Below are 45,936 nucleotides of genomic sequence, written 5' to 3' on the forward strand. Positions count from 1 at the left end.
GCTGCCGCCCGGGGGATATCAAAGTCACGGCTTTCTTTAATTGGCTTTCCTACATCAACTGTTTCGATCAAGGCCAGCTCATCAACACGTTCCATAACCAGATCTGACATTCTGCAAAGAATCTTTGATCTCTCTTCAACAGGCATTTTGCTCCAAATGCCACTTTCAAATGTACCTTGTGCTACCTGGACAGCCATTTCGACGTCCTGCTCATTTGCGCTTGCTACCGTAGCTAGCCTTTGGTTGGTTGAAGGATTAAAAGTGTCAAACGTCTCACCGGAAATCGCGTTTACATATTCACCGTTAATAAAGAGCTTCGCATCTTTTATGGCTATTTGTTTCTCAAGAGCCTGGCTCATATGGTCCCTCCAAATCCTCAATCTCTAAAATCATCTCTACTTCGACAGCATTATTGTTTGGTAGCTGGGCCATACCTACCGCAGATCTCCCATGCTTCCCTCTTTCCCCAAATACTTGAACAAGCAAGTCAGAGGATCCATTCATCACTTTAGGCTGGTCTGTAAATTCTGGTGTAGAGTTAACAAAACCAAGGATCTTAACAATCCGTTTCACTTTGCTGAGCTCGCCAATCTCATTTTTTACTACGGCTAAGAGGTTGAGCATGCATTGCCTTGCCGCGTCATACCCTACTTCTACTGATATGTCATCTCCAAGCTTACCACGGTATTCATCTGTACCCTGGCCTGAAGTAAAGATCAAATTTCCTGTGCGCACACAGCTTATATAATTTCCAGCTGCCGGGCGAAGTGCCGGAAGCTTTAATCCAAGGTCCTCTAATCTCTTCTCAGGTTTAATCTCATAGTCCACCATGTGACACTCTCCTTTATTATTTGATTAATAGATTTACTGGAATATTTAAGAATCGAAGAGCGTTTTCCCCCAGCATAGCCCGTTTCTGTCCTTCTGTTAAAGTGAGTGTATCGTCTATGATTTTACCGGGCGGGGTTTCCCTAAGCAGGAATGGATAATCCGATCCCATGATAACCTGCTCATGACCAAATTTTTCAACCAAGAATTTAACGTTCACTGGATCATTTACAATAGAATCATAGTAAAAGCTTTTCGCATAATGACTAGGCGGGTTTTCAATTTGTCTTAAGTGAGGCCATACCTTCCATCCATGGTCGAGTCGGGGTAGGATATATGGCAATGATCCTCCGCCATGGGAAAAGCAAATTTTCAGCTTGGGAAATTTCGCCATTACCCCTCCAAGAATGAGGCTTGCAGCAGCTAAAGCCGTCTCACTTGGCATACCAACCGTATACATTAAATTATGAGCGGGCATCCTCTCCCTGCCTAACGTCTCCCATGGATGGACGAATATTGGGACATCCCATTTCTCACACATCTCAAAAAATTCAACAAGTGATTCATCGTCTAAATTTTTACTATTAACGTTTGTACCAATCTCAATCCCTTTTAGGCCAAGCTCATGAACGCAGCGGTCCATTTCTCGGATAGCAGCTTCTACATTTTGAAGTGGAACTGTGCCTATTCCAACAAATTTAGTTGGATACTTTGCAACAGTCTCAGCGATATAGTCATTTTGGAGTCTAGCCATTGCTTCGGCAGCCTCAGAAGGCGCCCAGTATGAAAAGGTAACAGGAATTGGAGACAATACCTGGATATCTACATTTTCTAATTCCATGTCATGGATACGCTTTTCAGGACTCCAAACTTGATCAGTCACTTCACGGAAAACCTTCCCGCCGACCATAATATTTGCTCCACAAGAGCAAGTTGGCTGCAGCACCGGCCATCTATCATTTTGATACTTGCTTGCGAAGTCTGGGAAGTTTGCAGGGATAATATGTGTATGGAAATCTACTCGCATTGCCATTCACTCGCTTCAGGAGGCATGATGTGCCCGCAGTTCTTACATGAACGAAGCTCTAAATTGCTATTAAATCCGTTTATAGCCTCTTTCACCTGTACCTCAATATTCGTTAATTGAACTGTTACACGGTGCATTTCTTTATCACAGCTATCGCAGAACCATACAAAGTCCTCTAGCTCACCTTCAGCACGATCACGTTCAATTACGATACCAATCGTATCAGTAACCCTGTGTGGTGAATGAGGCACGTTTGCTGGAAGTAGGAACACTTCTCCTTCTTTAACAGTGATAACTTCCCGCTTTCCCTCTGCATTAATAATTTCTACGTAGCAATCCCCTTTTAATTGGTAAAAAATCTCTTCAGATGGATCAACGTGAAAATCACGGCGTTTGTTTGGACCTCCGAGAACCATAAACATGAGCTCTGAATCCTTCCAAACTACTTTATTATTTACTGGCGGCTTAAGCAGAGCTTTATTTTCCTCTATAAATCCCCATAGGTTTAATGGTTTAAGCGAGTTTGTCATTTTCATCTTCTCCTCTCAGATTTGGGTACCTTCTACAGAAGGAATTATTGGGTTTCCCCCAACATTCCAATTTTCAGCAGATATTTCATATAACAGGATGCGAATTTTTTCAATAGGGACGTCAAGGTTTTGAGCAACGGCCCCTGTGACATCCTTCACTAGCTTCCTTTTTATTTCTGAGCTTCTGCCTTCTAGTATTTTGATTTCAACAATGGGCATGGTTCCGCTCCCTTTAAACGATAAATGTATGATTGACACCCCGTCTTTACCAGCAGGCGTTCAAATAACTAAAGTGCTTCTGGAACCTTGCCTTCATATTTTTTAAAAGCCTTTTGCATAAAGGTAACTTCCTTTGCCAAAGAAGTAATTCTATTTAACACTTCCGAATCGACAATTTCATTTTCTTTGCTGAAATGGTCGTTATGGGCATACACATAACCTGGCGCAACAAAAGCACGGAAGTAACCAGCAATCGGCTTCAGCTGATTTTCTATAACAAGATAGTGCTGATAAGTCCCACCTGTAGCTACAAATCCCATTACTTTATTGCGGAAATCCTGTGGATTGATTAAATCAAACAAATTTTTCAGCGGCCCTGTGATTGATCCCTGGAAAATCGGGGTGCCGATCACATAAAAATCAGCGGAAGCTACCTTCTCTATCACTTTCCTTGTGTCGTCATTGTAGTTTGCAGGATTCCTGCCATCACAGAACTGTATGTCGTAATCCCTTAAATCCAGCAATTCGACTTCATGGTCCTGATTGGATGCCTTCACTTCGTCGAGAACCTTTTGGACCACAATACTTGTTTTTGCTCCGATAATCGTGCCCGATATACCTAATAGTTTCATATAAAAACCTCCCCTAATAGCTTGTTGCCTCTTACTTAAATACCAGCGGTCCAACCCAAAAGAGAGCAGGATTCCTTATAATCACCATCTGAAATGAGCTTGCGTATCCTCGTTGATGAAATCAGCTTTCCGCTATTACAATAAACTGGAGATGTAACATTGACTGGAAAATGATTTTCTAATAGGGTTACATCGCCTTCTCTATTTTTCCCAAACCTAAAATTTGAACCAACGTAGATCTCCATCGGTTTAAGTTTATTTAATTCATAAATAAATTCGAGAGGAAGCCGAGTAGAATACCATTCATCAAAGCTTGCAACAACGGCGTAGTTTATGCCCAGTTTTTCAATTCTCTTCAGTTTCTCTTCTATTGGCGTTAAAACCACGGCTCCTTGAAAAAAATGGCGAGGAGGGGGATCAAATGTATAAACAACGCTTGGAATCCTTAGGGCTTCTCCCTTTTCAACAGCTTCCCTAATTACAGATTGATGACCTTTATGAACTCCGTCAAAAGCGCCGATGGCGATAACAGATCCTCGTAGTTCAAGAGCACCTTCTCTTATTGTTTGCATTTTCAACACCTCCTTTAGGATGAGCAAAATCAAATTGCTTCCACATTTTTATCAAGAAAGTCGTCTTATTTGTTAGCTACCTCTTCCTTTACATCAAATACTTTTAAGGCTTCATCTACCATATCGAACGAACTCTGCCTCTTGCAGCTGTTGTAAAAAATAGCCCGTTTGCGAATTGGATCGCCTGTATAATAGCGTTCGTATTGAAGAAGCCTTTGTCCAAATGCCTCTCCGCATAGATCCCAGGCTAATTTAAATAAATGGACTCGGTCTTCTGCTGAAACACCTTCACGCCCTACATAGAATCGGTCTAAATCGCCTTTTAATTCCGGATTTTTAAAGTCTGCATCCGTTGGGGACATTAACAGTCCTCCAGCTCCTATAATCTGCATGACCTCAATTGCACGAGGATACATTTTTGGAAGTAAGCCCCGGATTGTTTCTAGCGCTTTCCATTCTGGCATTACTTCGCCTGTTGCTGTGACTTCATGCTCATACTCTGAAACCTTCAATAATGCCCTGATGGATTCAACAGATTGGATCAATTCACCCAAGTCATTTTGAACGTTTAGGAATACGTCAACTCCGATGGAATCAGCCAATTTACATGCCACTTCAGTAGCAAATTGCAGCTTCACAAGCCCTCTCACACCAGATTGATGCGCCGGTTGCTGTGCGATACCTGTCTTTGGATAAAGCAAATTAGCAGCTTCTACATTGTTATAAAGGAATACGCGGTCCCATGGTACTAACACGTCATTAAACACCAGCACAGCATCCATCTCTTCGAATCTTGAAGCTAGTGGATGATCATACACTGAACGTTTGCCATCTTGCATAGGCTCGCGGCATAAAATTCTCAATCCTGGAGTATCAAGCGGAAGTGCAAATGCAAGTGCATAACGCTCATCACCAGGCTTAAAACCTGGGTATGAATAGACAATGACTTCATCGGTGATTGGCGCAAGCGTTGCAAGCATTTTTGCCCCTCTTACAACTAATCCATCTGGGCTTTCTTTGACTGTTCCTAAATGGGTAAACATATCTTGTTGTTCGTGGGAAGCCTTGCTTCGGTCATTCTGTGGATTGATAATGGCATGCGTTAAGAAAATGTCATTATCTCGTATGTATTTATAGTACTCTCTAATATTATTGCCCCATTCCAGATTGTATTTATCTAGGAATTCGGAGTTTGAGGCCATTGATGTCACAACGACATTTAGGAAGTCTGGAGTCCTTCCCATTAATCCAAAAGTAGATCTTGCAAACTCTTCAAAAACTCTCCTGCGTGCAGCTAAATCCTCATATTTTTTTGGAACTAAGAAAGCATTGGACACTCTTTCTCCTGTTTCTTCACAAATATGAGTGATTTTTTCTTGATACTCAGGGTCATGCTGCATATCATATAGTTTTGCAATTTGGAGAATAGGCTGTTGAAAAACGGCTTCTTCAAAAACATTCTCGACTCTTCTTCCAGATAGCCAAACCTCTGGCTTTCGAGATTTTAATCCATCAATATATTGCGCACCTGTACGTGTACCCATAATACGCCTCCTTTTATATTCATAATCGTATTATAGAACTGAATTTTCAGAATAATTGTAATCTGATTAACATTTCTTCAAAGAAATTAAAGTTTCAAAAAAATGATTTTTGTGCTTAGTATTTTAAATCAGCTTAAAAATAAAAGTGCCTCATCTAATTTGATATAAATCCAATTTAGAGAGACACGCCTCTTTTGTTGATGGTTTCATTTAAAGCATATTAAATTTTCACATCGCCTTTCTTAGGGATAAACAGGACAGTTATGGATGCAATGATTCCTGCAACGGCAAATAGAAAGAAGTTAAGCGTGAAATCAAGCTTTGCACTCATGAAGATTCCGATTAAGATTGGCCCGGAAATAGCTCCTATTCTTCCAAATCCAAGTGCCCATCCCAATGCAGTAGCACGATTGCCGGCATCAAAATATTTAGAAATGTAAGCGTTCAGAATGAGCGTTGTTCCAATTGTTCCAAAGCCCGCCACTCCGACTAAGACATAAACAAACACCATGGAAGATTTAAAGCTTAATAGTGCAATGGAAATACCCGCAAGGAAATACGAAGCGCTGATAATTTTCTTTGATCCATAGCGATCTGCTGCCATTCCGGCTAAAAGGGCCCCTACAGCAGCTGAAAAGTTAAGCATTAACAGAAATCCAAGACTTGGGCCAAGTGGATATCCAGCCTCTCTCATCATTTTCGGGAGCCAAGTGCTTAAGCCATAAATCATCAACAATCCCATAAAGAAAGTGATCCAGAAAAATACAGTTGCACGAATATTTTTCTTTGAAAATAAGCTTGCAATTGCCGCTAATTTACTGCCAGAATCCTTATTAGGAGCATTTGATTGAGCCAGTGTGAATTCGGCAGGAAGATTAAATTCCTTTGCAATTCGATCTGCCTTGGCGAATTCTTTTTTGACCAAAAGAAAACTAATAGATTCAGGTAAAAATTTAATGATAAAAGGAATAATAAGGACAGGAATTACACCTATCCAAAACATTGTTCTCCACCCATGCTCCTGCAGGAAAAACATAGAAAATAAGGCTCCAAGAACCCCGCCAATCGGATATCCCGTGTACATGATGGCGTAAAGCTTTGATCTGTGTTTAATGGGCGAATATTCAATCGTTAAGGCAGAAGCAGTCGGAATGACACCACCTAAACCAAGTCCACCAATAAAACGAAAAAATCCAAACATTTCTAAAGAAGTTGATAAAGCTACCAGTGCCATTGAGACGGAAAATAAAGTGATACAAATGACAAGTGTCATTTTACGGCCTATTAGATCCGTTAGAGTACCAACACATATTGCACCTATAAGCATACCCATTAGTGCATAGCTGCCTATTGCACCTGCTTGTGCAGGGGTCATGTTCCATTCCTTATATTCCATTAAAGCTGGCAGCACAGCCCCATAAATGCCCAGGTCATAACCATCAGCAAGCATAGCGAACCAGCACAAGATAAGAACAAGCTTCGTCGCTTTAGGCATAATCTTTATTGATTCGCCTTTCGTATCAAATTGGCTATTATTTTGTACGGCAGTTTGTAAGTTTTGGCTCATGCTTACATCCCCTTTTCGGTATTTGTCCAATGCATTAGTCGCTTTCGCATTTTCTGGATGCATTACCCTCCCCACGAAACTCGCTTTCTAGCTCCCCTTTATTAAATCGCCAGTTTTACCCCCTAACTCTCCTTACCAACATATGCTTACTTTATTATGCAGAGGAAATGTTTTGAATATTCGTATTTGCAAGAATACTCATATTGATTTTACAGAGTAATTCGTTTAGACTTTTGTAAAGTGGTTAACATAAATTTATTTTTTCTAAAATTTCTAACTATTTTATTTAATAATGCAGAGTTTGCTTATATCAGATTCTTGCCGTTCATTTATGTAAGCGCTACCAAGTTAGTCCTTTTTATTAGGAGGTTGTTATATGACTATCTTTTTTGACAGTGATTTTAAGTGGGACAGGTATTTGCAGATGGGATCCAGGCAATTTTTTAAGGAGAAAGCGGTTATTTATACTCAGGGAACAACAGGGGAAGGATTTTATTATATTCACAAAGGGATAGTTAAAGTTACAACCACTACTACTGCCGGAAATGATCGGCTGTTAAACATCGCGGTTCCCGGTCAATTATTAGGAATACAGGCAATGGACCGGCAGCCCCATTTTACGACAGCAACTGTAGTAAATGACACCATTCTTTACTATTTTTCTTGCGACCAATTTGAAAAGCTTATCAATTTACAGCCGTCTCTATTAAACTTATTTATCAAAACGGTCATCCAGAAAATGCACATTCTTGCAGATAAAATATATTTGTATACATTAACTCCAGAACAACAGCTCTCCTCTATCCTACTAAATATATGTTATGAATTTAAGAATTACGAAGTTCATATCACCCAACAAGACCTTACAAAATGTACAGGATTATCAAGAATCACAGTCTATAAAATTTTAAAACAATGGAAAGAGGAACAAATAATTGAGATAAAAGAGCGGAAGTTTTTCATCAAAAAACCTGAATTATTAAAAAGGCTTATTAACCAGAATACCATTGCCAAAAGTGTATAAAGCAACAAATTTTGTGTTTTTTCGATTAGGTCAGAATTCAAAATTAATAGTTCAGTAAAAATGCTTATTTTTATAAGAAGGAGATCTTATGAAAAATATCCGTAATGCGTGGAGTCCATTTTTAAAATACGGTTATAAATATGAGGTAGAGGAGAACACAGTCGTTTACCACCAGGAAAGCGAAGGGAAAGGATTTTATTACTTGCATATGGGCGGTGTGAAAATAACTCTCCTCACTCATGAAGGCGTGGAACGTACTATCAACTTTGTACCGGAAGGAATGCTATTTGGGGAGCACGGTGTAAATAAGGAATGTTACTTAACATCAGCCATCACGACGACACCTTCTGTTATTTATTATTTTTCTGATGAAGTCTTATCTAGAATCAGCAAGGAACATCCAGAAACAGCCATCCTATTTACAAATTCCTTAATCTATAAATTTAGGATACTAGCCGAAGTCATTTCTTTTCTTAATTCACCAGTTGAACAGCAAATGGCACATTATTTGTTGAAACTTGTAAATGAAAATGGCACTTTTTTGATGGATCAAACGTCATTTGCACGGTACATAGGTACCTCTAGAATAACGGTTAATAAAATATTAAATAAGTGGAAAACTCAACATATTATTGCATTTTCTAATCGAACCATTCAAATTTTGGATTTCGAAGGACTAAAGACGATCCGTGGATCAGGAGCAAATCCGCTCTCAAATTTGGATGTATTAATATTATCGATGTAGATAGACAAGAAGGTATCTTTGTTATCATGAAAAAGATGTGCAAACCATGCAGTGTAAGCGCATCTTTTTTTGCTTTATTTCTATAAGAAATAAAGTCGATTGTCCTGCAGAGTCCATCTGGATTTGATTTAACAAATACTCCTCATGGTAAACTTGAATATTTTTCTTCAATTTTTATACTACCAAGCGTAAAGTAGTTGAACATTCTTCTTTTTAATCAGTTGGTGGTTCTTCAAGCTCTCCTATTAAAGATCTGTTTGCCCCTTTGTTCTTTTTTCAGAGTTAACCTTTTAATTTAAGCTAGTATGGTTTCCTGTAGATAATTACAATGTTATATTTAAATATAACATTGTTGATAACATATATATTAACATATTCAATAATATATATTAATCGGTTTTATTCATTGATTTCTTAATAAATGTACTCACTTTAAATAGACATATTTTCATTGAAGGAGTTTGATTATGAAACGACTAAAACCCTTAAATGATATTCTTTTCAAGAAGCTGTTTGGAGAGAATTAAGATAAAGATTTATTAATAGGATTCTTAAATGCAGTCTTAGAAAATGATGTTGAAGATTTGTACATTGTAGAAGAAAAGCTAAATAAAGAAAAAATTGATGATAAGCAAGGAATCCTTGATATAAAGGCCATTTGTTATACTGGAGAAAAAATTAATATAGAGGTCCAACTAGCAAATGAATACTACATGAAAGAGAGAACACTCTTTTATTGGTCAAAGCTGTTTACTGAAAATTTTAAAGCAGCTCAAAAATATTCAGATTTAAATAAAACCATTACCATCAATATCCTTGGATTTAATTACCTGACGGACATTGAATCTTATCACTCGCGCTATAAGATTTACGAGGATCATTCCAAACAGCTTCTAACTGATTTGCTTGAAATTCATTTTATTGAAATGCCAAAATTCAATGAAACGGATGTTGACCCTTGCATAGATGGTCATTATTTCTAAGAGGGGATTCGGTTAAGCCGCCTAATTTAGAGGAGGTGTTTATCTTGGATCAGTTAGTAGCAAAAGCAGAAGATAAACTACGCCGTTTAAGTGCTGACGAGGAAACTATCCGCATGTATCTGCTCCGAGAAAAATTTATTGCGGATCAAAAGACACAAATTGAAGGTGCCAGGAATGATGGTATGAATGAAAAAGCCATTGAAATTGCTAAAAGCTTACTCAAAATACCAAGTATGTCCGTTCAAGATGTTGCAAACCATACAGGGGTGCCTCTGCAAAAGATCAGGGAAATTGAAAGTGAAGTCCGATAATATATTGATGAGCGCCTATAATGGCGCTCATTTTTTGTTTTTACATTAATGACTGTCTTATTCAAAAGAAATGATGAAAAGATTCTAAAAATCTTCAAAATGTGCAAGTGCACCCTTGGACTACCTTAAGGATCCTGATGTTGCCGAAGGTGAACGCTCTTCAATCTTTTTTAATAATTTGTAAAAATTATCGAAATATACAACAACAATTGTATACATTATCAAATTTAACATTAACAACAAAGTTAATATATATATCGACATATATATTAAAATACAGTGATTAATTAACATCAACAACAAAGTTAATATATGTATCTATATATATATTGAAATACAGTGATTAATTAACATCAACAACAAAGTTAATATATGTATCGACATATATATACTAAAATACAGTGATTAATTAATATTATATCCTTAGAGTATTATTAATAGGATTCTTAAATGCAGTCTTAGAAAATGATGTTGAAGATTTGTACATTGTAGAAGAAAAGCTAAATAAAGAAAAAATTGATGATAAGCAAGGAATCCTTGATATAAAGGCCATTTGTTATACTGGAGAAAAAATTAATATAGAGGTCCAACTAGCAAATGAATACAACATGAAAGAGAGAACACTCTTTTATTGGTCAAAGCTGTTTACTGAAAATTTTAAAGCAGCTCAAAAATATTCAGATTTAAATAAAACCATTACCATCAATATCCTTGGGTTTAATTATCTGACGGACATTGAATCTTATCACTCGAGCTATAAGATTTACGAGGATCATTCCAAACAGCTTCTAACGGATTTGCTTGAAATTCATTTTATTGAAATGCCAAAATTCAATGAAACGGATGTTAATTTACATAATCCTTTGCATAGATGGTTATTATTTCTAAAAGGGGATTCGGTTAAACAGCCTAATTTAAAGGAGGTGTTTATCTTGGGTCAGTTAGTAGCAAAAGCAGAAGATAAACTACGCCGTTTAAGTGCTGACGAGGAAACTATCCGTATGTATCAGCTCCGAGAAAAATTTATTGCGGATCAAAAGACACAAATTGAAGGTACCAGGAATGATGGTATGAATGAAAAAGCCATTGAAATTGCTAAAAGCTTATTCAAAATACCAAGTATGTCTGTTCAAGATGTTGTAAACCATACAGGGTTGCCTCTGCAAAAGGTCAGGGAAATTGAAAGAGAAGTCCGATAATAAATTGATTGAGCGACTATAATGGCGCTCATTTTTTGTTTTTACTTTAATGACTGTGTGAATGGATTTTCTAGAGTAATTATTTTTATTCAAAAGAAATGATGAAAAGATTCTAAAAATCTTCAAAATGTGCAAGTGCACTCTTTGACTACCTTAAGGTCCTAATGTTGCTGAAGGTGAACGCTCTTCCATCTTTTTTAATAATTTAATTATTGAAAAATTTAACAAAAATTGTATACATTATTAAAATCAAAATTAACAACAAAGTTAATATATATATCGACATATATATTAAAATATAAAATACAGTGACTAATTGAAAAGTAATTATTGAATCTTTTGGCCAACAGCAAATAAAGCTTTTAACTACCTATTCAAACATTTTAAGTGAATATTTCTAAATTGAAGGTTCCCCTCTCTTACTAATACTTATTCAAAAGATATTAACCTGCATGTATATAAAATTATTAAAATGGGTATACTGCTAATACCCCCTTGATTTAAATAAATGATTTGCAAGTCCAAGTCCTTCTTAAGAAGGATTTTTTTATGTTCACAAATTCTTTCAATGAAAATTAGAACCTTCAAGGCACTTAAAAACATTTTCTATGTATAAACCAATCTCATTTGGTCAATAGTGATAGCAACACACATTGAATCAAGGAGATTGATATATATGGAATGCAGAAAATGTGAGAAGCACATCCGAGTCAGAGATAAAGGGTTACACAAAAAACGCAACGGCCTATGCAAGAGCTGCCATGAAAGCGAAATGAAATGGATCCAGCAAGGATTGAAGTTTGCCATGCCTCCAAAAAGAAAAGCAAAATAAAAAAGCCACCTGGGTTGATGGCTCAGTAAACGACTTGCTGTTTTCCCCCTACATTTATGATCGTAGGATAGACCTTGTATTTTTCATTCACGTTGTGTTTTTCCTGCAGGGCATAAACAAAGTCAGGTGAGTTGACACATGCCTGCAGAAGGTAATCTGCGAGCTCTGAGCGCGAAAAACCTGTACTGACTGCAAGAGCGTCTAATTTCTTTTCCGTATCATTGCTGACGGATATCGAGAACCTGCAGCATCGTTTTCCGCCTAATCCTTTTGTTTTCGCACTTTTCGATTTGTTGGGAACTTTAACTTTCGCCATTGTTTATCAACCTCCAAAAGTGAATGAGTGGTGCAGTGATGTTATAAGATATGTAGGACTCTCCTGGAAAAGAACAGTTCTGTATCATTTAACAAGGGTCTCTTTCCTAAAAGCTGAATGCTTTTATATGATGCACAGGCATCTCCTTATTACAAGAAGGAAATGAGGTACCAGAGGAATGTTTAGATAATGAAGGCTTAAAAACCAGTCTGTATGTCGAATATATGAAGGTGGTTTAACGGAAAAATAGAATCATTTTAGATCGCAAATATACAGAGGATCCGTACCACGAACATGGTGATTGTTCGTGTTTTTGGCATGTCTGGTTTATGATAAATGGAGCAAAGACAAGCTTTTTAAATCTTTTTTTCTATAAATCAATGAATCTTACAATCATAAAAATGCTTTAAGATGCCCCCCCTCCCCCTCTTCTCCATACCCGTAATGTTAGATTTTTCTTAGATTTTTAGAAACGGTAAAGTGGTTCAGTGCATCAATACAGCTGCTGCATCACGAAAGGGAGGAAGGAGATTATTTTCATTGTTCGTTTCATATGATAGTGAGGAGCTAGCAAATACACTATCTTACAAGCTAGCTCCTTGTAAAAAAGATTCCTAGAAAAAAACGAACATTCTCGACATTCTATAAAAGTGAGCATGGATTTTTTTCAGTCATATCCTTATATGGTTTTGAATATCCTATAAAAATACGTCCGAAATGAGGGATCCTATGAGAGTGATTGCTAAGGTGCCAAATGATTTTGTTATTACTTTTGATGAAGAGGAATTTGTGGGGCTATCTGAAAGAGAAAAAGATCAGATTATCCATGCTGCGGTTAAAGAGATCGTATCTGAGCAAATCAGCTGGATTGAAGTACACGAAAAAATGGCTATCTAGATAAGAGACCCCAGAGATCATATTCTCTGGGGTCTCTTATTGAATTTTTCTTTTTATATATGAATGCGATTGGTGTTACTGAAAACGAAATTTATGGATTTCTCGATCCTAACCTATGTTTAGAGTGATTTCATCATTAACAATGACAATATTGTTATCAAAAACATATTTTTATTATCATAATTACTAATATATATCTGCATTATATTCATCATTAACAATGACAATACTGTTATCATAAACATATGTTTTATTATCATAATTATAAGTACATATCTACATTATATTCATCATTAACAATGACAATATTGTTATCATAAACATATATTTTATAATTATGATTACTGTATATATCTACATTATATTCATCATTAACAATGACAATATTGTTATCATAAACATATATTTTATAATTATGATTACTGTATATATCTACATTATATTCATCATTAATAATGATAATATTGTTATCATGAACATATGTTTTATTATCATCATTACTAGTATATATCTACATTATATTCATCATTAATAATGACATTATTGTTATCATGAACATATGTCTTATTATCATCATTACTAGTATATATCTACATCATATTCATTATTAACAATGACATTATTGCTATTATTAACATATGTTTTATTATCATCATTACTGATGTATATATCTACATTATATTCATCATTAACAATGACAATATTGTTATCATAAACATATGTTTTATTATCATAATTACTGATGTATATATCTATAGTGCTCTTTATTTCGTTAATATTATTCTTGCATTATCAAAGTAGCTTTTATCCGTGTTTGGAGCACTATTTCGATGCAATAAGAACATCTATTGTGAATTAAGGTAACTAAGGTATTTCAAATAAATACAATAGAGAGGAAGCGTAATATTCATGATAATTTAGGGAGAAATCAAATTCGATAATGGTATTAAAAATGAATTTCAACAGTAAAGCTTTTAAAGATACTCTAGCTTTTAGGTTCTGTTAAAACGCTTAATGCTGATTTTTTTAACACAAAGACTTAAATGAGATTATTCAAGCTCTTCTTGAGAGGGAGGCTCAAATAGCAGCATGTACTCTTTAAGGTTAGTCTCAGATAAGTGAAACGTACCTTGAGGAAGTTGAGCATTTCTTGCTGCAAGACGCTCTAAAAGCATCTCTTCAGTTGCATCTAAAAAATGTATCTTAAAGTCAGCTCCTAATTCTGCTGCTCGTGAGCGAAATTCATCTCGCTCGCTACGTCCCCAAAATCCAAAGTCTAAAATAACATCTACACCAAGAATTAAAACTCTATCAGCAACATCCCAAAGTAAACTTTCAACTAAGTCGTGTCTAGCATTATGATCCTTGTCATCCGTATCATGTCCAAACAAACGAATATGCCATATGTCAGGAGTTAGACGAAGTGCAGAATATTTCTTTTCGAGTTTCTGCGCAAGGGTAGTTTTACCACTGCACGGCAGCCCAACCATTAAATGAAGTGTCGCGATAGTCCTCACCTCCAACAAGTAACGTACACAATGTCTAAACGATATATTTAGTTTAGCGTATTGTAACAAATTGATAATTACAAGATCATTTAAGTAAATTGTTTTTTTAACGAATGTTTTATAGTAGTTAAGCCACCTGTACTGTTCGTTTAAGAAAGAATAATAGATCAATATTATTCTTTAACACAGTGTTATATTAAAAAAAATCAATCAGGATAAACCTGATTGATCTTTTATCTGATAAAAAGTAAAATTCACTTTAGTTTGAATGGGGTTTTGAGAAACTAATTCATTCGTTCTATCTTGAAGATTTTCCTTCGATAACCCCGTATTCTTCCAATAACTTTCTAATGGCCGCATTGATGAGCTTGGATTTGTCTCCTTTTTCCCCTCTTGCTGCGATTTTGTCTACTTCTGCAGCTAAGTCCGGATCCATATAAAAAGAGGTGAATACCTTCTTCACTTTTTTCTTTGATGGTTTTTTCCCAGCGACTAAATCACGAAGATAATCATCATCGTTGTTATCGTCAATGTCAATAATATCAGTAACGTTATTATTAACAACATCAATGTTGTCTTTTTTAACATATGTGTTGTTGTTAACTTTATCAGTAACATTATTATTATTATTTTCTTTATTTTTGTCATTATTATTAATTATATTTTCATGATTGAGATTGTCATTAACATTGTTGTCTGATTTCTCATCTGTTTTTTCTGTATCATATGAGTTAAAAAAAGCTTGTGTAGCATTTGGTTTTTTAATTTTATCTTTGAGGCTGTTTTTGGTTGACACGGTCTTTCAGCTCCTTCACAAATGGTATGTAGTATTCTAATGCATTTTTTAATTCGGAATTTCCATCAAAACCTGAAATGGCTAATCGTCTAGTAGATGCTTTTCTTCTTATAATTGAATTAAACATTAATCCAGGATAATCTTCTTGAATGGCTTCTTCCATTACTTCATTTTCTTTAGCTCTAGCATCAATTAAAGAAAATAAGACCCCGGCAGTTTTTAATGCTGGATTATATCGCTCTTTTGCACCTTCAATAATCTCTAAGAATTTAGGAATGGCATAATATGCAAACATCGATCCATCAAACATGACTACAGCATAACTTCCAGCTTCTGAATATGTACTTAATGGCATGACTGTCTGCTCAGATAACGCTGGAGGTGTATCGATAATTATCCAATCATAATCCTCCATGACAGGCTGAAGAGCTTTTTGTAGGGCATCTAATTTTAACCCTTTTTCAAACATTCTTCGTGGTAATGTTGCCAAGAAATCATTTGATGGTATTAAATCTAAATTCTCTTGGATCTTAATGATATAAGAACGTGCATCTTCTTCTAAGATGGCCTCAAGAATGGTTTTCTCCTCGAAGACATTGCATATATCATATTCGCCAGTTAAAAAGCTGGTTAAGTTTCCTTGCCCGTCCATATCAATGGCTAAAACTTTATCTTCCTTACTTAATAGATAGGAAGTAATTCCACTGCTGGTAGACTTTGAACAGCCACCCTTACTTATACCGAATGTTACTATTTTTGCTGCCAACATTAACACCTCTTTTTCTTATTCTAATAATACATCTGAAATTGTTGTTTCTAAATATATAATTATATTAAAACATATGTTGTTGTATATGTCATTTTATATATTAGCACATATAAATATATTGAATTTAAGGCTTCCTTTACTAATCTTATTAACTGAAGTTTTTTTACATAATAATGCAATTTTTTTATTACACTAAATATATGTTAATATATATGTTAATACATAATATGCATATATTGTTAAGTTATTATTAGAAACAAAATGTATCAATAAATTGTTGATAGATATATAGTCAATAACATTTTATAAATTAATTACAGTAGCAACATATATGTTGTTGTATATGATAAAAACGTTAATATTTATGAAAATGTTATATAACATAAATTTGTTTTTGGTATCATACAGTGATTTATCATTATTGTTGTTTATAATGTTAATATATATGCGGACATATATTTTAATATATAGACTATCTATAACAATAACATTAGTTATAAACGATAACTTAGAAAACTATTTTAAATCAATGTATATTTTGACATATATGATAATGATAATGTTAATACATAAAATAATATTGCTTGCGTTGTATAAGAAAGGACTATTCAGCAAAGGTTATTTTCTTTGATCATATGGAAGGGTGTCTCGTTAATGCTGTCTAGTGGGTGACGGCCGTAGGGATTGCAAATGTCGTATTAGCAGTCTACATGGCTGTCTTCATGGACATCGGGGTTGGTGCTTCATCCCTGATTGCCCGTAATATAGGAGCTGGTAACATGAGTAAGGCAAAGACTGTTGCGAAACAATCATGAGCGGATTAAAGAAAAACTAAAAGGCATGAGTCCGGTTGAATACCGAACTCATGCCCTACCCGTTGCCTAATAATAAAGTGTCTAACTTTTTGGGCTCACTTCAGCTTAAGGGGGTTGTGATGGGGAGCTTCTCTTAGTTACGATTATGTTTACTAGATTTGTATAAACTATTTATGAAATATTTATAATCTTGTTCATCTGCTCTTACATACTTCTTAGCAAAAAAACTGCCACCACAATAAAAATTACAATACAAAAGACTCCGATGAACATCCATACCTTACTATTTTTATCCAATACAAAAAAAGCTGCTATTGTAGACAATAAAGCAAGAGTTATAAGAAGTAACCCGGTTCCATCAATCATACAATTTCTCCTTTTAATGAATTTTCCCTAGTGTGTTATCAAGTTTAATATCTAGGATCAAAATCCTCTTTTTGGTTCTCGGAATCTTAGTTTTTCATTTCTAACTGAAATATGTGAAGTTAAGGAATTTCAAAAATGTAGATGTTTACTTTGTTCCATCAATAAATATAGATGGTAATATTTCATAACGTTATACAATTATTGAAATAGTTAATTATTTTAAATTTCGAAAAAACAGCGCTTACATATTGTGCTTTTTCATAACTGGTGTTATTTTATAATTAATAATCCATATTGATCACATGTTACTGATTCGATCAGGCAGGGTGGTGCAGTTGAAAGAATTTCAATTCTTTTGATTGGATACCACCGTGCCTTTTTTGCGTTAATTTAAAGAGAATTTATTAGTAAATGATCTAAAAATAGGTAAAAGGAGATTCTAAAATGTTTTCAAAATTAATTAAGAAAAATCCAAAAACATCACAGCTTATTTTCGCACCAATAAATGGAGAAATTCTTTCCATAGAAGGAGTGCCAGATCCTGTTTTTAGTCAAAAAATGATGGGGGAAGGAATGGCTATTATTCCGATTGATGGAAATGTAGCATCTCCAGTGGATGGAAAGGTTATACAAGTAGCTCCTACAAAGCATGCTATTGGAATATTAGCTGATGGTGGATCTGAAATATTGATTCATGTTGGTCTTGAAACAGTTGCTCTAAAAGGTGAGGGATTTGATTTAAAGGTAAATGTTGGAGATTCTATAACTGTCGGGCAGTTATTACTGACATATAATTTACAGCATATTAAAGAACATGCAAAAAGTGATATGTCGATTATGGTTATTACAAACAGTCAAAAGAATACTCACAAATATGAAATGTCAATGAATAAAGTTGCAATAATAGGTGAAACGGTTGTTATGAAGGTGACGAAAAAGTAAAACTTTCTTGTACCATGGAGATGAGGAGGGGCATTTAAGTGAAAATCAAAAAAATTTTGAATAATAATGCGGTAGTGGTTGAAGACGGTCAAACCGAGAAAATAGCCATCGGCACAGGCATTGCCTTTAACAAGCGAAGAAATGATATTGTCAGAACACAAGAAGTTGAAAAGCTTTTTGTTATGGAGGAGACGGATAAGTTACAGCAGCTTATATTGAGAATTCCTGAAAAACATTTCGAAATATCAGAAGAAATCATTTCCTATGCAGAAGAAAAGTTAGGTGTGAAATTACGTGACCATATCCATATTATTCTTACAGACCATTTGTCCTTTGCGATTGAAAGAGTACGAGAAGGAATTCATTTACAGAATAAGCTTATTCAAGAAATTAAAGTACTCTATAAAATTGAATTTGAAATTGGTATGTGGGCAATTCAGCATATTGCAGAGAGGTTTCAAATTGAAATGCCAATAGATGAAGCTGGCTATATTGCACTTTATATCCATACAGCTAAACCAAAAAGTGGAGATATGAAGGAAATAGTAAGACAGACAGCTATTATCAGTGATCTTATCCAAACCATTACTGAATATTTGGCTATTAAGATAGATCATGATGATATTTCTTATCAACGATTAATTACACATCTTCGTTATTCCATCTCTAGAGTAAAACATTTTGAACTCCATTCTCTGGATGAGGAAATGCTAGAAATGATTAAAAAGAAGTTTCCAATTTCCTATCAATGCTCTAAGGAAGTAGTTCAAGTTTTAAAAAACACTTATGAAATGGAACTTCCTGAATATGAACTTGGATACATATCTCTCCATATAGAAAGATTAAAGCAACGATGGAGTATAGAAGAGAAGAATTAAAGTTTTATATATATTGAAAAAAGCATTTGCTTTTTCAATATATATAAAACCATTAGGAGGGATAGAGATGTTAGGATTTTTTCATAAAAATAGGTAAGGCACTTTCTTTCTATTGCTGTAATTGCCAGTAGCAGCGATCTTACTTCGAATTGGCCGGTCCAATTTATTAGACATTAAGTTTATTACTAATTCAGGGAACGCGATTTTATTTAACATAGCTATTTAATTAATTTGCTATTAGTCTACCTGTTGGAGTTTATCAATCGGAAGTAGCGCTGCAGGTTTTTAGTATTAACAAACTGAACCGTAGCTATTATGAAGCGGTCAATATGAATGTTTGTAAGGAATTATATTTGGTATTATATCATCATTTTTCAGATTAAACTTCCAGACTGACTGGTTTTGGTGGAAAGAGATTGGTTCCTACTATTAACCCTATAACGTTATTAGTAATGATTATCTAAGCAATAATATTTGTTTTTTTGTCACCAATCCATAGAATTTTGAATAAGTAAATGGAGATAAAACCAAGATTGTGCGGGTTAAAATAAAGTGAGAAATTCCTTACTTAAGTAAAATTTTCGACAAATGTTTAATTAACAAAAAAACAGTGTACTGTTTTTTTCTAAAAATATTGGTAATCCCATAATTTTTGATAGGAGGAATTTTAAAAATGATGAAATATTTACAAAGAATTGGTCGCTCTTTGATGTTACCTGTAGCAGTATTACCGGCTGCGGCGATTCTGATGGGAATCGGTTATTGGATCGATCCTGCAGGCTGGGGAGCAGGGAATCCGATCGCAGCATTTTTAATTAAAGCCGGATCTTCTATTATTGACAATATGGCGATTCTTTTTGCAGTTGGAGTAGCACTTGGAATGTCAAAAGAAAAAGATGGTTCTGCCGCTATGAGTGGTTTGGTGGCTTACTTGGTTATCACAACGCTGCTTTCAACAAACTCAGTAGCGATGCTTCAAGGGGTTGACCCGGAAAATGTCAACGCGGCTTTTGCAAAAATCGGAAATCAATTTGTTGGGATTCTTTCAGGGATCGTAGCATCCATTATGTACAATCGTTTTAGTCATGTACAATTGCCGGCTGCATTATCTTTCTTTAGTGGAAAACGTTTAGTTCCAATCATGACAGCTGTTTCTATGTTGCTGGTTTCAGTAGTATTGTTCTTCGCATGGCCTGTAATCTTTAATGGATTAGTAGATTTTGGAACATGGATCAGTAAGTTAGGGTTTATTGGGGCAGGATTATATGGTTTCTTCAATAGAATTTTAATTCCTACCGGGTTACATCATGCTTTAAACTCAGTGTTCTGGTTTGATGTCGCTGGAATTAACGATATTGGTAATTTCTGGGCAGGAACTGGAACAAAGGGAATTACAGGAATGTATCAAGCTGGATTCTTCCCAATTATGATGTTTGGATTACCAGCTGCAGCGTTAGCAATGTATCATACTGCAAAAACGAAAAGAAAAAAACAGGCGGCATCGCTGATGTTAGCGGCAGGTTTTGCTTCATTCTTTACTGGGGTAACAGAACCGCTTGAATTTTCATTCATGTTTTTAGCTCCGGCACTTTATGTGGTTCATGCAGCCTTAACAGGTCTTTCATTAGCTGTTGCAGCATTTTTCCATTGGACAGCAGGATTTGGTTTTAGTGCAGGATTTGTTGACTTTGTATTAAGTTCAAGATTACCGTTAGCTAATCAGCCTTATATGTTGCTTCTGCAAGGACTTGTGGTAGCGGTCATTTATTATGTATTATTCAGATTCTTAATTATAAAATTCAATTTGGCAACGCCTGGAAGAGAAGAAGATACAGATGAAATGCTTGAAGAAGGTACAGCAAGCAGTGATCAATCTCCCGCAGAAGGCTCTAAATTTGCAGTAATGGCTGCCAAGATCTATGATGGCCTAGGCGGAGACGCCAATGTAACGTCTGTTGACAACTGCGTGACTCGCTTAAGAATTGAAGTGAAAGATATGGATGCGGTAGATCAGAAAAAGATTAAAAATACGGGTGTACCGGGAATTAATATTGTTGGAAAACATAGCATTCAAGTTATTGTCGGAACGGAAGTACAATTCATAGCAGATGAGATAGAAAAAATCCGCAAATAAATAGCAATAGATCTTTAAATAGGGATGCATTATTCTACAATATTAAACAGCGCTATGTAGTAAAGAGAACATTGAGGAAATCGACAACTAAACTTATTTCTATTACTTCAACGATATAAAAATAAACTATAAAATTATCAAATCATTGGCCTAGCGTATTCAAAATAAGTCAGTTTACATTATTTCTTTTAAAGGGGGTGTAAGATTTTTGTATAGCAAAGTGGTTGTGCATTAAATTTATTAGAAGCCACTAAATAGCGGACTTGACGGTTATTGAATGCTAACTTTAACATCATTGAAAAACTTATGTACAAAAGGAGAGAAATTTATGAAAAAGATAATGGTTTTGCTTTTAAGTACTGTTATGTTATTGCAATGTTTTTTCATTCCTTCAAAGACTCTTAATGTAAAAGCAGAAGATAAATACAATAATGACTATGTGGCAACTATTAATTTTGATAAATTTAAGAAGAAAATTCAAGAAGATGATTTGATGTTGACAGTGAAAAAAACACTTTTAAATGCGAATAAATACGCTTTAAACGTATGGTATAAAGATAAAAAACATCTTGATACGCAAGAAGACCAGGAGTATTACAATCTTTACAAGGCTGCTGGTTCAAACGTCAATGAATATATTTATCGTTTTCCAGCAGGTCAGGCATTTGGGCTGGCTGTTTCACTTAAAACAGGTGCTTATGATGAAAGTTATACTGGAGTAAGTGTAGAAGACGCAAAAAATTACGTAATCAAATTATCAACTTCTGTTGCGTATGCCCATAAATCCAATGGCGGTAATTATAAGGCTTGGGGAGATGATTGGCAGGCAGCTCATTGGGCATATTATGCAGGGTACGCAGCATGGCTATTTTGGGACGATTTGAATGAGGAACAAAAAAAATTGATACTAAACATGATTACTTATGAAGCAGATCGTTTCATCAATAAAAATCCTGATTATTGGAAACTTACAAACGGAAAAGAATTATACCCAGGAGATTCAAAAATTGAAGAAGATAGTTGGAACTCCGAATTATTGAATCTGGCTTCTCATATGTTACCACGGCATGAACATGCAGATGCGTGGTATTACCGCATGATCGAATATCAGTTAGCTTCCTTCTCTACTCCAGAGATGAATGAAAGTGATGAAATCATACATGGAAGAAAAGCAAAAGATTGGGTTTATGGATATAATGTCAATAGCGATGGAACAGTTATCAATCATAATCTGATCCACCCAGTCTATAATGCAGCGGCAACCGGTGTAAACAGCTCGATTGTTAATAGCCTAGTTGGCGAAAAACTTCCACTAGCTGCAAAATACAATTTGGACAATCTTTATAGTGGATTAACTGAAACAACCTTTACATCTCCACCGTATGTTGCACCGGGTGGAACAATGTATGTAAAAGATTCTAGCGAATTATATTATCCTCAAGGTACGGACTGGGGCACGGGAATATTTGATACATTTGCCAATATTGATATTTCTGCTTACGTATATGGATACGGTAATGATGCGAAAAAATGGGCAGAATTGCATGCGAATAAAGTTTTAGGACAACAAGACCGCCATGAAGATGGTCACACATATGAACCGAGTGAAAATTCCTATTTAGGAAGAGAGGAAGCAATATCAACAAGAATGGGTTCTGCTTATATGACGCTTTGGTTAAATGAAAAAGTAGGTGTGAAATTTTCTAACAAGCCTGTAGAATTTCCACATAAAGATTTACCCGAAAATCAGGAATATGTTTTTGCAAGCGAAAGTACATTTGTTCGCGGCGGGAGTTACGGTAACACTTCCTATTATCCAACAGACATAATGGAAGTGAAAAATGATGGAGGAGAAACTTCCTCTTATTCCCGAGAAGGTTATCTAAAATTTGATTTATCTGAAATGAAAAGTTACCCGAAATCAGCAATGCTTTACCTTCCTGTTGTAGAAGTAGGAAGCTTAGTAGAATCTAAAAATATAACAAATTCTATTGAATTGGTAGACGATAATTCATGGTCTCAAGAAAATCTTACATTTAATAACAAGCCCCAAAAAACTGGGGTAATAATAGAAACATGGACTCCAAATAAAAACGGGCTGATGATTGATATAAGCGAATATGTAAAAAAAGCATATGATTCAGATGGTAAATTGAGTCTAAGAATCTTTTCTAATGTTAGTTCTTCTGGAGATACTTTTGTAAGATATGGAACGAGTCGTCAGGCTGATCCAAATTATATACCAAGATTGACCTTGACATACTGAATTGAGAATGGAAGAGGTTCCAATGGTGGGGATAACAAACCTGACGAAAAGCCCGATGGAACACCTGATGAAAAAAAGGTGACATTAAAACCTTGATCAATAGATACCCTTACCTATCTGTATGAACAAAGGACTAATAGGAATGCCGATAATTAAAGATTATCGGCATTCCTTATTTAATTTCTGAATTTTTAAAATTTATTGATAATATCCTCCCTAGGGGGATATTATATATATAAGGAGGAGAATTAATATGAGTGATCACACACACCAACACAATCATGAACATAAACATCGAAAACAAGTCATCAATCGTCTTGCAAGAATAGAAGGTCATGTACGGTCCATAAAGGAAATGGCAAAAGACGGTAGAGATTGTCCTGATATTTTGCTTCAGATCGCAGCAGTAAGGAAAGCATTGGACAATACAGCAAAGGTTATTTTCTCTGATCATATGGAAGGGTGTCTCGTTAATGCTGTTCATAGTGGCGATGAAGAAAAAGTCCTCGAGGATTTAAAAAAAGCTCTAAACAATTTTATCCGATAGGAAGGGATGTTCATGTCCGCAGAAAGACTTTTGGAAGGTTGCACAACAAAGGAGAAGCTAACAACGATTCTTTTATTAGCTATTCCAGCGATGATCGAGAATATCTTACAAACAGTGGTAGGCTTTGTCGATACTCTTTTTGTGGCTAGATTAGGTCTAGTGGAGGTCACGGCCGTAGGGATTGCAAATGCCGTATTGGCAGTCTACATGGCTATCTTCATGGCCATTGGGGTTGGTGCTTCATCCCTGATTGCCCGTAACATAGGAGCTGGTAACATGAGTAAGGCAAAGACTGTAGCAAAACAATCCACTATTTTAGCTATTATCATAGGAATGATTTTTGGATTGATCACCTTACTTTTATCGGAATCATTACTTCAGCTTATGGGGGCGGAATCTCAAGTCATTGCAGAAGGCGCTGTTTATTTGCGAATTGTTGGAATCCCTTCGGTTTTCATTTCCTTGATGATTATTTTGGGAAGTATTTTACGATCGGCTGGCGATACTAGAAGACCGATGAATGTTGCTTTGTGGATGAATGCCTTACACATTGCTCTCGATTATATACTCATCTTCGGATTGGGAAGTTGGATGGGCTGGGGAGTTGCAGGTGCGGCTTGGGCTACCGTGGTTGTAAGGATACTTGGTACATTTACGCTTTATTACTACATTAAAAAATCACCTGTATCCTTTTCACTATTTGATTCAAGCGATGCAGAGTCACAGTATTCATCCATTATTAATTTATCGACACCAGCAGCTATTGAACGTCTAATCATGAGGCTTGGTCAGGTCCTTTATTTTGGATTAATCGTTTATATCGGAACGGAGACTTTCGCTGCTCATACCATTGCAGGGAATATTGAAACGTTTTCTTATATGCCTGGTTATGGTTTGGCAATCGCAGCTACAACGCTTGTCGGCCAGCATTTTGGGGCTGGGAAACTGAAAGAAGCTTATCATTATGGCATACTTACAACGGGAATAGCAGTCATATTCATGAGTTTTATTGGGCTAATCATGTTTTTCACCGCACCTTGGATGGCAACCTGGTTTACGGCTGATGTTGAAGCGATTAGAATGGTTACCATTGCTTTGCGAATTGATGCATTTGCCCAACCTGCCTTGGCGATTGGACTCGTTTTAGCAGGCGCCTTGCAGGGGGCTGGTGATACAAAGAGTCCGATGTACAGTACGGCTATTGGGATGTGGTTAATTAGGATTTTAGGAATCTATATTTTAGGAATCTATTTTAACATGGGGATTGCAGGGATATGGATCGCCATTGCAATAGACATACTTATACGGGCGATATTCCTAACTTGGAGATATCAAACCTTTTTTAGACGCTTGATTAAGGAAGACATTGAAGAGCAGGGTTATATGGTATCAAAGTAAAAAATTTTGAGATGTTAAATGCAGCTCTTTTTCTCTTAACAAACCGGTAATTTTTCCAAATAATAAACAATGTAGAGCTGTTATACCTTGAAATTAAATCAATTCTTTTACCAACGGGTGCATTTCTTCAATAAGAGGAGATGCTTTTTTATACTGTAAACGTGACAGTTTAACACTTAATTTATTACGTGATTTCAAATAGATTCCAAAATTAATAAAAACCTGAATCGATAACTTTAGAGTAGAATATCGGTTATATTATTTCGGTACTCCTTAATAATATACAAAATATTTTGATTATTCTTTACATTCACCTCGAAATTAAATACAATATATTTGTATACAATTATATTTGGATGCATTTTATAGGAGGTGAAAATTGTTGAGGGCCCAACGAGATATTCCATTAATGAGAGTTTCGGCTAAAGACTTCGCCTATACAGAGGTCAAGCAAAGAATTATCAATTGTAAATATAAGCCAGGGAAACAAATCGTTGAAGATGAATTATCTAATGAATTGGAGATTAGTCGAACACCTCTGAGGGAGGCTCTTCAAAGGTTAGAACTAGAGGAATTAGTCGTTCGTCAGCCGAATGGGCGTTTGAAAGTTGCACCAGTGTCTGTTGAAGAAGTAAAAGAGCTATTTTTAGTTCGTAGCATGTTAGAAGGAATTGTAGTGTCAGAAGCTGTTGATAATATATCGGATCAGGATATTAAAAATTTATCTTATTTGGTTCGGATGGTTAAAGAGACTTCAGGGGAAGGAAACCATGAGGATGTCAGTAATTTTGGAACTCAATTTCATACTTACCTTTATAATCTAAGTCAAAACAAAACGGTAGTAAAAATACTATTTCAACTTAACGATCATATCACACGATACAGACGCTTAGCGCATTTTATTGACACAAAAAAAACCTCTGATGAACATGAAGTAATTCTCGATTTCATAATTAAAAAAGATAAGAAAAATGCTGAAACAACTATGAAAAATCATGTGTTAGATTCGATGAATCAGGCTGTCCTAGCAGTAATGCAATATGAGGAAACTTTGCAAATCGAATCCAATTAATATTAAAAGCAATTAAGCATTTATTATTCAAAGGATTCCAATATTTATTACAAGTGAATAAGGGGGATAATATGACATTTGCGGTGATTGGGGCAGGTAATACAGGCCAAGCGATTGCAAGCTACCTCTCCTTAAAAGGGGAGAAGGTAAAATTATATAGTCGAGACCCATTAAAAGCAAAAAAAATTTCGTATCAAGGATTAGAGCTGAAAGGGATGTATTCTGCAAAGCTGAGTATAGAAGCGTCTTCTCTTATGGAAGAGGTCATCGAAGATGCAGAATTCGTCATTATCACCACTACATCTTTCGGACATAAACAAGTCTTTAGTAAACTGAAACCTCTTTTGAAAGAAAACCAAACAATAGCTATATTTCCAGGTTATTGGGGAGCAATGGAATGTAAGGAGATTCTCGGAGATCTTTTAGAAGAGAAGAATATTACAGTTGCAGAAACTAGTGCGATGCCTTTTGTTAGTAAAGCAGATAATGCAGGATCCGTCTTCATCAATAAAATTAAGAAAAATGTTCTCATCAGTTCCATTCCTACTTCAAAGAATGCTTCCATCTCAAACAAGTTTTTAGAAACCTTCCCACAGTTAATAACAGCTAAGAATATATTTGAGACATCATTAAACAATTCAAACGTTGTTATCCATACTCCAATTACACTTTTCAACGCAAGCAGAATCGATTCATCTGAGGAATTCCAATTTTATGGTCAGGGTGTTTCACCCCTAACCGTTTCCTATATTGAAAAACTTGATCATGAAAGAATAATGTTAGCAAACTTGTTACAAGTTGAAACACAAGACATTCTAACTATCTTGAATGAATTCTATGGAGCTGATTATTCAAGCCTTTATGAGGCGCTACCAGGGCTGTTCCCAGTTGGAACCGCACCTACCACTCTAAATCATCGGTACATCACAGAGGATATCCCATTTGGACTTGTTCCTATATCGGAATTAGGAAAAAAAGTAGGAATTGAAACTCCTTATACAGATTCAATCATAAACACAGCTTCTTTATTCATGAATACGGATTATAGAGAAGAAGGAGTTAATTTTAAAGATTGGGCGAAAGAGGAAATCTTAAGTGCTGGAGGGCTAACACAACAAATCTAGTAATACAAAATTTAATATAAAGTGGGAGGCAATATAATGACTGAGTTAGCGACTGGAAATAAAATTGCTGTACTTAAGAAGAAGGTAACTGCGGTTGATTTAATTACAATTGTCGTATTTGCTGTCTTGTATCGAGTACTATGGTATTTCTTTAAATTTGCAGGAGTTGTCTTTCCCTTTAATCATACTTTTGTTTATCTATTTTGTGCTTTCTGTCTAGTCCTGTGTTGGGTGATTGTAAGGAGGCCGTATGCTTCTGTCTACTTTACTGCTGCCTGGTGCGCTATCAACTTTTTTATCCAAGGAGAAATACCTGTATATTGGGTCTTGGTTGTAATTGCTCCATTGTTACCTGAAATCTATTTAAATATGAGAAGAAAAGCTTTTGCAAATGCTGACGAGGTTTATTCCAGTACAAAAGATTTAATCGTTGCAGCTGTTCTATATAACATGGTATACGAGGCTTTTGTTTGGTGGAGTATTATTAGTGTTTATCAGATTCCAGTTCCGTTTAATATGATTGCAATCGTATTCGCCATTTCTATTATAGGTATGATAATTGGAGCTGCTATTGCAAGGAAACTTGGGCTTAAGTTAAAAGGTCTATTAGGTTGATAGTCTAGTAATTTACATGGAGGTGTAAGCAGTGGCTGCAATTGATTTTGTTTCCAACTTGGATGAAAATACGTGGGTCCATAAATTGGACCCAAGAGCTAAATTACTTTTAATATTGAGTTTTGTAATTATTCCACTCTTATTCATGAATCCAGTTTATTTAACTTCCATTCTAATGTTGGGGTTGCCGTTATGGTTTGCAGCGAAGATTAAGATTAAGCCAATCCTTCCATTGCTCGTAACGATCGTAATACTTGCAATGTCTGCGATTGTTTTTGCCACTTTTTATAACTACAACCAACCAAATGCTAACATCCTTTTTTCAATTGGCTCACTTCAAGCAACCGATATTGGCCTATATTCCGGCCTGATCCTTGGTTATAGGATTGCCATTCCTTGTTTTATGACGATCATTTTAATTTTAACAACAGACCCCGCTCTATTGGCAAAAGGATTAATGAAAATGAAGGTACCTATCAGTGTTGCATTTATGTTTTTGGGTACCCTGCGATTTTTCCCTCTAGTGTTCGAGGAATTAACCAATATATCAAATGCCCAAACAATTAGAGGAGTAAATAAGAAGGGGATAAGAGGAAGTTGGAACAGTTTCAGATTGGCTGTTTTTCCCTTATTAATTAACTCTTTGAGAAGAAGCAGAACAATGGGTCTTGCCGTTGAAAGTAAGGGGTTCAGTAAAATGGCATGGAAAGAATACTATCAGGATATGAAATTCTCAAATATCGATACGTTTATTACCATTTTAACGATTATTTTCTTAATTGTTGCTTTATATGTAAGATTTGTTTTGGGGTTAGGTGCAGATAATTCAGTCGTCTTATAGTAAAGTTTCCGTCAAAAACCTCACAAAAAGGAGTGAGAATATGAGCAATAATATTATTGAGGTGAAAGGCCTAAGTTATTCATACCCCGGGGTAGAAATTAATACATTGAATAATATAGACTTAGAGATCCAGAAGGGCGAGTTTGTCCTCATTACTGGTACAAGCGGAAGTGGCAAGACAACTTTGGCTAAATGCTTAAACGGTATCATTCCTCATCTCGCTGAGGGTAAATTAGATGGAGAAGTAATCATCAACGGAAAGAATACACAAAGTGTGCCTATGCATTCTCTTGCCTCAGAAATAGGAATGGTTTTTCAAAACCCTGAAGACCAAATTTTTTCAATAAGAGTGGAAGATGAAATTGCCTTTGGGGTAGAATGCCAAGGATATACTCAAGAAGTAATAAAAGAACGGGTACACTATGGGCTGCAAAAGCTTAGATTAGAAGATATTAAAAAGCAAATAACGTTCTCTTTATCCGGTGGGCAAAAACAAAAGGTGTCAATTGCAAGTAACTTAGCGATGCTACCATCAATCTTAATTCTTGATGATCCTACAACGGACCTGGATCCAGTCAGCAAACAAGAAGTCATGGATATATTAGCAGAATTAAAGGAAGAAATTGATACGACATTTCTTATTATAGAACATGATTTAAACGATCTTATTGAGTTTGTTGACAGAGTCATCATTATGGATGAAGGAGAAATACTATATAACGGGCATCCGAGCGAAATATTATATAATCATTTTAATGAATTGGATGAGTTAGGAATACGTATTCCAGATCATATACGACTGGGTAAGTTTCTGTTTCACAAAGGGTTTAAATACGATTCCTTTCCTATATCAAAAAAAGAAATTTCTGAGTGGGTTAAAGATTTACTTGTTACTAAGAAATTGACTCTGCCAATATATGAAAATAACTTGAAAAGCAGTAACCAAGAAATCGTTGCTAAAATAGAAGATGTGAACTTCAGTTATCAGAAAGATAAACAAATCCTTTTTGATATTAACGTAGAAGTTAATAAAGGGGAACTTTTAGCCATTGTAGGGCATAATGGATGCGGCAAATCTACATTAATGAAGAATCTAATCGGATTATTAAAGCCATCTGAAGGTAAAGTCGAAATCAATAACAAGGATACTAAAAACTATAAAGTCCAAGATATCATTTTAGATATTGGATATGTTTTTCAAAATCCTGATAATCAGCTATTTTGTAACACTGTTGAGGAGGAAGTCCAATTTGGTTTAAAAAATAGGGGCTATAGTGAAGATGTCATCAGTGAACAAGTAGAACTGGCTATCAATACTGTAGGGCTGCAAAAGAAAAGAAAAGAACATCCTTTTTCCTTAAGCAGAGGGGAACGGCAAAGGTTAGCTGTAGCTACAATGCTAGTTTCAGATCCAAAGATTATCTTGCTGGATGAACCCACCACCGGTCAGGATGATCAAAGCTTAAAAGCTCTCTTAACCTTAATGGAAAAGTTGGTAAAGGAAAAAGGAGCAACAGTGGTCATGATTACTCATGATATGGAAGTAGTTGCTCAATACGCTAGTAGAGTATTAGTCATAGACGCAGGGAAAATTGTACTTGAGGGTTGTCCTAAAGAAGTATTCTTTCAAAACTATCAAAAGCTTCATTCGCTAAAATTAAAGCCACCCATCATCTCTCAGTTTTCAGCAGAATTATTAGAATATGGATTTCCTCAAGTATTAAATTGGCACATGTTTAATGAAGAAGTGGTAAATTATAACCAAGATACTAAGATTGTATAAAGAATCTGATGAAACGCTATTAAATGACTACTATTAGCACCGTTCAAAAAATGAACGGTGTTTTTTCTATATAACATACAATATTATATATGTTTATTTTGTTGTTATAATATATGTCAATATATACAAAAGATTATAATATAGCTATTACCAAATTCCATTTTTAAATGTGGATTAACATAAAGATTTTCAAAAACGCCATTCGTGTTATTCAATTAAAGGGCCACTTTCTGGAGTAACTTATTGTGTAAATGCAGTGATTTTGAAATAATGGTTATTATGACTAATAGGGGTCCTGACGCATCACCGTCAAGCTAATATTTTTAAGTGCACCTAAAACAAACAATTTTAAATAACAATAGTGATTTTTGAGAATTTAGTTCATTTTTTGGTTTTGGGGATATTCTAGTTTTTCAGCTTGATGGCGATGGGGTAATACCAGTGTCTGTGTCCCAGGGAGAAAAGGACAGACTTGGCATCAGAATGAAACGAAGAGTCATGATTTCTTCATACGACTAGAGAGTTTGGCAGCTATGCCCGTGGGGAGGAGAGACCAGACTCTGACTTGTATTGGTTCATTTATAGACCTTAGAAAAGGGGTGTATCTACTTTGAAAGTTATTGAAACAAATCGATTAGTACTTCGTTGGATATCAACTGATGATGCGGAGTTTATACTTGAGCTTTTGAATGAGCCTTCATGGTTCCAGTTTATCGGGGATAAGGGTGTGAGAACCCTCGAAGATGCGCGAAATTATATTTTGAAAGGACCCGTTGAAATGTATGATCGTTTGGGGTTCGGTCTGTATTTGACCGAATTGAAAGAGGAAGGTATTCCTATTGGGATCTGCGGTCTGATAAAAAGGGATGCCTTGGAAGATGTGGATATTGGATTTGCCTTTCTTTCCAGGTTTTGGGCGAAAGGATATGCCTATGAGTCAGCCTCTGCAGTAATGGCGTATGGAAAAGACGTTTTAGGTCTTAATCGCATAGTGGCTATAACTTCTCCAAACAATCACAGTTCTGCTAAACTACTTGAAAAGCTGGGGTTGCAATTTGAACGAATGGTTAAGTTTTCTAATGATTCTCAAGAGGTTAGGTTGTTTGCGAATGAAATCTAACTATCCTTTGAATCCTGAGGAGGAAGAAAAGAAAAGAATGAAATCCTTCTCCAAACTGTACATCGAGAGCTATAGAAGAATAGATTTCTGTAATTGCTTTATCTGAAGAGACAGGTACTTGTCTTTGTGATGATGGTGTAAAAGTTATAGGAAATGCTCCAGCCTATGTTTTTGAAAGTGAAAATAAAAGAAGAACTCAACCAGAGACTTTTATTTAAAATATATTTTCTTAATAAGCTAACGGGTGGCTTTCCTTGAATACCAGTTTTGTGGGAAAATCTGCCTATTTCATTAAAATGAAATCAGAATTTATTGTAAGAAACTAAAATAAAGTACAGACTCGAGGAAAAAGGATTTTTGTAGAATAGGGATGGGGGGGGTTTTTGTGACTACACAAATTGCCTTATTTGGCTCCTCGGCTTTTGTTGATCAAGTGCAAGAGTATACAAAGGAATTAGCTGAGATTTCCATAGTTCCATTTATTTATAAAAATCCTAATGAAGTGGTTGATCAAATTGAGAGTGCAAAATATTGTGATGTTTTACTTTTTTCTGGAGTATTGCCTTATTACTTTGCGCGAACTGCACTATTGACATATAAAAAGCCCAGCGTCTATATCTCAAATGATGAATATATGGTATCTATTTCTATATTTAGATTGCTTTATTCTGAAGGCTTTCCACTTGATAGGATTTCTATTGATTTGCCTGACCGCTCCATTCTGTTGCAATGCTTACATGATTTTCAGCTTGACGAGAAAAATTTATGGGTAATCGATTATCCTTTTATTCTTAATAATGAGGTTTCATCCTCTTTTTCCACTAAAGAGATTGTCTGCTATCATGAGCAGCTTCACAAGCAAGGAAAAGTAGATATAACCTTAACTAGTATTCATGCTGTCTATGATGCACTTCTTTCAAAAGGTATTAAGTGTCAGAAAATGATTGATCCAAAAAAGAATATTTTGAACACAATCCATGAGGCAGTTGTAAAATCTAAACTTTATCAAACAGAGCAGTCTCAAGTTGCAGTTGGTTATATTTTAGTTGAAGCTGAAGAAGTTGAAGATTTTTTGGCCCATGATATATTGCTTCATTTTGATTCCGAATTTGAAGGTACCATTCAATATATTGAGGATGGATTGTTTGTTTTTTATAGCACAAGAGGGACAATGGAGAAGGCTACAAGCTTCTATCAAACATACCCACTTAATCACTATATGAATAATCATCCTCTGATTACGATTAAAATGGGGATTGGATTCGGACTAACGTCAAACGAAGCAAAACGTAATGCGAAAATAGCTTTATCTCATGCAGAAAAGCATCAAAGTAAAAACATCGCTTTTATTGTCACTGATGATGAAAGAATTATTGGACCATTAGGGGAAAAAACAAGCAAGGAATATCAACTAAAAAGTGAAGACAAAAGGATTCAAGAGATGTCAAAAAAAGCTGGAATAAGTGTTGCAAAGTTCAATCATTTCCTTCACTTCATAAACAATCTTCCGGTTAATCGGTTTACAGCCGAAGATATCTCCGAAAACTTTAATGTTACAAGACGAACAGCTGAAAGATTAATGAAAAAGCTGATAGAACAACAATTAGTCATTAAAATTGGTGAAGAACAACTGCACCAGCAGGGAAGACCTAGAGCCATTTATACATTTCGATTAAAATAGTAGTTTAAAAAAGTAGCTCCTTATATTTAATGGAGCTATTTTTTATTAGATTTTTTTTTGAACATTGACAATGATAAATTAATTATTTATATTATTTATAATAGTTTGAAAATTAATACCTTTTTTTTGGTGAAAAGCGACATATTTACGACGAAAAGCAGTAATGGATTTTCTAAAATCTAAAAACTTGAGAAGAGGAAGGTGAAGTTAAGGCAAACTAGTTGAAAAGGTGGAAGGTCCCAAGGCATTCATGTATTTTTATTCTTTTTGCAGTTATCAAGGTTATATCCAGCAGTAAAATTATCACTTTTTTAAAAAGCGACATATTTACGACGAGATTTTATGAGGGATTTAAAACCTATTAAATTAAAAGGAGCGATGTGAATGTCTGTTAATGTGCAAACGAGTGGTCAAAAGGTGCAAAATCCAAAATGGAGGGTTCCGCACGTTTTTGTTATTTTAATTTCTGTTATCATCCTTGCGACTATCAGTACTTATATAGTACCTTCCGGTGAATATGAACGTGTAGAAAACGAACAAGGTAGAACTGTGGTTGTAGATGGCAGCTATAGTACTGTTGAAAGTTCTGCTGCATCCTTTCTTGATATTTTTCAATCTATTCATACAGGTATGGTTAACTCTGCAAGCATTATTTTTTACATTTTTATTGTCGGGGGTTCGTTTGGGATTCTGCGTGCGACTGGAGCGATTGAAGGAGCTGTTCACAGTATTTCAAGCAAAATTCAAGGAAAAGAACAACTTCTCATTCCGGTACTGATGACGTTTTTTGCCCTTGGAGGCGCTATGCTGGGTCTTGCAGAAGAAACGCTTCCTTATATAACGATTATGGTCCCACTCGTTATTATGCTTGGTTTTGATTCAATGGTTGGTGCAGCGGTAGTTTTATTAGGAACATCAGCTGGATTTACTGCTGCTTTTATGAACCCATTTACTGTTGGAGTTGCACAAGGAATCGCTCAACTACCGATATTTTCTGGACTTGGCTTACGAATCATCTTTTTTGTCATCTTTTTAAGTGTCAGTATTTTGTATGTTATGCGATATGCAAGAAAAATTAAAGAAAATCCTGAAAAAAGTCTTGTTTTTCAAGAAAGCAGACAAATATTTAGTTCACTTGAAAAACAGGAAAAAGTGGAGTTTACGGGTCAACATAAAGCTGCATTTATTGTCCTTTTCCTCTCTCTAGTTACATTAGCTTTTGGGGTAAGTAAATATGGTTGGTTTCTTACTGAAATCGCCGGTCTTTTCCTCATTATGGGTATAGCGATTGGTCTAGTTTCAAAAATGTCGTTTAGCCAAATGTCTGAATCATTTATTGAAGGCTGCCAGGTTCTTGTTCTTGGAGCGCTAGTTGTGGGAGTTGCCCATGGCATTCTAGTTGTATTGCAAGATGGAAAAATAATGGATTCGATTTTGTATTCACTCGCAAGTGCAGTTGGGTCGTTGCCATCACAATTATCAGCAATAGGGATGTACTTGGTTCAATGTTTAATCAATTATATTGTTCCCTCTGGAAGTGGTCAGGCGGCTTTAACGATGCCGATTATGGCACCACTAGGTGATTTAGTAGGTGTTACAAGACAAACCGCAGTGTTAGCATTCCAATTTGGGGATGGTATTTCTAATATATTCACACCAACATCCGGCTACTTTATGGCTGGGTTAGCATTGGCAGGGATTTCCTGGATTAAATGGGTAAAATGGATTTGGCCACTCATTTTAATTCATTACACACTTGGTGCAATTTTTGTATCAATCGCTCATCTAATTGGTTATCAGTAAAAACGGAGTTAGACTCATATTTATAAAATAATATGTAACTAAAAATTCAAGCAAGAGTAAAGGGAGAGAGTTAAATGGATTGGTCTGAATTAGAAAGAAAAATGGTTGACTATCGTCGACATTTTCATCAATATCCAGAAGTTTCTCATGAAGAGGTAAAAACACGGGAATTTATTAAACGAGAGTTGATGTTATTAGGTCTAACACCGTTTTCCTTTTCAGGAAAAGATGTTGCTGTCGATTTGCAAGGAACTAAGTCTGGGAAAATGGTTGCGATTCGGGCTGATATGGATGCATTACAAGTTGAAGAAGAAACAGACTTACCTTTTTCTTCAAAGAATAAAGGTGTGATGCATGCGTGTGGTCATGATGGGCATATGGCAATTTTACTTGGGCTTGTACACTTCTTTGTGGAAAATCGTGAGCGTTGGAGTGGTACAATCCGTTTTATTTTCCAACATGCTGAAGAAGCAGTCCCAGGTGGTGCAAATGATATTGTTAAAAATAATGGACTAGAGGGAGTGGAGGCGATTTTTGGTTATCACCTTTGGCAGCCCCTACCTACAGGCACGATCGGTATTCGTAGTGGTCCAGTTATGGCGGGTGCAGATAAATTTAGAATTCGTATATTTGGAAAAGGCGGTCATGGGTCGATGCCAAACGAAACGGTTGATCCAACCCTTCTCGCAGCACAAGCGATTACACAAATTCATACAATCGTAAGCAGGTCGTTACACCCTTTAGATCAAGCTGTTGTAAGCATTGGCGAATTGAAATCAGGATCCACCTATAATGTTATTCCTGATACTGCCTATTTATCGGGAACGGTACGTCAATTTAGCAAAAAAATCTCTAAGCAAATCCATGAAAGACTAGATAAAATTTTAGCTGGAATATGCCTTTCTTATAATGGAAGATATGAACTTGACTATTCTTATGGCGATTCGGCTGTTGTAAATGATGAAGCATTATGTTCTTTAATGAAAGAAAAAGCTGTGGAATTATTTGAAGAAGAAAGAGTTGTAGATATAGATCCTTTATTAGGAAGTGAAGATTTTTCCTGCTATACCTATGATATTCCAGGGATGTATACGTTTATCGGGGTTGGAAAAGATGACTCTCCATATGGCCATCACCATCCCAAATTTGATATTGATGAAACGGTGTTTGTTCCATCAGTTAAACTAATATCAGGAGCAGTATTAGACTTTCTAGAAAGGAGTAGGTGTGATGCGAATAACATCAGCAACAATCTACGGTATTCATCTACCTTTCATTGAGCCGTTTATTATTAGCTACCATAAATATGTAAATATGCCATCCGTCATTGTTGAGTTACATACGGATGAAGGGATCATAGGGTATGGGGAAGCAACACCTGATGAACATGTTACAGGTGAAACCTTTGATGGTGTCATCGTAGCATTATCACAATTAATATTACCAGCAGTAAAAGGAGAGAATCCTTTTCGGATTGAAGCAATTCATGAGAAAATGGACCAACTCTTATATGGAAATCCGACTGTGAAAGCAGCTGTTGATATTGCATGTTATGATTTAATGGGGAAAAAGGCAGGAGTACCTGTTTATGATCTGTTAGGTGGAAGATACCATGATCAGCTTGAGGTTCCAAAAGTATTAAGCATTTTGGAACCGGATGAAATGGCAAAACAAGCAAGGAAAGCAAAGGAAGAAGGGTATTCCTCCATAAAATTAAAGGTTGGGACAGATGTTAGGAAAGATGTTGAGCGAATTAAGGCCGTTAGGGCGGCGGTTGGTCAAAGCTTTCCAATTCGGGTGGATGCCAATCAAGGATGGCAAACTTCATCGCAGGCACTTTCAGTAATTCGAAAAATTGAAGAATGTGATATCGATTGGATTGAACAACCTGTAGCAGCAGATGATATCGATGCTTTAGCAGAAGTTCGAAGCAAAACAAAGATTCCTGTTATGATTGACGAAGGATTACATGGATTAAAAGAAATGCGAGAGGTTATCGCAAAAAAGGCTGCAGATAAAATCAATCTTAAGCTAATGAAATGTGGTGGCCTATATCGAGGAAGTCAACTCGTCCACATGGCTGAAATGGCTGGAATGACATGTCAAGTCGGTTCTATGGTAGAATCAGCCATCGCATCCGCCGCCGGTTTGCACCTTGCAACAGCGAAAAAATCAATCCAAAGCCACGAGCTTGTTGGTCCATTAATGTTCTCAAAAGATATTGCCCACTTGCCATTCACAACAAACTCAATATCATTATCTAAAAAACCTGGTTTTGGTATAGACATAGACCCATTCGCATTAGAGCAAATGACAACTAGAAAAATACAAGTTGATGTCTAATCCTTAAGGTTGCAGTCCCTACGATTTGGATCGAGATAGACGAAACCAAAATTGAATTAGAACTACTACTACTACTTGTCCTTCATCCTGCGGGTAACACGATGTTAAGTTCGGAAGGAAAACTTCTTGTGGAGTCTGGTGGAGATTTACAAGTTGGGCAGTTTAAGTGCCTTCCATTTGAACTCGATGGTGGGGCAGCAGGAAAAGACATCGATCTTGAAATTACAGGCGCTCTCAGAGATGGATATTGGAGGATTGTATCACTTATTATGATGCCTTAATGGTCACAGTAGCGACCTGAAATTTGTCGAATAGGAATATAGGGCATATCCCTAAAAAAAGACTTAACCCATTCCAAATGGCAGGAATGGGTTATTCTTTATGTTCTTATATTGCAACAAGGTGGTTTCTAAAGGATCGTTAACAAATAATTTACCTTATATTCATACTCGATCGATTATATATAGTTAAAATAAGTATGATGCCGAAATTTGTAGAAATATTCAAGAAATAGAAAGGGTGCAAAAGATTTTATACCTAGTGTATCGAAAATATTGTTAAAGGAGTCGTCCTATGTCAGATTTAGTTAACCTTGTTAGAAGGAATGTTTTTCAATCTTCGTTTGTACATATTCTAATCGTTTCAAGGGAAGCTGGACAATGGACAACTTCGAAGTCTAGTCAAACAGTTGAAGGTCAATCAGGGAAGCACATAACGGAGGAAGCTGCTTCTATTTTGATTAAGACTTTGAATTCGTCACAGTGACGCCTCGGATTTTGTCGAAATAAGAAGATATTAAAAAGGGAAAGCAAATCATCAACGGATTGAATGATATTGCTTTCCTTTTTTTATTAAACGGGCACAGTGACTTCACGGGTTTTTCAAATGCACGTAACAAAAAAAGTTCTTTTCATGAACATTTGTTAAAGTCATTAGGAGTTTTCAAAGGATAGTAAGGTTTCACGTAATACTGTTTCAAAACTTTGCAATGATAAAGAATACATTCCGAGCCCAAAAGTAATGAAGAAAATAATAAACACTGATAGAAAAGTAGATTCAGGTAAGACAATGGATGCTTTTTTTGATATTTAGAAACAGCAAGTTTTAAATCTAACCTAGAGAGCGTTTGCCGCGAACAAGAACATGATTATACATACCCTTTGCCACGATCTTTCTAGGATTCAGATATAGCCATTCCCTTAAGACAAGACCCTTCCTAACTTCCAGCAACTTTTGCACCTTTATTCAAAACACCTTGCATATATTAGCTTGGGCGGAAAGAACCAATTTGAAATTTGTCCCCCAATTTTGCTTTTTTTGGAGATGAGAATACACAATTTTCTGGATATTTTATTCAAACGCTCTAGTAGGGAAAGTCTCTAGTTGGAGCAGATATTCATCCGGTAAATGATCATTCTACTTAGTAATAATGGTATTGTTCTTTAATTGGGCAGGTTTAAATAGATTAAACTTTTTAAAATCATTAATAAGATGAGCTTGATCACAATATCCGAATTCATCCACCACATCTGAAAAAGAGGTGCGTTCATTAGTAAGCAGAAAGAAAGCCTTTTGGAATCTAATGATCTGACTAAAAAGCTTTGGTGGAATTCCAACTATCTCCGCAAACTTCATTCGTAAATATCGATCGGAATAACCAGTATCTTCTACTAGGTCTTTCATATTAAAGTTTCCTTTGGATAAATATATTTTTTTTATAGAATAATCAACAATCTTGGGTATCTCTCTAAATTCAATACATTTTCCAATTTTTTCGAACAGCTCTATCCTCTTATGAAATGAATTTTGTTCTGCTATTCTGTCAACAATTGAATCTTCTAGTGAAATGATATTACAAAGAGGAAGTTTCTTATCTATAATATCAGGCATGGCATTATTAACAAATTTAATTGCATGCTCAGGTAAAATGCGAACCCCAAAGTGCTCATATCCGGGTTGGAAATGTAATTGTTTAATTTGCAATAAACTACCGTAAATATGAGCAGAGGGTTTTTTCGGATTACAGCAAAAAATAAACTCGATACATCCGTCGGGAAGGGCCGGGACCCAGTCTTTAAGATGATCAATCTTAAACTGATAGAATAATATGATTGGAAGTTGGGCAGAATCCTGTATTGGTTTTAGCTCTATATAATAATCAGTATTGGATTTCAATCCAGGTTGAAAGGGAAAATAATGAATAGTTTGTAATGTGTTTCGTACGTTTTTATTAATCATAAATTTCCTCCGTTCCTTTGAAAATCTCTAGGAATACCTATGGAGCTTTTTTATAGATATACAATTGTTAAGAGCAGGTTGTTATTATATTTTTTTACCTTGGAAATTTAGACAAAAGTTTGCTCCCTATTCTCTAATAGTACAATGCTCTTCTTCTATCACCCACTTTTATATTTTTAGCTAATCAATCATTTCGTTTGTGCCGCGAATGAAAATTTTTCAAAGGCAATAATTAATAGAATTAAGTTTCTAAAACTTTAGATTATAACAAAAAAATAAAAATTTGTAATGTTCCGATTTTTTCAATATTAATCATTAGGAATATAATACACTTAATGCAACAAAGGGGAAAGGAAGGGATCAAAATATGAATTTAACAATGCAAAAAATAAACTGGGAGCAAGTTAAAGAATGGGATCGTAAATACCTGATGAGGACGTTTAGTACCCAAAATGAGTATCAACCAGTACCGATTGAATCAACAGAAGGTGACTACTTGATTATGCCTGATGGCACAAGATTATTAGATTTCTTCAATCAACTTTATTGTGTCAATTTAGGTCAGAAAAATCCAAAAGTTAATGCTGCGATCAAGGAGGCTTTAGACCGATATGGTTTTGTATGGGATACTTATGCAACTGATTATAAAGCCAAAGCAGCAAAGATAATTATTGAGGATATTTTAGGTGATGAAGACTGGCCAGGAAAAGTAAGGTTCGTATCAACAGGAAGTGAAGCAGTGGAAACGGCACTGAACATAGCGAGGTTATATACAAATCGCCCACTAGTGGTTACACGAGAACACGATTATCATGGTTGGACTGGTGGAGCTGCAACTGTTACTCGATTAAGGTCATATCGAAGTGGTTTAGTTGGGGAAAATTCAGAATCTTTTTCAGCACAAATACCCGGTTCATCATATAATAGTGCTGTTTTGATGGCGCCATCCCCTAACATGTTTCAGGATTCGAACGGCAACTGCCTAAAAGATGAAAACGGGGAATTGTTGAGTGTAAAGTATACACGTCGTATGATCGAAAACTATGGTCCGGAACAAGTGGCAGCAGTGATAACTGAAGTATCGCAAGGTGCAGGCTCTGCTATGCCCCCATATGAATACATTCCACAGATCCGAAAAATGACAAAAGAACTAGGTGTCCTTTGGATTAATGATGAAGTTCTTACTGGCTTTGGGCGGACAGGGAAGTGGTTTGGATATCAGCATTATGAGGTACAGCCAGATATAATCACTATGGGTAAAGGACTCTCCAGTTCCTCACTCCCTGCTGGCGCTGTCTTAGTTAGTAAGGAAATTGCAGCGTTTATGGATAAGCACCGATGGGAGTCAGTATCCACCTATGCTGGTCATCCAGTTGCGATGGCTGCGGTCTGTGCAAATTTAGAAGTGATGATGGAAGAGAACTTTGTTGAGCAAGCGAAGAATAGCGGCGAGTATATAAGTAGTAAACTTGAACTTCTGAAAGAAAAACATAAAAGTATAGGCAATTTCGACGGATATGGCCTTTTATGGATAGTAGATATTGTGAATACCAAGACTAAGACTCCTTACGTAAAATTGGACCGGAACTTTACGCACGGGATGAATCCAAATCAAATCCCAACACAAATCATTATGAAAAAAGCGCTAGAAAAAGGAGTGCTGATTGGTGGAGTAATGCCTAATACAATGAGAATTGGCGCATCTTTGAATGTTAGTCGCGAAGACATCGATAAAGCAATGGATGCACTGGATTATGCACTTGACTATTTGGAAAGTGGAGAATGGCAGCAATCCTAATGTTACCATTTCAGACTAATAAGGAATGGATCCACAATTAAATCCATGATCACTTGGATATAAACAAGAGTTAAAACGCACCTTGAAATGAGAAATCTTGTCATGTTTGGTGTGGTTTTTATGTCTCCTATAGCTTCAATGATGCTGTTCGGGAATAATGTAATCGCTTCCAAATGGGGTATGATATCATCTTACCTTACCTTGTTTCTTTTACTGCCATGTTATTTACTGCATATAGTTATGGAAAGATGAAATTGGTAACTGTTTAGGAAATTGGTCTGCTGAGAGGGAAATCAAAAAAACTCTCCTAAATAAAATATAAGTATTATCGAAAAGGCTTGTAATTCATAAATGCCACTTTTCAGTAAGGGAATGAAAAGTAAAAAAGATAATGAAGAATGTAAACATATAGTGGAATGTTGATTAATTACAGTTAATTCAGTTTATGAAGCATGATGGTAAGTAGAATCGATAAGACTTTTATTTGTAAAGCTATCAGATGGTCGAAATACGAAACTAGAAAGAAAGAATTTACAACATGGAAGATTACATAAGGAGTCCTTAAATAAGTGATAAAAGTATTTGCAAATGGGGGTCATAAATTTGGAAGCGATAAATATGGATATATTTAACAAAACATACACGATGACCATTGATGGGAAGGCCGTAACCTCGGATCGGATGATTAAAGTTATCAATCCAGCCAATGAGGAAGTGATTGCAAGTGCTCCGGATGCGAAGAAAGAGGATTTGGATGCGGCAGTTAGAGCAGCAAAAAATGCTTTCCAAGGATGGTCGCATAAAACAATCGAGGAACGTAGCGATTTCTTGTGCCGGTTAGGAGACGCAATCAACAAGCATAAAAATGAATTTATGAATCTCTTAACTCTTGAGCAGGGTAAGCCTCGATCAGGAGCAGATTGGGAAATTAATGGGTCCATATACTGGTGCAAAGAGATTGCAAAACAACGATTGGATGTAGAAGTTATCGAAGAAACACCAGAGCATATCGTTGAACGACACCATACACCGCTTGGAGTAGTGGGTGCCATTACTCCATGGAATTTTCCGGTTCTTCTAGCGATTTGGAAGATTGCGCCTGCTCTCATGGCGGGTAATACAGTGGTATTAAAACCGTCTCCATATACACCTTTATGTACGCTTAAGCTAGGTGAAATCGCTCGTGAGATCCTTCCGAATGGAGTACTGAACATCGTCTCGGGGGGGAACGAACTTGGTCAATGGATTACTGAGTATCCAGAGATAAGTAAAGTTAGTTTTACTGGATCAACGGAGACCGGTAAAAAAGTGATGCAAAGTGGGGCATCTAACTTGAAGCGAGTTACGTTAGAACTAGGTGGAAACGATGCGGCCATCGTTCTTCCAGATGTAGACCCCAAGGCTATTGCCAAAGATTTGTTTTGGGCATCCTTCCAGAACAGTGCACAATTTTGTGTAGTATGTAAGCGACTTTATGTCCATGAGGACGTATACGATGAGGTTCTTCATGAGCTGGTTGAGTATGCAAAAACCGTAAAGGTGGGTGATGGAAGTGATCCCGAAAGTGATCTTGGTCCAATACAAAATCGGATGCAATATGAAAAGGTAGTTGGACTTATAGAGGATACAAAGCAAATTGGTGCGAAAATTGCCTTAGGTGGGCAAGTGGAGAAACACCCCGGCTATTTCGTTCCCGTTACCATCGTGGATAATCCACCCGAAGATTCCCGAGTAGTAACCGAAGAGGCATTTGGTCCCGTACTTCCAATTTTAAAATATCGTGATTACGATGAGGTCGTCGAACGTGCTAACAGCACGGTCTACGGACTTGCGGGATCTATATGGGGTAAAAATCTTACACTTGCAAAAGTTATAGCAGAAAGGCTTGAGACTGGAACGGTATGGATCAATGAGGTACATGTTTTCTCGCCAAGTATTCCATTTGGCGGCCACAAACAATCTGGTATAGGGATTGAAAACTCTCTTGATGGACTCGCCGAGTATACAAACTCGAAAACAATCATGGTAAACAAAAAATAGATTGTCTAGAGGTCTATCTATGTATCTAAAAAAGAAAGGGTGGAAAGACACCATCCTTTCTTTTTTACTCCTAATCACAAAATCTCAAATGTGTAGGATTTAACTACTTCTTATTCTTACTTACCTGTTAGTAACGTAAAAAGTGAGTACAATGGTTAAAACCTTTTTGGTCCTATAATGCCATATCTATTAAATTCGGAGGGTCTGATGTGGCTAAAATCTTTAATATTACAATAAGGAAAATAATATTTTTGAATGACAGTTTTTAATCGGAGAATTGGAAGTAGAATTAGTCCCTCAAGGTACGTTGCCAAAATGGTATTCATGCGGCGTAATACTTGAAGTATCACTCTTGAAAGGGATTTAAAAATGAACCCCAACTGAAAAGTATTTCATAATTTTTTGTTTGCTAAAGTCAGCTTCAGAAAAGGTGAGGTATTTGAGAATAAAAGGAGAAATTTATAAGAAACGATCATATAAAAGTAGTGGTTTATATCATTCCACTTACATCACTTTTATTAGAGTTCATCAAGGAATTATGATAAATGGAGAGAACATTATTATTATTCCTATTCTAAGTGATGAGATGCATAGGTATGAAGTGGGAGAACATATTGATCTAAATGGAAGAATCGAGTTTAAACGCATTATTACTTCTACCGGAGACCTCAGTTTTTTGCCTGTCCCAGTTATTATTCCAGAAGGTGAAATACCCATCAATAAATGTGTAAAGTTTGATGAACATAAGAACGTTGTTTAATTATTTCAATACCCAGATACACTCATGATAATTGATTGCTATATGACAAATTACGCTTGCTTAAGATGCTCTAATTGTCCTACCAGGAAGGGAGGTAGGTAATCATATTAGAAAACATTTTCCTAGCGCTACCCCTTAGCAGCATGTTCCCCAATCCTCGGCCATTTGGCACTAGGATAATAATAAAAAATGATACAAAGCTTTTTTTATGGGAGTATTCTGATCTCGTTCCAATTTCTATTTCCCACAGGGAGGATCTTCTGTGAGAGTATCATCTAGCATTTGTCGGTAGGGTGCTCTTATAAAGTCGCCTTCATATATATGTAACCAATTTTATGGTTTTAAGTAGCTTTAGTTTTTTAATACTTACCGACCCTTTTTTGAAAATACACCTCTGCAAGGCACACTATGTAAAAACCTTCACACATTGTTCAAATGTATTAGGTTTATATAGGTTACTTTCGGTGTATTATTATAATAAGAATATTCAGAAAAAAATACATGAAGCGAGTTGAAATTAGATGAGGAAAGATACTTATAAATCATTGAAAGAGCTTATTGAGCAGAACAAGAAAGAGCTTTTAAATGACAAAAAGGCAATGGATATGATTGAGAAGCGCATAGAAAAACGACATACATTAAAAAAGCTTGCCTAAATCGCTTATAACAGTAATGATAAGACAGTGCAATTCTCGTATGGATTGCACTGTTTTTCATTTAAATACCATTTAATGAACAATAAACAAAATCTCATCCAGTGAAGAATGAGTATTTTCTATATTTTTTATTCGACCAATAAAACAAAAAAATTATCATTATACATGGCTTTTTTCTATACAAATTTAATAACAATTCCGTATACAAATTCACAAAATGTGACAGATGTCAGAACCCGTTATATTGAAATGCAGGGTTTTTTCTTGTTCCGCAATCGGGCCAGATTGTGGAGGAATGGATTTTCTTAATCATATAATTTATTGTAAACTGAATTCACACAGCTATTTAAACGATTTATTATAAAACAAATATTTATATAAACCATTATGAGTAAAAACAATAAGGGGGAACCTAAC

At 35.7% G+C, this 45,936-nt stretch carries 43 protein-coding genes and 2 pseudogenes (1 of these 45 running past the window's edge); 30 read left to right on the forward strand and 15 right to left on the reverse strand.

Going from position 1 to position 45,936, the window contains the following annotated elements; translation table 11 throughout:
* From LIT25_27895 to LIT25_27935, 9 genes are all read right to left on the reverse strand, one after another.
* On the reverse strand, positions 1-359 hold the beginning of the coding sequence (locus LIT25_27895) for an aldehyde dehydrogenase (protein USK36574.1). It extends 1,108 nt beyond the left edge of the window; the window shows 359 of its 1,467 coding nt (coding positions 1-359); the start codon lies at positions 357-359; its stop codon lies off the left edge, out of view.
* Positions 343-831, reverse strand: a complete 489-nt coding sequence (locus tag LIT25_27900; GenBank protein USK36575.1) for a RidA family protein — start codon at positions 829-831, stop codon at positions 343-345. The genes LIT25_27895 and LIT25_27900 overlap by 17 nt, the downstream gene beginning before the upstream one ends.
* A 16-nt stretch (positions 832-847) precedes the next feature.
* Positions 848-1,861 (reverse strand): amidohydrolase, encoded by a 1,014-nt coding sequence (locus tag LIT25_27905; GenBank protein ID USK36576.1) that lies wholly within the window; start codon positions 1,859-1,861, stop codon positions 848-850.
* A complete protein-coding gene (locus LIT25_27910) occupies positions 1,846-2,385 on the reverse strand; it encodes a 3-hydroxyanthranilate 3,4-dioxygenase (GenBank protein ID USK36577.1) in 540 nt (179 codons plus the stop codon). Before LIT25_27910 ends, LIT25_27905 begins: the two co-directional genes overlap by 16 nt.
* Positions 2,386-2,400: 15 nt before the next feature.
* Positions 2,401-2,643 (reverse strand): 2-hydroxymuconate tautomerase family protein, encoded by a 243-nt coding sequence (locus LIT25_27915; protein USK36578.1) that lies wholly within the window; start codon positions 2,641-2,643, stop codon positions 2,401-2,403.
* 29 nt (positions 2,644-2,672) lie between these two features.
* Entirely contained in the window at positions 2,673-3,236 is a 564-nt protein-coding gene (locus LIT25_27920; GenBank protein USK36579.1) for an NAD(P)H-dependent oxidoreductase, read from the reverse strand.
* A gap of 35 nt (positions 3,237-3,271) precedes the next feature.
* Positions 3,272-3,808, reverse strand: a complete 537-nt coding sequence (locus LIT25_27925) for an FAD synthetase family protein (GenBank protein ID USK36580.1) — start codon at positions 3,806-3,808, stop codon at positions 3,272-3,274.
* Positions 3,809-3,873: 65 nt separating this feature from the next.
* Positions 3,874-5,352 (reverse strand): 4-hydroxyphenylacetate 3-hydroxylase, encoded by a 1,479-nt coding sequence (locus LIT25_27930; protein USK36581.1) that lies wholly within the window; start codon positions 5,350-5,352, stop codon positions 3,874-3,876.
* Positions 5,353-5,572: 220 nt separating this feature from the next.
* Positions 5,573-6,847, reverse strand: coding sequence for an aromatic acid/H+ symport family MFS transporter (locus LIT25_27935; GenBank protein USK36793.1), 1,275 nt, complete (start codon positions 6,845-6,847; stop codon positions 5,573-5,575).
* A 448-nt stretch (positions 6,848-7,295) separates the two neighbouring features.
* Between LIT25_27935 and LIT25_27940 the strand changes: the two genes are divergently transcribed.
* The 5 genes from LIT25_27940 (at position 7,296) to LIT25_27960 (ending at position 11,181) form a co-directional block, all read left to right on the forward strand.
* A complete protein-coding gene (locus tag LIT25_27940; protein USK36582.1) occupies positions 7,296-7,943 on the forward strand; it encodes a Crp/Fnr family transcriptional regulator in 648 nt (215 codons plus the stop codon).
* An 88-nt stretch (positions 7,944-8,031) separates the two neighbouring features.
* Positions 8,032-8,688, forward strand: coding sequence for a Crp/Fnr family transcriptional regulator (locus LIT25_27945; protein USK36583.1), 657 nt, complete (start codon positions 8,032-8,034; stop codon positions 8,686-8,688).
* Positions 8,689-9,230: 542 nt separating this feature from the next.
* Positions 9,231-9,671: an Rpn family recombination-promoting nuclease/putative transposase gene (locus LIT25_27950; GenBank protein USK36794.1), complete on the forward strand. Its 441-nt coding sequence runs from the start codon at positions 9,231-9,233 to the stop codon at positions 9,669-9,671.
* Between the two features lie 44 nt (positions 9,672-9,715).
* On the forward strand, positions 9,716-9,982 hold the full coding sequence (locus LIT25_27955; protein USK36584.1) for a hypothetical protein: 267 nt from the start codon (positions 9,716-9,718) through the stop codon (positions 9,980-9,982).
* A gap of 437 nt (positions 9,983-10,419) precedes the next feature.
* Complete coding sequence (locus tag LIT25_27960; GenBank protein USK36795.1) at positions 10,420-11,181, forward strand: Rpn family recombination-promoting nuclease/putative transposase; 762 nt, start codon at positions 10,420-10,422, stop codon at positions 11,179-11,181.
* Between the two features lie 854 nt (positions 11,182-12,035).
* Here the strand turns inward: LIT25_27960 and LIT25_27965 are convergent.
* A complete protein-coding gene (locus LIT25_27965) occupies positions 12,036-12,329 on the reverse strand; it encodes a ribbon-helix-helix domain-containing protein (GenBank protein USK36585.1) in 294 nt (97 codons plus the stop codon).
* A 729-nt stretch (positions 12,330-13,058) separates the two neighbouring features.
* Here LIT25_27965 and LIT25_27970 point away from each other — a divergent pair.
* Complete coding sequence (locus LIT25_27970; protein ID USK36586.1) at positions 13,059-13,226, forward strand: hypothetical protein; 168 nt, start codon at positions 13,059-13,061, stop codon at positions 13,224-13,226.
* Between the two features lie 1,049 nt (positions 13,227-14,275).
* On the opposite strand, the gene LIT25_27975 is transcribed toward LIT25_27970, so the two are convergent.
* The 3 genes from LIT25_27975 to LIT25_27985 form a co-directional block, all read right to left on the reverse strand.
* On the reverse strand, positions 14,276-14,716 hold the full coding sequence (locus LIT25_27975) for an ATP-binding protein (GenBank protein ID USK36796.1): 441 nt from the start codon (positions 14,714-14,716) through the stop codon (positions 14,276-14,278).
* A gap of 316 nt (positions 14,717-15,032) precedes the next feature.
* On the reverse strand, positions 15,033-15,530 hold the full coding sequence (locus LIT25_27980) for a ribbon-helix-helix domain-containing protein (protein ID USK36587.1): 498 nt from the start codon (positions 15,528-15,530) through the stop codon (positions 15,033-15,035).
* Positions 15,502-16,296 (reverse strand): ParA family protein, encoded by a 795-nt coding sequence (locus LIT25_27985; GenBank protein USK36588.1) that lies wholly within the window; start codon positions 16,294-16,296, stop codon positions 15,502-15,504. Before LIT25_27985 ends, LIT25_27980 begins: the two co-directional genes overlap by 29 nt.
* Before the next feature lie 671 nt (positions 16,297-16,967).
* Here LIT25_27985 and LIT25_27990 point away from each other — a divergent pair.
* A pseudogene (locus LIT25_27990) lies at positions 16,968-17,111 on the forward strand (MATE family efflux transporter).
* A pseudogene (locus tag LIT25_27995) lies at positions 17,107-17,184 on the forward strand (IS3 family transposase). The pseudogenes LIT25_27990 and LIT25_27995 overlap by 5 nt, the downstream one beginning before the upstream one ends.
* Positions 17,185-17,318: 134 nt before the next feature.
* Here LIT25_27995 and LIT25_28000 read toward each other — a convergent pair.
* Positions 17,319-17,480, reverse strand: a complete 162-nt coding sequence (locus tag LIT25_28000; GenBank protein ID USK36589.1) for a hypothetical protein — start codon at positions 17,478-17,480, stop codon at positions 17,319-17,321.
* Between the two features lie 444 nt (positions 17,481-17,924).
* Between LIT25_28000 and LIT25_28005 the strand changes: the two genes are divergently transcribed.
* The 18 genes from LIT25_28005 to LIT25_28090 all read left to right on the forward strand — a co-directional run bounded on the left by LIT25_28005 (position 17,925) and on the right by LIT25_28090 (position 38,792).
* Entirely contained in the window at positions 17,925-18,422 is a 498-nt protein-coding gene (locus LIT25_28005; GenBank protein USK36590.1) for a PTS glucose transporter subunit IIA, read from the forward strand.
* A 38-nt stretch (positions 18,423-18,460) separates the two neighbouring features.
* Positions 18,461-19,300 carry a PRD domain-containing protein gene (locus LIT25_28010; GenBank protein USK36591.1) on the forward strand — a complete coding sequence of 280 codons (840 nt, stop codon included), beginning with the start codon at positions 18,461-18,463 and terminating at the stop codon, positions 19,298-19,300.
* A gap of 673 nt (positions 19,301-19,973) precedes the next feature.
* Positions 19,974-21,434 (forward strand): N-acetylglucosamine-specific PTS transporter subunit IIBC, encoded by a 1,461-nt coding sequence (gene nagE, locus LIT25_28015; protein USK36592.1) that lies wholly within the window; start codon positions 19,974-19,976, stop codon positions 21,432-21,434.
* Between the two features lie 328 nt (positions 21,435-21,762).
* Positions 21,763-23,700: a DNRLRE domain-containing protein gene (locus tag LIT25_28020; GenBank protein ID USK36593.1), complete on the forward strand. Its 1,938-nt coding sequence runs from the start codon at positions 21,763-21,765 to the stop codon at positions 23,698-23,700.
* Between the two features lie 253 nt (positions 23,701-23,953).
* Positions 23,954-24,247, forward strand: a complete 294-nt coding sequence (locus tag LIT25_28025) for a metal-sensing transcriptional repressor (protein ID USK36594.1) — start codon at positions 23,954-23,956, stop codon at positions 24,245-24,247.
* 12 nt (positions 24,248-24,259) lie between these two features.
* Positions 24,260-25,645 (forward strand): MATE family efflux transporter, encoded by a 1,386-nt coding sequence (locus LIT25_28030; protein USK36595.1) that lies wholly within the window; start codon positions 24,260-24,262, stop codon positions 25,643-25,645.
* Positions 25,646-26,024: 379 nt separating this feature from the next.
* Positions 26,025-26,717, forward strand: a complete 693-nt coding sequence (locus LIT25_28035; protein ID USK36596.1) for a GntR family transcriptional regulator — start codon at positions 26,025-26,027, stop codon at positions 26,715-26,717.
* 53 nt (positions 26,718-26,770) lie between these two features.
* On the forward strand, positions 26,771-27,841 hold the full coding sequence (locus tag LIT25_28040) for an NAD/NADP octopine/nopaline dehydrogenase family protein (protein ID USK36597.1): 1,071 nt from the start codon (positions 26,771-26,773) through the stop codon (positions 27,839-27,841).
* Between the two features lie 36 nt (positions 27,842-27,877).
* The gene (locus LIT25_28045; GenBank protein ID USK36598.1) at positions 27,878-28,456 is read left to right on the forward strand and encodes a hypothetical protein; all 579 of its coding nucleotides are present in this window, start codon (positions 27,878-27,880) and stop codon (positions 28,454-28,456) included.
* A 31-nt stretch (positions 28,457-28,487) separates the two neighbouring features.
* Positions 28,488-29,297, forward strand: coding sequence for an energy-coupling factor transporter transmembrane protein EcfT (locus tag LIT25_28050; protein USK36599.1), 810 nt, complete (start codon positions 28,488-28,490; stop codon positions 29,295-29,297).
* Positions 29,298-29,337: 40 nt separating this feature from the next.
* Positions 29,338-31,080, forward strand: coding sequence for an ATP-binding cassette domain-containing protein (locus LIT25_28055; protein USK36600.1), 1,743 nt, complete (start codon positions 29,338-29,340; stop codon positions 31,078-31,080).
* Positions 31,081-31,690: 610 nt separating this feature from the next.
* A complete protein-coding gene (locus LIT25_28060) occupies positions 31,691-32,200 on the forward strand; it encodes a GNAT family N-acetyltransferase (protein ID USK36601.1) in 510 nt (169 codons plus the stop codon).
* Positions 32,201-32,585: 385 nt separating this feature from the next.
* On the forward strand, positions 32,586-33,881 hold the full coding sequence (locus tag LIT25_28065) for a hypothetical protein (GenBank protein ID USK36602.1): 1,296 nt from the start codon (positions 32,586-32,588) through the stop codon (positions 33,879-33,881).
* A gap of 384 nt (positions 33,882-34,265) precedes the next feature.
* Positions 34,266-35,684, forward strand: coding sequence for a YfcC family protein (locus tag LIT25_28070; protein USK36603.1), 1,419 nt, complete (start codon positions 34,266-34,268; stop codon positions 35,682-35,684).
* 74 nt (positions 35,685-35,758) lie between these two features.
* Positions 35,759-36,964, forward strand: coding sequence for an amidohydrolase (locus tag LIT25_28075; protein USK36604.1), 1,206 nt, complete (start codon positions 35,759-35,761; stop codon positions 36,962-36,964).
* Complete coding sequence (locus LIT25_28080; GenBank protein USK36605.1) at positions 36,915-38,027, forward strand: dipeptide epimerase; 1,113 nt, start codon at positions 36,915-36,917, stop codon at positions 38,025-38,027. Before LIT25_28075 ends, LIT25_28080 begins: the two co-directional genes overlap by 50 nt.
* Positions 38,028-38,128: 101 nt before the next feature.
* On the forward strand, positions 38,129-38,308 hold the full coding sequence (locus LIT25_28085) for a hypothetical protein (GenBank protein ID USK36606.1): 180 nt from the start codon (positions 38,129-38,131) through the stop codon (positions 38,306-38,308).
* A 292-nt stretch (positions 38,309-38,600) separates the two neighbouring features.
* Positions 38,601-38,792: a hypothetical protein gene (locus LIT25_28090; GenBank protein ID USK36607.1), complete on the forward strand. Its 192-nt coding sequence runs from the start codon at positions 38,601-38,603 to the stop codon at positions 38,790-38,792.
* Positions 38,793-39,443: 651 nt separating this feature from the next.
* Here LIT25_28090 and LIT25_28095 read toward each other — a convergent pair.
* A complete protein-coding gene (locus LIT25_28095) occupies positions 39,444-40,265 on the reverse strand; it encodes an AraC family transcriptional regulator (GenBank protein ID USK36608.1) in 822 nt (273 codons plus the stop codon).
* A gap of 367 nt (positions 40,266-40,632) precedes the next feature.
* Between LIT25_28095 and LIT25_28100 the strand changes: the two genes are divergently transcribed.
* From LIT25_28100 to LIT25_28115, 4 genes are all read left to right on the forward strand, one after another.
* On the forward strand, positions 40,633-42,063 hold the full coding sequence (locus LIT25_28100; GenBank protein USK36609.1) for an aspartate aminotransferase family protein: 1,431 nt from the start codon (positions 40,633-40,635) through the stop codon (positions 42,061-42,063).
* Between the two features lie 618 nt (positions 42,064-42,681).
* On the forward strand, positions 42,682-44,103 hold the full coding sequence (locus LIT25_28105; protein ID USK36797.1) for an aldehyde dehydrogenase family protein: 1,422 nt from the start codon (positions 42,682-42,684) through the stop codon (positions 44,101-44,103).
* Between the two features lie 439 nt (positions 44,104-44,542).
* The gene (locus LIT25_28110) at positions 44,543-44,863 is read left to right on the forward strand and encodes a hypothetical protein (GenBank protein ID USK36610.1); all 321 of its coding nucleotides are present in this window, start codon (positions 44,543-44,545) and stop codon (positions 44,861-44,863) included.
* 521 nt (positions 44,864-45,384) lie between these two features.
* Positions 45,385-45,519 (forward strand): FbpB family small basic protein, encoded by a 135-nt coding sequence (locus LIT25_28115; protein ID USK36611.1) that lies wholly within the window; start codon positions 45,385-45,387, stop codon positions 45,517-45,519.
* Positions 45,520-45,936: the final 417 nt, after the last annotated feature.

It is taken from the genome of Bacillus sp. F19, from assembly GCA_023823795.1.
Classification (GTDB): Bacteria; Bacillota; Bacilli; order Bacillales; family Bacillaceae; genus Bacillus_P.

Excerpts from the sequence above, each read along its gene's own strand:
- LIT25_27900 (USK36575.1), bottom strand. The coding sequence starts at position 831 with ATGGTGGACTATGAGATTAAACCTGAGAAGAGATTAGAGGACCTTGGA.
- LIT25_27905 (USK36576.1), bottom strand. The coding sequence starts at position 1,861 with ATGGCAATGCGAGTAGATTTCCATACACATATTATCCCTGCAAACTTC.
- LIT25_27910 (USK36577.1), bottom strand. The coding sequence starts at position 2,385 with ATGACAAACTCGCTTAAACCATTAAACCTATGGGGATTTATAGAGGAA.
- LIT25_27920 (USK36579.1), bottom strand. The coding sequence starts at position 3,236 with ATGAAACTATTAGGTATATCGGGCACGATTATCGGAGCAAAAACAAGT.
- LIT25_27925 (USK36580.1), bottom strand. The coding sequence starts at position 3,808 with ATGCAAACAATAAGAGAAGGTGCTCTTGAACTACGAGGATCTGTTATC.
- LIT25_27930 (USK36581.1), bottom strand. The coding sequence starts at position 5,352 with ATGGGTACACGTACAGGTGCGCAATATATTGATGGATTAAAATCTCGA.
- LIT25_27935 (USK36793.1), bottom strand. The coding sequence starts at position 6,847 with ATGCCTAAAGCGACGAAGCTTGTTCTTATCTTGTGCTGGTTCGCTATG.
- LIT25_27940 (USK36582.1), top strand. The coding sequence starts at position 7,296 with ATGACTATCTTTTTTGACAGTGATTTTAAGTGGGACAGGTATTTGCAG.
- LIT25_27945 (USK36583.1), top strand. The coding sequence starts at position 8,032 with ATGAAAAATATCCGTAATGCGTGGAGTCCATTTTTAAAATACGGTTAT.
- LIT25_27965 (USK36585.1), bottom strand. The coding sequence starts at position 12,329 with ATGGCGAAAGTTAAAGTTCCCAACAAATCGAAAAGTGCGAAAACAAAA.
- LIT25_27970 (USK36586.1), top strand. The coding sequence starts at position 13,059 with ATGAGAGTGATTGCTAAGGTGCCAAATGATTTTGTTATTACTTTTGAT.
- LIT25_27975 (USK36796.1), bottom strand. The coding sequence starts at position 14,716 with ATGGTTGGGCTGCCGTGCAGTGGTAAAACTACCCTTGCGCAGAAACTC.
- LIT25_28000 (USK36589.1), bottom strand. The coding sequence starts at position 17,480 with ATGATTGATGGAACCGGGTTACTTCTTATAACTCTTGCTTTATTGTCT.
- LIT25_28005 (USK36590.1), top strand. The coding sequence starts at position 17,925 with ATGTTTTCAAAATTAATTAAGAAAAATCCAAAAACATCACAGCTTATT.
- nagE (USK36592.1), top strand. The coding sequence starts at position 19,974 with ATGATGAAATATTTACAAAGAATTGGTCGCTCTTTGATGTTACCTGTA.
- LIT25_28020 (USK36593.1), top strand. The coding sequence starts at position 21,763 with ATGAAAAAGATAATGGTTTTGCTTTTAAGTACTGTTATGTTATTGCAA.
- LIT25_28025 (USK36594.1), top strand. The coding sequence starts at position 23,954 with ATGAGTGATCACACACACCAACACAATCATGAACATAAACATCGAAAA.
- LIT25_28030 (USK36595.1), top strand. The coding sequence starts at position 24,260 with ATGTCCGCAGAAAGACTTTTGGAAGGTTGCACAACAAAGGAGAAGCTA.
- LIT25_28045 (USK36598.1), top strand. The coding sequence starts at position 27,878 with ATGACTGAGTTAGCGACTGGAAATAAAATTGCTGTACTTAAGAAGAAG.
- LIT25_28055 (USK36600.1), top strand. The coding sequence starts at position 29,338 with ATGAGCAATAATATTATTGAGGTGAAAGGCCTAAGTTATTCATACCCC.
- LIT25_28070 (USK36603.1), top strand. The coding sequence starts at position 34,266 with ATGTCTGTTAATGTGCAAACGAGTGGTCAAAAGGTGCAAAATCCAAAA.
- LIT25_28075 (USK36604.1), top strand. The coding sequence starts at position 35,759 with ATGGATTGGTCTGAATTAGAAAGAAAAATGGTTGACTATCGTCGACAT.
- LIT25_28080 (USK36605.1), top strand. The coding sequence starts at position 36,915 with ATGCGAATAACATCAGCAACAATCTACGGTATTCATCTACCTTTCATT.
- LIT25_28085 (USK36606.1), top strand. The coding sequence starts at position 38,129 with ATGTTAAGTTCGGAAGGAAAACTTCTTGTGGAGTCTGGTGGAGATTTA.
- LIT25_28090 (USK36607.1), top strand. The coding sequence starts at position 38,601 with ATGTCAGATTTAGTTAACCTTGTTAGAAGGAATGTTTTTCAATCTTCG.
- LIT25_28095 (USK36608.1), bottom strand. The coding sequence starts at position 40,265 with ATGATTAATAAAAACGTACGAAACACATTACAAACTATTCATTATTTT.
- LIT25_28100 (USK36609.1), top strand. The coding sequence starts at position 40,633 with ATGAATTTAACAATGCAAAAAATAAACTGGGAGCAAGTTAAAGAATGG.
- LIT25_28105 (USK36797.1), top strand. The coding sequence starts at position 42,682 with ATGGATATATTTAACAAAACATACACGATGACCATTGATGGGAAGGCC.
- LIT25_28115 (USK36611.1), top strand. The coding sequence starts at position 45,385 with ATGAGGAAAGATACTTATAAATCATTGAAAGAGCTTATTGAGCAGAAC.